At 40.2% G+C, this 57671-nt stretch carries 61 protein-coding genes, 1 other RNA gene and 2 pseudogenes (2 of these 64 cut by a window edge); 20 read left to right on the top strand and 44 right to left on the bottom strand.

Annotation, left to right across the window (positions count from 1 at the left end):
* Positions 1-338 carry the 5' end (the start) of a hypothetical protein gene (locus UR08_RS00665; protein WP_115751753.1) on the bottom strand. Its footprint begins 421 nt before the window's first position, so 338 of the gene's 759 nt are visible here — the first part of the coding sequence; it begins with the start codon at positions 336-338; its stop codon lies beyond the left edge, outside the window.
* Between the two features lie 416 nt (positions 339-754).
* A complete protein-coding gene (gene licT, locus UR08_RS00660; RefSeq protein ID WP_115751752.1) occupies positions 755-1594 on the bottom strand; it encodes a BglG family transcription antiterminator LicT in 840 nt (279 codons plus the stop codon).
* Between the two features lie 274 nt (positions 1595-1868).
* Here licT and UR08_RS00655 point away from each other — a divergent pair, with 274 nt between their 5' ends.
* From UR08_RS00655 to UR08_RS00610, 10 genes are all read left to right on the top strand, one after another.
* Positions 1869-2048, top strand: a complete 180-nt coding sequence (locus tag UR08_RS00655; protein ID WP_115751751.1) for a hypothetical protein — start codon at positions 1869-1871, stop codon at positions 2046-2048.
* A 64-nt stretch (positions 2049-2112) separates the two neighbouring features.
* Complete coding sequence (locus UR08_RS00650) at positions 2113-2511, top strand: VOC family protein (RefSeq protein WP_115751750.1); 399 nt, start codon at positions 2113-2115, stop codon at positions 2509-2511.
* Between the two features lie 50 nt (positions 2512-2561).
* Positions 2562-3077 carry a ClbS/DfsB family four-helix bundle protein gene (locus UR08_RS00645; protein ID WP_115751749.1) on the top strand — a complete coding sequence of 172 codons (516 nt, stop codon included), beginning with the start codon at positions 2562-2564 and terminating at the stop codon, positions 3075-3077.
* Between the two features lie 345 nt (positions 3078-3422).
* A complete protein-coding gene (locus tag UR08_RS00640; protein WP_115751748.1) occupies positions 3423-5513 on the top strand; it encodes a BglG family transcription antiterminator in 2091 nt (696 codons plus the stop codon).
* 35 nt (positions 5514-5548) lie between these two features.
* Positions 5549-6742 (top strand): glycine C-acetyltransferase, encoded by a 1194-nt coding sequence (locus UR08_RS00635; RefSeq protein WP_115751747.1) that lies wholly within the window; start codon positions 5549-5551, stop codon positions 6740-6742.
* A gap of 58 nt (positions 6743-6800) precedes the next feature.
* The gene (locus UR08_RS00630) at positions 6801-7766 is read left to right on the top strand and encodes an L-threonine 3-dehydrogenase (protein ID WP_115751746.1); all 966 of its coding nucleotides are present in this window, start codon (positions 6801-6803) and stop codon (positions 7764-7766) included.
* 77 nt (positions 7767-7843) lie between these two features.
* Positions 7844-9166 (top strand): APC family permease, encoded by a 1323-nt coding sequence (locus tag UR08_RS00625; RefSeq protein WP_115751745.1) that lies wholly within the window; start codon positions 7844-7846, stop codon positions 9164-9166.
* A 201-nt stretch (positions 9167-9367) separates the two neighbouring features.
* Positions 9368-10438, top strand: a complete 1071-nt coding sequence (locus UR08_RS00620; protein ID WP_115751744.1) for a type I restriction endonuclease — start codon at positions 9368-9370, stop codon at positions 10436-10438.
* A gap of 34 nt (positions 10439-10472) precedes the next feature.
* Positions 10473-10961 carry a DUF6978 family protein gene (locus UR08_RS00615; RefSeq protein ID WP_115751743.1) on the top strand — a complete coding sequence of 163 codons (489 nt, stop codon included), beginning with the start codon at positions 10473-10475 and terminating at the stop codon, positions 10959-10961.
* A gap of 24 nt (positions 10962-10985) precedes the next feature.
* Positions 10986-11786: a DUF1828 domain-containing protein gene (locus UR08_RS00610; protein WP_165849924.1), complete on the top strand. Its 801-nt coding sequence runs from the start codon at positions 10986-10988 to the stop codon at positions 11784-11786.
* Between the two features lie 67 nt (positions 11787-11853).
* On the opposite strand, the gene UR08_RS00605 is transcribed toward UR08_RS00610, so the two are convergent.
* The 4 genes from UR08_RS00605 to UR08_RS00590 all read right to left on the bottom strand — a co-directional run bounded on the left by UR08_RS00605 (position 11854) and on the right by UR08_RS00590 (position 16369).
* Entirely contained in the window at positions 11854-12876 is a 1023-nt protein-coding gene (locus UR08_RS00605) for a WxLIP family cell surface protein (protein WP_165849923.1), read from the bottom strand.
* Positions 12877-12946: 70 nt separating this feature from the next.
* Positions 12947-13609 carry a WxL domain-containing protein gene (locus UR08_RS00600; RefSeq protein WP_115751740.1) on the bottom strand — a complete coding sequence of 221 codons (663 nt, stop codon included), beginning with the start codon at positions 13607-13609 and terminating at the stop codon, positions 12947-12949.
* Positions 13610-13645: 36 nt separating this feature from the next.
* Positions 13646-15613, bottom strand: coding sequence for a lectin-like domain-containing protein (locus tag UR08_RS00595; protein WP_115751739.1), 1968 nt, complete (start codon positions 15611-15613; stop codon positions 13646-13648).
* Positions 15614-15754: 141 nt separating this feature from the next.
* Positions 15755-16369, bottom strand: coding sequence for a hypothetical protein (locus UR08_RS00590; RefSeq protein WP_115751738.1), 615 nt, complete (start codon positions 16367-16369; stop codon positions 15755-15757).
* 306 nt (positions 16370-16675) lie between these two features.
* Here UR08_RS00590 and UR08_RS00585 point away from each other — a divergent pair, with 306 nt between their 5' ends.
* The 6 genes from UR08_RS00585 to UR08_RS00560 all read left to right on the top strand — a co-directional run bounded on the left by UR08_RS00585 (position 16676) and on the right by UR08_RS00560 (position 21102).
* Positions 16676-17338: a response regulator transcription factor gene (locus UR08_RS00585; RefSeq protein ID WP_133296326.1), complete on the top strand. Its 663-nt coding sequence runs from the start codon at positions 16676-16678 to the stop codon at positions 17336-17338.
* Positions 17325-18710: a sensor histidine kinase gene (locus UR08_RS00580; RefSeq protein ID WP_115751736.1), complete on the top strand. Its 1386-nt coding sequence runs from the start codon at positions 17325-17327 to the stop codon at positions 18708-18710. The genes UR08_RS00585 and UR08_RS00580 overlap by 14 nt, the downstream gene beginning before the upstream one ends.
* Before the next feature lie 165 nt (positions 18711-18875).
* On the top strand, positions 18876-19157 hold the full coding sequence (locus UR08_RS00575; RefSeq protein ID WP_165849922.1) for a TIGR04197 family type VII secretion effector: 282 nt from the start codon (positions 18876-18878) through the stop codon (positions 19155-19157).
* 11 nt (positions 19158-19168) lie between these two features.
* Positions 19169-19537 carry a DUF3958 family protein gene (locus UR08_RS00570; protein WP_115751734.1) on the top strand — a complete coding sequence of 123 codons (369 nt, stop codon included), beginning with the start codon at positions 19169-19171 and terminating at the stop codon, positions 19535-19537.
* On the top strand, positions 19537-20721 hold the full coding sequence (locus tag UR08_RS00565; RefSeq protein WP_115751733.1) for a T7SS effector LXG polymorphic toxin: 1185 nt from the start codon (positions 19537-19539) through the stop codon (positions 20719-20721). Before UR08_RS00570 ends, UR08_RS00565 begins: the two co-directional genes overlap by 1 nt.
* Before the next feature lie 96 nt (positions 20722-20817).
* The gene (locus UR08_RS00560; protein ID WP_115751732.1) at positions 20818-21102 is read left to right on the top strand and encodes a DUF4176 domain-containing protein; all 285 of its coding nucleotides are present in this window, start codon (positions 20818-20820) and stop codon (positions 21100-21102) included.
* A 117-nt stretch (positions 21103-21219) separates the two neighbouring features.
* On the opposite strand, the gene UR08_RS00555 is transcribed toward UR08_RS00560, so the two are convergent.
* The 24 genes from UR08_RS00555 to UR08_RS13190 all read right to left on the bottom strand — a co-directional run bounded on the left by UR08_RS00555 (position 21220) and on the right by UR08_RS13190 (position 39479).
* Positions 21220-21513 carry a bacteriocin immunity protein gene (locus UR08_RS00555; RefSeq protein ID WP_115751731.1) on the bottom strand — a complete coding sequence of 98 codons (294 nt, stop codon included), beginning with the start codon at positions 21511-21513 and terminating at the stop codon, positions 21220-21222.
* A 455-nt stretch (positions 21514-21968) separates the two neighbouring features.
* Positions 21969-22433: a hypothetical protein gene (locus UR08_RS00550; RefSeq protein ID WP_115751730.1), complete on the bottom strand. Its 465-nt coding sequence runs from the start codon at positions 22431-22433 to the stop codon at positions 21969-21971.
* Between the two features lie 20 nt (positions 22434-22453).
* The gene (locus tag UR08_RS00545; protein WP_115751729.1) at positions 22454-23329 is read right to left on the bottom strand and encodes a hypothetical protein; all 876 of its coding nucleotides are present in this window, start codon (positions 23327-23329) and stop codon (positions 22454-22456) included.
* Positions 23330-24064: 735 nt separating this feature from the next.
* Positions 24065-24430, bottom strand: a complete 366-nt coding sequence (locus tag UR08_RS00540; protein ID WP_115751728.1) for a hypothetical protein — start codon at positions 24428-24430, stop codon at positions 24065-24067.
* A gap of 173 nt (positions 24431-24603) precedes the next feature.
* A complete protein-coding gene (locus UR08_RS00535; RefSeq protein WP_115751727.1) occupies positions 24604-25047 on the bottom strand; it encodes a hypothetical protein in 444 nt (147 codons plus the stop codon).
* A gap of 22 nt (positions 25048-25069) precedes the next feature.
* Positions 25070-25594 (bottom strand): hypothetical protein, encoded by a 525-nt coding sequence (locus UR08_RS00530; RefSeq protein WP_115751726.1) that lies wholly within the window; start codon positions 25592-25594, stop codon positions 25070-25072.
* A 676-nt stretch (positions 25595-26270) separates the two neighbouring features.
* Positions 26271-26637: a transfer-messenger RNA gene (ssrA, locus tag UR08_RS00525) on the bottom strand.
* 90 nt (positions 26638-26727) lie between these two features.
* Positions 26728-27192: an SsrA-binding protein SmpB gene (gene smpB / locus UR08_RS00520; protein ID WP_115751725.1), complete on the bottom strand. Its 465-nt coding sequence runs from the start codon at positions 27190-27192 to the stop codon at positions 26728-26730.
* A 17-nt stretch (positions 27193-27209) separates the two neighbouring features.
* Positions 27210-29570, bottom strand: a complete 2361-nt coding sequence (rnr, locus tag UR08_RS00515; protein ID WP_420812309.1) for a ribonuclease R — start codon at positions 29568-29570, stop codon at positions 27210-27212.
* A 48-nt stretch (positions 29571-29618) separates the two neighbouring features.
* Positions 29619-30365 (bottom strand): alpha/beta hydrolase, encoded by a 747-nt coding sequence (locus UR08_RS00510; RefSeq protein ID WP_115751723.1) that lies wholly within the window; start codon positions 30363-30365, stop codon positions 29619-29621.
* Between the two features lie 117 nt (positions 30366-30482).
* Positions 30483-31343, bottom strand: a complete 861-nt coding sequence (locus UR08_RS00505) for a GRP family sugar transporter (RefSeq protein ID WP_115751722.1) — start codon at positions 31341-31343, stop codon at positions 30483-30485.
* A 229-nt stretch (positions 31344-31572) separates the two neighbouring features.
* The gene (gene secG, locus UR08_RS00500) at positions 31573-31806 is read right to left on the bottom strand and encodes a preprotein translocase subunit SecG (RefSeq protein ID WP_115751721.1); all 234 of its coding nucleotides are present in this window, start codon (positions 31804-31806) and stop codon (positions 31573-31575) included.
* A gap of 107 nt (positions 31807-31913) precedes the next feature.
* Positions 31914-32675, bottom strand: a complete 762-nt coding sequence (gene aroD, locus UR08_RS00495) for a type I 3-dehydroquinate dehydratase (protein ID WP_115751720.1) — start codon at positions 32673-32675, stop codon at positions 31914-31916.
* A gap of 15 nt (positions 32676-32690) precedes the next feature.
* Positions 32691-33410, bottom strand: a complete 720-nt coding sequence (locus UR08_RS00490; RefSeq protein WP_115751719.1) for an NUDIX domain-containing protein — start codon at positions 33408-33410, stop codon at positions 32691-32693.
* A 128-nt stretch (positions 33411-33538) separates the two neighbouring features.
* Positions 33539-33706, bottom strand: coding sequence for a 50S ribosomal protein L32 (gene rpmF, locus UR08_RS00485; RefSeq protein ID WP_115751718.1), 168 nt, complete (start codon positions 33704-33706; stop codon positions 33539-33541).
* A 70-nt stretch (positions 33707-33776) separates the two neighbouring features.
* Positions 33777-34331, bottom strand: a complete 555-nt coding sequence (locus UR08_RS00480; RefSeq protein WP_115751717.1) for a nitroreductase family protein — start codon at positions 34329-34331, stop codon at positions 33777-33779.
* The gene (isdG, locus tag UR08_RS00475; RefSeq protein ID WP_115751716.1) at positions 34324-34701 is read right to left on the bottom strand and encodes a heme oxygenase IsdG; all 378 of its coding nucleotides are present in this window, start codon (positions 34699-34701) and stop codon (positions 34324-34326) included. Before isdG ends, UR08_RS00480 begins: the two co-directional genes overlap by 8 nt.
* Before the next feature lie 64 nt (positions 34702-34765).
* Positions 34766-35122 (bottom strand): DUF488 domain-containing protein, encoded by a 357-nt coding sequence (locus UR08_RS00470; protein ID WP_240616002.1) that lies wholly within the window; start codon positions 35120-35122, stop codon positions 34766-34768.
* A 110-nt stretch (positions 35123-35232) separates the two neighbouring features.
* Positions 35233-35748: a dihydrofolate reductase family protein gene (locus UR08_RS00465; RefSeq protein WP_240616001.1), complete on the bottom strand. Its 516-nt coding sequence runs from the start codon at positions 35746-35748 to the stop codon at positions 35233-35235.
* Positions 35749-35834: 86 nt separating this feature from the next.
* Positions 35835-36638 carry an SDR family NAD(P)-dependent oxidoreductase gene (locus tag UR08_RS00460; protein WP_115751715.1) on the bottom strand — a complete coding sequence of 268 codons (804 nt, stop codon included), beginning with the start codon at positions 36636-36638 and terminating at the stop codon, positions 35835-35837.
* Positions 36639-36729: 91 nt separating this feature from the next.
* Complete coding sequence (locus UR08_RS12965; RefSeq protein WP_165849921.1) at positions 36730-36870, bottom strand: hypothetical protein; 141 nt, start codon at positions 36868-36870, stop codon at positions 36730-36732.
* Between the two features lie 91 nt (positions 36871-36961).
* Positions 36962-37348 carry a hypothetical protein gene (locus UR08_RS00455; protein WP_115751714.1) on the bottom strand — a complete coding sequence of 129 codons (387 nt, stop codon included), beginning with the start codon at positions 37346-37348 and terminating at the stop codon, positions 36962-36964.
* A gap of 64 nt (positions 37349-37412) precedes the next feature.
* Positions 37413-37823 (bottom strand): Imm48 family immunity protein, encoded by a 411-nt coding sequence (gene imm48 / locus UR08_RS00450; RefSeq protein ID WP_115751713.1) that lies wholly within the window; start codon positions 37821-37823, stop codon positions 37413-37415.
* A gap of 180 nt (positions 37824-38003) precedes the next feature.
* The gene (locus UR08_RS13190; RefSeq protein ID WP_205757209.1) at positions 38004-39479 is read right to left on the bottom strand and encodes a carbohydrate-binding protein; all 1476 of its coding nucleotides are present in this window, start codon (positions 39477-39479) and stop codon (positions 38004-38006) included.
* Between the two features lie 405 nt (positions 39480-39884).
* Here UR08_RS13190 and UR08_RS00440 point away from each other — a divergent pair, with 405 nt between their 5' ends.
* Positions 39885-40109 carry a hypothetical protein gene (locus UR08_RS00440; RefSeq protein ID WP_115751712.1) on the top strand — a complete coding sequence of 75 codons (225 nt, stop codon included), beginning with the start codon at positions 39885-39887 and terminating at the stop codon, positions 40107-40109.
* Between the two features lie 660 nt (positions 40110-40769).
* Here the strand turns inward: UR08_RS00440 and UR08_RS00435 are convergent.
* The 8 genes and pseudogenes from UR08_RS00435 to rlmN all read right to left on the bottom strand — a co-directional run bounded on the left by UR08_RS00435 (position 40770) and on the right by rlmN (position 48789).
* Positions 40770-41165: a barstar family protein gene (locus tag UR08_RS00435; protein WP_115751711.1), complete on the bottom strand. Its 396-nt coding sequence runs from the start codon at positions 41163-41165 to the stop codon at positions 40770-40772.
* A gap of 14 nt (positions 41166-41179) precedes the next feature.
* A complete protein-coding gene (locus UR08_RS00430; protein WP_115751710.1) occupies positions 41180-42637 on the bottom strand; it encodes a pre-toxin TG domain-containing protein in 1458 nt (485 codons plus the stop codon).
* Entirely contained in the window at positions 42634-42987 is a 354-nt protein-coding gene (locus UR08_RS00425) for a DUF3958 family protein (RefSeq protein ID WP_115751709.1), read from the bottom strand. Before UR08_RS00425 ends, UR08_RS00430 begins: the two co-directional genes overlap by 4 nt.
* Positions 42984-43277 carry a TIGR04197 family type VII secretion effector gene (locus UR08_RS00420; protein ID WP_115751708.1) on the bottom strand — a complete coding sequence of 98 codons (294 nt, stop codon included), beginning with the start codon at positions 43275-43277 and terminating at the stop codon, positions 42984-42986. The genes UR08_RS00425 and UR08_RS00420 overlap by 4 nt, the downstream gene beginning before the upstream one ends.
* A gap of 80 nt (positions 43278-43357) precedes the next feature.
* Positions 43358-43652, bottom strand: a pseudogene (locus UR08_RS00415) (WXG100 family type VII secretion target).
* A 208-nt stretch (positions 43653-43860) separates the two neighbouring features.
* Positions 43861-44168, bottom strand: a pseudogene (locus tag UR08_RS00410) (recombinase family protein).
* A 274-nt stretch (positions 44169-44442) separates the two neighbouring features.
* Entirely contained in the window at positions 44443-46977 is a 2535-nt protein-coding gene (locus tag UR08_RS00405; protein WP_115751707.1) for an AAA family ATPase, read from the bottom strand.
* 708 nt (positions 46978-47685) lie between these two features.
* Positions 47686-48789 carry a dual-specificity RNA methyltransferase RlmN gene (gene rlmN, locus UR08_RS00400; protein WP_115751706.1) on the bottom strand — a complete coding sequence of 368 codons (1104 nt, stop codon included), beginning with the start codon at positions 48787-48789 and terminating at the stop codon, positions 47686-47688.
* A 158-nt stretch (positions 48790-48947) separates the two neighbouring features.
* Between rlmN and UR08_RS00395 the strand changes: the two genes are divergently transcribed.
* The 3 genes from UR08_RS00395 to UR08_RS00385 are packed head-to-tail and all read left to right on the top strand — an operon-like array spanning position 48948 to position 53180.
* Positions 48948-49904, top strand: coding sequence for an AAA family ATPase (locus UR08_RS00395; RefSeq protein ID WP_115751705.1), 957 nt, complete (start codon positions 48948-48950; stop codon positions 49902-49904).
* Positions 49897-51033 (top strand): DUF58 domain-containing protein, encoded by a 1137-nt coding sequence (locus UR08_RS00390; protein WP_115751704.1) that lies wholly within the window; start codon positions 49897-49899, stop codon positions 51031-51033. Before UR08_RS00395 ends, UR08_RS00390 begins: the two co-directional genes overlap by 8 nt.
* Entirely contained in the window at positions 51033-53180 is a 2148-nt protein-coding gene (locus tag UR08_RS00385; protein ID WP_115751703.1) for a transglutaminase TgpA family protein, read from the top strand. Before UR08_RS00390 ends, UR08_RS00385 begins: the two co-directional genes overlap by 1 nt.
* A gap of 325 nt (positions 53181-53505) precedes the next feature.
* Here the strand turns inward: UR08_RS00385 and UR08_RS00380 are convergent, their stop codons facing one another.
* The 6 genes from UR08_RS00380 to dcuC all read right to left on the bottom strand — a co-directional run.
* On the bottom strand, positions 53506-53877 hold the full coding sequence (locus UR08_RS00380; RefSeq protein ID WP_115751702.1) for a YxeA family protein: 372 nt from the start codon (positions 53875-53877) through the stop codon (positions 53506-53508).
* A 160-nt stretch (positions 53878-54037) separates the two neighbouring features.
* Complete coding sequence (gene mscL / locus UR08_RS00375) at positions 54038-54433, bottom strand: large conductance mechanosensitive channel protein MscL (RefSeq protein WP_115751701.1); 396 nt, start codon at positions 54431-54433, stop codon at positions 54038-54040.
* A gap of 111 nt (positions 54434-54544) precedes the next feature.
* Positions 54545-55543, bottom strand: coding sequence for a LacI family DNA-binding transcriptional regulator (locus tag UR08_RS00370; RefSeq protein WP_115751700.1), 999 nt, complete (start codon positions 55541-55543; stop codon positions 54545-54547).
* Between the two features lie 50 nt (positions 55544-55593).
* Complete coding sequence (locus UR08_RS00365; protein WP_115751699.1) at positions 55594-56097, bottom strand: GNAT family N-acetyltransferase; 504 nt, start codon at positions 56095-56097, stop codon at positions 55594-55596.
* Positions 56094-56996: a ribokinase gene (gene rbsK / locus UR08_RS00360; protein ID WP_115751698.1), complete on the bottom strand. Its 903-nt coding sequence runs from the start codon at positions 56994-56996 to the stop codon at positions 56094-56096. The genes UR08_RS00365 and rbsK overlap by 4 nt, the downstream gene beginning before the upstream one ends.
* A 14-nt stretch (positions 56997-57010) precedes the next feature.
* Positions 57011-57671 carry the 3' portion of a C4-dicarboxylate transporter DcuC gene (dcuC, locus tag UR08_RS00355; protein ID WP_115752665.1) on the bottom strand. The gene runs 701 nt beyond the window's last position, so 661 of the gene's 1362 nt are visible here — the last part of the coding sequence; its start codon lies off the right edge, out of view; its stop codon occupies positions 57011-57013.

Below are 57671 nucleotides of genomic sequence, written 5' to 3'. Positions count from 1 at the left end.
TTCAAGACTCGTTCCCGTTCTATTCGGTAACGAACCGTGTAAATTTTCCCAGCAACCGTTTTCAATTTGTAACGAAGTCCATGCGTTTTCCCAACTTTCCGGGTCGCTAGTTTCAGTGTCCCCATCATATTGTGATGAAAAGCATACTGAGGAGCTTCATCTGGATAAGTGGCTGGAAATGGGAATAGCGTGTAATCAGCTTGTGTCAAAGCCTCATTTTTCTCAAAAGAATAAAAGTCACCCGCTTCACTTTTCCAAACTAAATCACCACCAATATACATAGGTTGATAGGGGTTCATTCCCAAAGAAAGAGGAATCAAAGTTGTTTTTTCGGTCATTTTTAGACCTCCTTTAAATTGTTTGAAAATAACACAAAGGAACTCACGTTCTATTTCAAACTTTACCAAAAAGAATACAATCAGTCAACCCTCCTTTCTATCGCTTAGTTTTTTAGAATAAGGAAAGGGCGATCTCTATATAAAAAGCTTAGATTTTAGAACTATGTCTACTATTTCCCTGTTGTACGATTGATAGAAAGAGTTCGGCCATCTCTTTAGAATGATTTTGCAAGTGTGAAGTTTAGAAAACCTGTCCGCCACATGATTTAGATTAGAACCGGTTCGTATCACCTCTCCTTTTTTTCAGCAATTTATTTTATCAATAGCGAACTTCTAATCACTGCAAATCTGTATTTTGATAACCAAAAAAAGCCTAGAATTATTTTCTAGACTTTTTCATCCAAGAACTTAAGTACTTACTTCACGTCCCCAGTTACTCGGTAAATATGAATGGTTAGATAAACCTGTTCATCACGCGTAAGTTCCGCTTGATGCGTGCTTTTCAAATACTGATCCACCTTCAGCATACAGTGAAACGCCTCTGGGTACTTGATTTGAACTTGCTCATATAAAAAATCGTCCCCCGACTCTTTGATTTCGTTCGTCAGCATGCGCTGCGCAAAATACTGCAAATGCGTCACAAAACGCGTATAATTCAAAGACGTTTCATCAAGAATCATACCATAGTGATACGTCACGATATTTAAAATATCTTGTACGATCTTTGTCATCTGTACCGTTGTCCGCATTTGCTGACCGTCTTGCCTTGCGTTTACAATGTGCAGCGCGATAAAACCTGCTTCATCTTCACCAAGAAGCACGCCTAACTCCTCTTGTACAATTCCAAGCGCCTTTAAGCCGACTCGATATTCCGCATGATAAAAGCGCTTGATTTCAAAAAGCAAAGCATTTTTCATGTCCATTCCTTGCTTGTGACGAGAAACCGCAAAATTGATATGATCTGTGAGCGTAATGTAAATATTGTCGCTAAGCTCCGCGCCCAAAGCTTCTTTCGCATACTGAATAATATCATCGGCCGCGCGGAATGTCTCCGGTGAAATTTCGCTCAGTAGTTCCGTAAGCCGTTCTGACATTTCATCTGACTGCATCACAAATGTTTTTTCGATTTTTGTCTCGTCAACTTCGTCCCCGACTTTCTTTTGAAAAGCTATCCCCCGGCCCATCACAACAATCTCTTTTGCATGTTCATTTTCTGCCCACACCACATTATTATTCAGTACCTTTTTAATTTTCATACGGTCTACCCGTCCTTTCAAAAGAAAAAAACCTCAATCAATTTAATCACTGCACACCAAAAACAGTTCTTAAATTAACCCAGGTTTTGCCTGCCGAACAGTAACAATCCTTTTTCATTATCTTTCTTTATTATAGTATACGTAGAAACCGTTTGCAAGCTTGTTCTCATCACTTTTATCCCTTTTTTCAGAAGTGTTTTTTTCTTTTCGGGTTTCGTTCTTTTTCCTTCGGGTATATCAAGACTAGTTCGTTATTTTAAGGAGGATTTTAACGATGAAAGATGACTTAAAACCCAACTTGAAGGATCTGCCGAAGGAAAAGAAGCAGCAGCCGGACATTAAAGATATTGCTAAGCAAAATGAGCGGGACGATCCACATGCCGAGCAAAATCAAATGAAACAAAAACAACAACAAGAAGCAAAACCACATTTTCACAGAAGAATATTAGACTAAATAAACTGCCCCAGATCCTTTCATAAAAGATTGATCCGGGGCTTTAAAATTGGAGGAGAATAGTATGGCAAGACGTTTTGATAGTATCTTTGTTAATCTACCCGTAAATAATCTCGACGAGTCCATTGCTTTTTTTACAGAACTTGGTTTTGAATTTAATCCCGAATACACTGATGAAAATGCCACTTGTATGGTGCTTGGTGATAATTTATTCATCATGCTGCTTACAACCGAATTTATGAAACAATTTACGAAAAAACCAATTGGCTCATTTGATACTGAAACATCTGTTATCACTGCTTTAGGCGCAAGTTCTAAACAAGAAGTTGATGAGCTTTATGAAAAAGCAATTGCAGCTGGAGCGGAGCGAGGCATGGAAATGAACGAAGGCGATATGATAAGCAAGAGTTTTTACGATCCTAATGGCCACTTATTCGAAATCATGTATATGCCAAAAATTTGACTCTTACACCATGTCAGCCTTTATACTAACGTTATAAGGAGCTGATAAGAATGGCGCGACCTGCAACTAAAACCGAACTACTGGATGCGAGCAAGAAACAGTTTGAGCACCTTTTTAAAGAGATCGAAACGCTCGGCGCAGATGCGAAACAGGGAAACTTTCCATTTGAAGACCGCGACCGCAACATTCGTGATGTCTTCATCCATTTACACGAATGGCACAATATGATGGAAACTTGGTACAAGGTAGGTATGAGCGGGGAAAAGCCAGCCATCCCCAAAGAAGGCTACACTTTTAAAATGCTCCCTGCTCTTAATCTTGAAATTTGGAAAGCTTATCAAGATACGGATTTAGAACATGCCGAGCGGTTGCTCAAGGAAAGCCATCTTCGGATGACGGAATTGATTCGTGCTCATACGGATGAGGAATTGTTTACGAAGCGTTACTATCCTTGGACAAACACCACATCCCTCGGATCGTATTTCATTTCTAGCACTTCCAGCCACTATGACTGGGCGATTAAGAAAATTAAAAAGTATAAACGGGAACTTGCACGACTGTCTTGACGGTCGCGCAAGTTCTTTTTTGGATGGGTATTAATTCACGATTGGAGCTTTCTTCGTTATACTTAGAGAACAGTCATTATTCATTTTTCACAAACACTTCAAAATGTAAATGGCAAATGGATTCTCCCTCTAAGACTCTCTCCATGATTCCTTCCCATTTTTTCTATCGTTCACATGATTTTGTCCATTTCGATTGAATTTTTTTGGACAAATTGGCAATTTGTTTATATTGCTTATTAATTAGCGCGGTCATAAGATATAGATGTAGAATAAAGCAGCCAAATCTACACCAGCAGTTCTTGTAAATGGCAGAATGACCGGCGTTTTTGGAAAGGAAGAAACCTGATGTATTTGTCCGCAAGAGCACGCATTATTCTCGAGAATATACTTTCTAAAAAACAGGATTTGAGTGTTTCGGAGCTTGCCCACTGGCTAAATGTCAGCGAGCGAACGGTTCGCCGTGATTTGGAAGAGGTTCGTCAAACTTTGGCTCAATTTGAACTTGTGCTCGACAAAAAAGGAAGTCGTTTATCTGTAACAGGTGCCGATGAAAATCGTGAAACAATTCTTCAAACATTGCTTCAAAACGGCAAGCATGAATTTACACCTTTTGAGCGCAAGCAACAGCTGATCCAAATTTTGCTTAAAAAAACGGAACCCGTTAAGCTTGTTTCGCTTGCCTACGAACTTAGCGTTACGGTGGCCACTGTAAGTAGTGATCTTTCACGTATTGAAGAAGATTGGCATGGCAAATTGCGAATTAAACGGCGCCGTGGAATTGGCGTGGTTCTTGAGGCCTCGATTACAATAAAACGAGAACTCATTCGCGAATTAATTTTCCAGTCGATTCCTAAAATTAAATTGCAGCACTATTTCAGCAATCCTGATCTATCTGCGGCGTCACCAGAGGAATTTAATTTTTTAAGCGCTTTCATTGATTTCGACTCGCTGAAGCAAACGGATTACGTCTTGACACGTTGGATGAAAAAGCTACCTTACGAAATTCAAGAAGATTCTTATCTGCATTTACTGCTTTATCTACTGATTGCTGTTAAGCAAATTGAACTTGGTCAGTTTGCCGCTGAAAAAGAAGATCAACCTATTTTTATCCAAGACTATCCAGAATATGATATTGCCGAGCGAATTTTGCAAGATGCTCTTCCGGAATTTTCCATTCCTGAAACGGAAAAAACGGAATTGACCATGCAAATTCTCGAATCGGAAATTCATACGGGAGAAGCGGTTTTCTATCGTAACGAAAAGGTTCAAGCTATTCGGATTGCTAAAAAATTGATTTCACGTGTAACGCGTGAACTGGGGCTCCCACTTGCTGAAATGCCGCTTTTGTTAGGGCTTTCTGAGCACATTCAATACTCGCTTGTGCGGCTGAAAAAGAATCTGCCGCCAAACAACCCGCTCCTCAGTTTGATCCGCTCCGAATTTGGCGAGTTGTTTGATTCGGTGCACAAAATTGCGTCAGAACTCTACCCGTTTCCTGCTTTGCCAGAAGAAGAAAGTGGTTTTATCGTTCTGCACTTTGAAGCGGCGATTTTACAAGCTGAAAATTTGCGTCCTTATAGCGCGCTCGTTGTGACTTCAAGAAGTAACGGCGTCACCACTTGGATTCGCGCTAAGTTTAAAAAACGGCTGCCGAAACTCCAAAAAATGAAATTTGTCACGCCACTCGAGCTTACGAAAGAAACGGATTTCGAAAAATATGACATCATTCTTTCTACAACGGAATTAAGCGATTTTGCTATGGACTATGAATGGATTAGCATTTTCATTTCTGATGAGGAAATTGCAAAAATCGAAGCGAAACTGGAGCAAAAAGTAAGTGCTGAAAAAAACACGCAAACGGTTCAAAATCACTTGTTTGATACAAGTCTCACAGGCACCATCGCGGAACTTAAACGTGTACATAACTATTCTCTGCTCGTCCTTTCGTTTCTTGAGTCCATTATCATTGAGCAGGAAAGCGCTATGACACGGAATGCAGAAGACAACCTTCGAAAATTAAGTGGGCGTATCGCTGAGCTAAATGAACGCATCGACGGAGCAAGGCTTTTCGGGAAACTAAATTCGCTTGAGTCGAAGCGAAAAATGATTTCTGCAGGTATGAATACGGGGATTTTTGTTGTGAATGAAAATGTTGACCGGGCAGCTCTTTTCACTTTCAAGCTGGCTCATTCCATTGATTTTCAGATGGATGGCGAAGTCAAATCTGGGGTTTCGCTTGTGATGATTTTTGTTCTACCTTATGAGCTTAATGCGGCGGAGCTTGAAATCGTTACGTATTTGCTGAATATGCTCACAGAAGACGACAGCCTCGTGCCCCTAGCTGAATCTGGCGGTAAGAAAAGTCTGGAAGCGTTCTTTGCTGTTAGTCTGCGCGAATTTCTGGAACAAAAAAAGACACAAAACTTCTTTTCATAAAGAATATTTTTAAATAAATAGGAGGAATTTTAAAAATGACAAGTTCAACTTTACATGATTTTTTAGAACCAAATTTGAAAGCGCTTCGCGAACAAGGTTTATATAACGAAATTGATTCTCTGCAAGGTCCAAATGGCGCAGAAATCGAAATTAATGGTAAACAGCTCATCAATTTATCTTCTAACAACTACTTGGGTTTTTCAAACGATGCTCGTCTTAAGAAAAGCTGTGTAGAAGCGACAGAAGAATTTGGTGTTGGTGCTGGTGCTGTTCGTACGATTAATGGAACGATGACCATTCATGATGAGCTTGAAAAACGCATCGCGGAATTCAAACATACTGAAGCTGCAATCGCATTCCAATCTGGATTCAACTGTAACATGGGGGCAATTTCGGCAGTGATGACGAAAAAAGATGCGATTATCTCGGATGAATTAAATCATGCTTCGATCATTGACGGCTGTCGCCTCTCAGGCGCTAAAGTCATTCGGGCAAGCCATCAAGATATGGATCACTTGCGTGAGCTTGCCAAACAAGCGACAGAAAGTGGCGAATACGAAAAAGTTATGTATATCAGTGACGGCGTCTTCTCAATGGATGGCGATGTGGCGAAAGTTCCAGAAATCGTTGAAATCGCCCAAGAATTTGGACTCATTACTTATATTGATGATGCACATGGCTCTGGTGTTATGGGCGGTGGTGCTGGAACCGTGAAACATTTCGGATTATCGGACAAAATCGACTTCCAAATTGGGACTCTTTCAAAAGCAATTGGGGTTGTCGGTGGATATGTCGCGGGCTCTAGAGAACTCATCGACTGGTTAAAAGTTCGCGCTCGTCCGTTTTTATTCTCCACATCGCTAACTCCTGGTTCAGCAGCAGCTTGTATCACTGCGTTTGATTTGATGGAAAAAGAACCTGGAACGATTGATAAACTATGGGAAAATGGCACTTATTTGAAAGCTGGCTTAAAAGAGCTAGGATTTGATATTGGTCACTCAGAAACACCGATCACGCCATGTATCATTGGTGATGAAAACTTAACGCAAAAATTCTCGCGTCGCTTACTCGAAGAAGGCGTTTATGCAAAATCAATCGTCTTCCCTACAGTACCAAAAGGAACAGGTCGTGCACGTAACATGCCGACAGCCGCGCATACGAAAGAAATGCTCGATCAAGTTCTCGCGATTTATGAAAAAGTTGGAAAAGAACTTGGTGTAATTAGCTGATTAAAACACAAAATAAAGCTAGTCAAAAAAAGTAAGTTAAAACTTGGAGGGAATTTGAATGAAGAAAATTTTAATTACCGGATGCCTTGGACAAATTGGTTCAGAATTAACTACTCGCTTGCGTGAAGATTATGGAACAGACAATGTGATTGCGACAGATATTCGTAAGATTGACAGCCCTGTGTGCGATGAAGGAATCTTTGAAATTTTAGATGTAACTGATAAACAAAAAATGCAAGATTTAGCTGAAAAATATGAAGTAGACACTTTAATCCATTTAGCAGCTCTTCTTTCAGCGGTTGCTGAAGCCAAGCCTCAACTTGCTTGGGATCTTAACATGGGCGGCCTTATGAATGCACTTGAAGTGGCTCGCGAACTCAATTTGAAATTCTTTACGCCGAGCTCAATTGGTTGCTTCGGACCAGGAACACCGAGTGAAAATACGCCGCAAGATACTTTGCAACGCCCAACAACCATGTACGGGGTGACAAAAGTAGCCGGAGAACTCCTTTGTGATTATTATCATGCAAAATTCGGCGTGGATACACGTGGTGTACGCTTCCCAGGACTTATTTCTTACAAAACACTTCCTGGCGGCGGAACAACCGATTATGCCGTAGATATTTATTATGAAGCACTTAAAAAAGGCCATTATGATTCCTTTATCGAAAAAGGCACTTTCATGGACATGATGTACATGCCAGATGCGATTGATGCGATTGTTCAGTTGCTTGAAGCTGATCCAAGTCGCCTTGTTCACCGCAATGCCTTTAACATCACAGCGATGAGTGTGGATCCTGAGCAAGTTGCGGCATCGATTCAAAAGGTTATGCCTGACTTTACACTTGGCTATGACGTGGATCCAGTTCGTCAAAAAATCGCGGATTCTTGGCCAGATTCACTTGATGCAACTTGCGCAAAAAACGAATGGGGATTTGCTCCTAAATACGATCTTGATCGCATGACACAGGATATGCTTGAAAAATTATCCAAAAAAATGCAGAATACTAGTATGGCAAATTAAATACGTTTTGCTTACAGCATAAAAAATGAGCTGGGGAAGCAAAATCAATTTGCTTTCCTAGCCAGTTAGGGGAATTTATGGAACAACAAAAACTAAAAAAAGAGATTGGCTTTTTCACGGCACTGACTGTTGTTGTCGGAACTGTAATTGGGTCAGGAGTATTTTTCAAACCAGAAGCCGTATTTTCTGCAACTGGAACGGCAGGTCTCGGACTTCTTGCTTGGATACTCGGTGGTGTCATTACAATTTGTGGTGGTTTGACGGCAGCAGAATTATCGGCAGCAATTCCTGAGACTGGCGGAATGGTCGTTTATCTTCGCAAAACTTATGGGAAGCTTGCCTCATACATGTTAGGTTGGGCGCAGACGGTCATTTATTTTCCGGCAAACATCGCTGCCCTCTCAATTATCTTTGCAACTCAGGTAGCCAATTTATTTGGCACAAGCGACAACATTATCATTCCCGTTGCGATAGCAGCAGCCGCATTTATTATGCTCATGAATTTTCTCGGAGCCAAAATTGCGGGTTCTTTCCAGGCGATTACAACGATTTGTAAGCTCGTTCCTTTAGCACTTATTATTATTTTTGGGTTATTCCATCAGGGCGATGTAGCATTTCGTTTGTTTCCAATGAGCGTTGAGGATCATCCGTTTCTCACGAGTCTCGGTTCGGGGCTTGTAGCTACGATGTTCGCGTATGATGGCTGGATTCACGTTGGAAATATTGCGGGCGAAATGAAAAACCCGAAAAAAGACTTACCAAAAGCGATCGTAATCGGACTAACAAGCGTCATGGTCGTTTACTTACTGATCAACATTGCGTATCTAATGGTCATGCCAGCAGCAGCTCTTGCCGCAACGGCAACACCTGCAGCAGATGCAGCTAGCTTGATCTTCGGTTCTATCGGCGGCAAACTGATTACAGTAGGTATCCTTATTTCCGTGTTTGGAACGATCAATGGATATACGATGACAGGAATTCGGATTCCATATGCGATGGCGTTACAAAACCAACTGCCATTCAGCGGCTGGTTCCGTAAACTTGGAAAAACAGCGGTTCCTTATAACAGTGGAATTGTGATTTTGCTCATTTCGATCATCATGATTTTCTCTGGTCAATTTAACCAATTGACTGATATGTTAATTTTTGTTATTTGGATTTTCTATACGATGATTTTCTTCGCCGTCTTTATTTTGAGAAAACGCGAACCAGATCTTGCACGACCGTACAAAGTTCCTTTCTATCCGGTCATTCCGATCATCGCGATTCTCGGTGGAGCTTTCATCGTTTTAAACACACTGTTTACACAACCTGCCAATGCCGGGATTGGGCTCCTGCTCACTGCGATTGGGCTTCCAATTTATTTTTATAAGAGACACAAAGGACATCTGAATGATTAAGAATAAATATCCTAAAAAAGCAGGAACTGCGTTGGCAGTTCCTGTTTTTATAAAGATGGCAACGTATAAAATGGCAAAAAATTGCAACACTTATAGCATTTTGGTAAATTTGATATAGATGAACTAAGTTTTCAATCTAATAAAGCGGTAAGTCCTGTGTTTCCAAGTTTTAATACAACAAACAAAAAACAGATATAGGAGATGAACAAATTGGAACTCGAACAATTTTCAACAGCTTTAAAAACGATTAGTGAACGTGTTACTCAGTTAAAAGACAGCATTACAACGGAAGAAGCCACAAAAACTTCTCTTATCATGCCTTTCTTTCAAGTTCTTGGTTATGATGTTTTTAATCCGTTAGAATTCTCTCCCGAATTTATCGCTGATGTTGGCATAAAAAAAGGAGAAAAAGTAGATTACGCGATTTTGGAAGATAGGAAACCGCTAATTTTAATTGAAGCAAAATCTGTTGCTGAAAAATTACATAAACACGATTCGCAATTATTCCGTTATTTTGGAACAACTACGGCGAAAATAGGCATTTTAACGAACGGCAATGAATACCGCTTTTACACTGATTTAGATGAGCCTAATAAGATGGATAGATCTCCCTTCTTTTCATTTTTCATCACTGAATTAAAAGACGGTCAAGCCACTGAAATTTTTAAATTCCATAAAGAAAATTTCGATTTGGTTAACATTTCAAAGGCGGCTTCTGATTTAAAATATTTGGGTTATATAAAAGAATTTTTAACCACACAGCTTAATGATCCTAGTGAGGAATTTGTTAAATTTATCATCGCTAAAATCTATGATGGTGTGAAGCGTAAAGAAGTCATTGATAAATTTACGCCGGTTGTTAAACGTGGTTTTAGACAATTTATCGCAGAACAAGTTAATAGTAAGCTAACGGCCGCACTTAATTCATCAGTCAGTTCAACTACTAATGAAGAGGAAGAAGAGAAACAAGCGGCGGAGAACGAATCAAAAATTATCACCACAGAAGAAGAAATCGAAGCCTTCGCAACGACTAAACTTATTTTAAAAGATACAATTGATTTAAATCGAATTTTTTATCGTGATAATCGGTCTTATTTTAATATTATTGTGGATGATAACATTCGTAAATGGATTCTTCGACTTTACATCAATCACTCACGAAAATATATCATCTTAAATGATGACGCAAAAACGGAAATTGAAATTTTTACTGTAACTGATATTTTTAATTACAAAGAGCAAATTGTTCCAATCACTGAAAAGTTTTTATAGTCTCACCTAGAATAACTATATTAGAGTGATATTTATGCTAACAAATGAGGAAATCCGAAACTTAATTTCTAGTTTAAAACGCATGAACGATTCATTTCTTAAAAAACTTTGGTTACCTGATAACGGGAATAAATCTTCACTAAAATTAAGGAGCAATTTAACGACTTTTACGGTGGATTTAAATCGCGCAGGCCGGAAAGCTCCAAAATGTACTTTTCAATTAAGGGAAGACTTGCACCGCGATATAAAACTGATTCGGCTTGATTTATGTGGTCCTGCTCACGAAAATCCAAATGGGGATTTTGAGTATGCTAATCAAGTAATCCCTTGCCCGCATATTCATATAGCTGATGAAAATTATGGCGATAGCATTGCATACCCTTTAAATGAAAACTATGCTAAAATGTATTTGACATCCGAAGAGCTGGAAGACATTGCGATTGTTTTCCGCAGGTTTTTAGAGCGTATCAATGTTGCTCAGTTGGATGAATTTGAAATCTATGTCAATACGACTATCCTGTAATGAATGAAAGGAGGCAGATGCTTTATGATTGATTTAAAGAAAAAACTAAAAAAAGAATACTTAGACTGGTCTATGAAAAAAATTAATTTTGAAACAGATCAAGATTTTATCAAGATCGAAACACCTTTTGTAGATCCTAGCAATGATTATATCAATCTATTTCTTGAACAAAAATCTGCTCATTACATTCTTTCAGATGATGGCTATGCTGTTGACGAACTGGACTCAATGGGAGTAGATATCTTCAAGCAAGGAAAGCGCCGAGATTTTTTTAACAAAACTTTAAGAACATTTGGAGTCAGTTTTGATTCTAAAACTTACGAGTTATTTGTTAAATTTGATAATATCTCAAGTTATCCAGCGAAACAGCATATGTTGATTCAATGTATTATTCGGATTAATGATATGCTCCTCACAACGAGGAATAGGATAACCAATTTCTTTTCTGAGGATCTACAAGAATTTTTACTTGACAATGAATTAAGCATTACACCTAATGCCCAATTTATTGGAAAAACGGGGAATACCCTTTCTTTTGATTTTTCAATTGGGATGACCAAAAATTCCAATCAAAAGCTAATCAAAGCTGTAGCCAATCCGAGATCAGAAGCTTATATGGAACCGTTATTTTCGTTTATTGATCTAGATGATAGCTCAAGAAAAATCGACAAAATTATCATCGCAGATGACGAAGCAAACAAAGTAAGTAAAATTTTTGCTAATTCTATCACAAATTTTTCAAGCAATGAAGCTTCTCCTGCTAACGTAAAATTGTACCTGTGGAGCAAACGTAATACTTGGATAAAAGAACTCAAAAGTTCTTAAGTATATGCAACTAAAAAACAGAAATCCGGAAGTATTTTACTTCCGGATTTCTGTTTTTTACCAACTATCAACTTTTGTTTCGCTTCCGGCTTCTGATGACGAAAAACATGAGGATTCCGACCATAGCAACAAGCCCACCTGCAACAATCAAGCTGCTTTTTAAAATGGAATGTTGCTCTTTTGGAAGTAAAAGGGCCTCTTTGTTAAAATCTTCATCTTTCTCGTGAATCACAAAACCCTTCCGAAAATCCCACTTGTGCCCTGCCCCGTCGCGCGCCTTCAGTCTTAGTAAGTATTTCCCAGGTGTAAGTTTTTCATTATCCCACGGAATCGTAAAATTATAATTGGAATTTGGTGCCATCACTTGATTATCACGACTCACACGATGAAGTACACGTTCTTCTCCGCGCTTTAAAACCTCCGCCTCTACATGCAAATCCGAAAGAATCGTCGGCGCAGTGTTTTGAATGTTCGCCGAAACCATCGTCTGATAATTCTCGAGTCCCGGCTTCACTTCATTTAATCGCAAATCTGGTGCCATCGGCTCATCCGATTCCGTTAATTTCACCCCGATCACGTAGGAAAAATCATTTTTCACTTGAACTTTTTTCGCTTCCGACGTATCTGGATTCGCCTCTTTTTCGTGCACATAAAACCCGCCCAAAACCATTCCAGAAAACGGCCGCGCTGGCATTTGAAGCGTGAAATCCACCTTTTTCTCCTCGCCTCGCGCTAGCTTCACTTCTTTTTTGCTAGAAATCAATTGTTCAAAGTTTACCTCGAGTGAATTGTCCGGCTTGTCATTTGATGCCCCGTAATCGATCACGCCATTCCGATTCGTCGTCGCCCGGTTCGGCTCGACCAAAATCGTTGTCGCTTCCCCTGCCTTATTTTTAAGCGTTAGCGAAATTGTTTGCTTTTCTCCCGGCTTCATCCGCAAATCAAAGTATGTTTTCGTTTTATCCAGTTGATTAGCAGGGATATTCGCTTGGACACTATAATTCATATGGCTTGCCTCTGCATGTACCATCAGCCCTAAAAAAGTCCCGATCCCAATGAACACACCACTTAAAACCCGATTTATACCCATCCTCATTTCCTTTCTACTTCAAATGGCAATTAATCTAAAAGAGACTAATTGCCATTTGAATTTGTTTGACTTATTTTGTTGGCGCGTCAACCAAGCTCCAGTTTAAAGTCGCGCTATATTCACCAGAATAATTGCCAGCAGGCACTAAAAGTTTAATGTCTTTGCCATCTAATACATCTGCCCAAGAACCCATCCCAGAATCCTTGTCCGCTTGCATCAAAGTAGCCATACCTTTTCCGTCCGCTTCCAGTTTCACCGCAAATTCTTCTGGCTTTTTCGAAACATTCCCAGCAGTCGTTTGCAAATGCCCATCTGGAATCACAAGCTCCGCACCTTTTAATACCTTATCCGTGTCTTTCGCATCCAAGAACGCAGAAAGCCCTACTTGAAGTGCCCATCCTTGCCCCTCACCACGACGGTCCGAAACCTGGATATTTGGATTTTTAGCCGTGATCGAAAAAGTTTCCGCGTCTTCCGTCAATTCGTGCTCACCAAATTCAAACGGCGTCACCTTATCAATTGTGAGTAAGCCCACATTCCCTGTTTCCCCCGTGTGATCATTTGGGTCTTCATTCGGAACAACTGGATCTACTGGCTTATTGGCATTACCTGGTTGAAGTTTGATCTGTACTTGTGATGTTGCTGCATCTCCAGCCGCTATACTCGTTTGTGCACCAAGTGAAAGCACCGCTACTCCGCCAAGAATGGCCACTACTAATTTTTCTTTTTTCATATTAATTTCCTCTTTTCCTTTTATTTTCACAGCAAGTTATGCCGGGGTGTCTTCAAGTACCCACTCAACCGTTCCGCTGTATTCTCCACTATAATTTGCTGGACTAAGTTCAATACCAAGCCCTGCTTTTTCACCCCACTCCAGACTTTGGAGCGGACTATCCGCCGTTTTCCCCGAGCGAATTTGAATCAAATTATCCTGTTCCAACTGATGGGCTACACCCGTTTCATCTAAATAATAAAACTGATCAATCTGATGACCTTCCTTCGAAGCTAGCGGTTCCTTCAAGCGTGCTTTTAAATTCCAGCCGCTACCTTCCCCGCGTGTATCCAAAATCGCCATCTTTTCCGCAAACTTGGCACGAATCATCGTCGGTTTATCCATCGGAATTTCACTCAGTTCAAATTTAAAGTTCGGCAGTTCCGCAAATTTCAAAGTTCCACGCACAACAAGGACAAGCTTATCGACATTCGACTTTGCCCCTTCCTTATCCACCGCATAAACCATCATTTGATGAACACCCAGCTTCAAATTTTCCGAATTCAGATCAATACTAAAATTATGATTGACATTCTTCGGATTATTTTCCTGCCGTTCCAGTTTTTGCAGCTCACCGTCATCAATTTTATAGTACAAATTGATCCAATCACTGTCCGGATCCGTCCATCCGCCAAAAATTTGCGGCTTTTGAACACCTAAGTTTTCAATATCCACAATCCCGCCAGAATTCCGCAATTTCACAACAGGCGCCACGTTACTTTTAATCGTATACGTAACTGGGCTAGAATGGGTGATGAGGTTTTCGCCAACTGATGTTGCTTCCTCCGTCACCGTGTGGTCTTCCGGAACTTGATGAGAGCGGACTTCAAAACGAATTTTCTTCTTTGTTCCGTCTTGCTTCAAATCGCCGAGTGGAACTTGCAACTGATTGTCTTCAAAGTAACTTTCATCAAGACTTGTCTCTTCTCCGTCCTCGCCAACTAACCGAAGTGAGCCCGCCACATGACTGACAAACTCATTCAACCTCTTCTTTAAAATAATATTTTTCCAGTCATCTTGCCCTGTAAAATAAGACGTATCAATTTCATAAGTGAGCATTTCATCTGCATAAACGTCACCTTCATCCACTGGTTTTTTCGACCGTGTATCAAAAACACGTTCCGTCGTTTCGCCTTCAATTCGCCCCGGCAGTTCCTCGAAAATCGCTCTACTTTCCGAAAACTGTGTCCCCGTCGCGCCAGTAAAGCCCCAATAAACTTGCCGCGTTCCAAACGTTTTTAATACATCAATGGGCACATGAACATCGCGCAAGTTATCAAATTTATACGTCAACTGCGACAAATTAGCATCCCAGTTTACCGTAAACAAATGCCACTTTCCATCCGATAAATAATCCCCATTTGGAAAAACGGGATCTCCGTGAATAAGTGAACGACTGGAACCAAGTAGTGACCACTCATCCTTGTAGGTCTCCTCTTGATCCGGATACCCCCAAGCGATGTGATTACGATCCTTCACAAGCATGCTATCAAACTTGCTATCATAACGCGTATCAAATTCCACTGCAAAAGAATGCTTGATCGCAAGCCCGAACTTCTTATAGCTAAGCGAATCCCAGACTCCAAGCCGCGCGCTATCACCCGTTCGGAAAGCATCATTTTTATTCGGATCCGCTTGCATCACAAAAGCAGCACCATCCGCAGCTCGCTTCCCTTTGTTTCCAAAATTCAGGTACATTGACATCTTAAAATTCTTCGTGAGATCCATCTTGTAGCCATCCAAATTCCAGATAGCTCCTACTTGATTTTTCTTGTTCGCCGTAATTTCAGCAATATCTTGGTTTTCCGCTTCAGTCACCGAACTATTTGCCCCTTGCGGCACCTTCAAAACATCTTTCAGTTTGATTCCCTCTGGTGGTGTACTTTCTCCACTTGCGTAAGACACAACAGGCATTCCCATACAGATTACGAAAGCAAATAAAAAAAGCATCCAAGCTCGTTTCACTCTTGCACCTCCTTAGTCATTCCTGAATTCGGTACGGCTCTTTTTGCCGCGAACTCTATTCTTGCATGTTTGTGTAATTTTTAGGTGTGGTCAATGTGTAGTTAATGTAAATTTTTATATCTTTCAAGTGAGTATATGCATTTAAATGCCTAATATTTCTTCTACATGCCTGCTTAGATTCACATAAGACAACACGTAGATTTGCTCCATTTTCAAAACGATATTTTGATTAACTAAATACAGTAAAAACTTTTCTTTTTCTTTATTTGTAAGCGAAGTTTCACAAAATAATTTAAGAAACGCTTGCTCATCTATTGTTTCAATCGATTTTTTTGTCTGTTGCATCCTAATGACCAACTGCCACAAACCTTTCTGGGCTACTCTTTCTTGTTTCTTCGCTAAACTGATCCATCTATTGTAGCGTTCCGTATCTCGACAGGAAACCCTTGCTAAGATATTAGCCGAACAACTTTTGTCTACAAATTCAAGTGGAATTGCCCAAAGCACCGCATTTGTCACTGCCTTATAAACCTTTTTTTCCTCAGAATGAAAACCAAAATAATCGCCTTCACCAATAAATGCATGATGTTTTTTTACCTCTATCTCCCAGAAAAGAGTTCCCTCATCAATCAAGTAAAGCATTTCTTTATACGGAATAAATTTTTGGTTTTTCGCTAAATAAATTAGTTCAGCATAATTCAAAAAATCTTGATGATTCATAAAACAAGGAAAAAATTTCTTCTTAAATTTATTCATTCTCTTACTTACCTGCCTTGCTCTACTTATCCCAAAGTTAATCCTTTTCCTTCATCTGTCTCTTAATTATTACGATTTATTGTGTCATATTCCTGTGATTTTCAAATAAAGCTAATATGTGATTTTTGTAAAAAAATATATTTTTTACTAGCGTTTCTTTTGAGTACTAGAAAATATCACATTTAGGTCTATCTTAACTAAAAGCACTCTGTTATAATCTTTATGCGTGGAAGAGCGTTTACAAACAAAAAAGCGCACAAGGGGACTTTCCAATTGTTGTAAATAAACCTTTTGGAGGAGATAATTTTGAAATACCGAATCTTAGTAGTAGAAGATCAAGCTGACATCTGCACAGCCATTCAAGCTTCGATGACTCGCGCGGGCTACGACATCGTTGCAGTAGAAAATGGTGAAGAAGCTTGGGAGTTATTCCAAAACGAAGAGTTTCACGTCGTCCTAACCGACATGATGCTCCCCGGAATATCTGGTGAAGAGCTGATCAAGCGAATCCGCGAAAACAGTGATATTCCAATTATTGTCATCAGCGCTTTAACCGATGAACTATTCCAAATCAATGTCTACGAATACAAAATTGATGACTACATCAGCAAACCTTTTTCCATGAATTTACTCGCTTATAAAATTGAAGCCGTCATCAGGCGTACTTATACAGAAACCCTAACAGAAATTGACCACAGAGATGTTCGCTTGATCGTTAACAACTACGAAGTTTTTTATCTAGGAAAGCTTGTTGATTTAACAGCTAAAGAATTCGAATTACTTCAGACTCTCCTACTTGGAAAAGGGAAAATTTATACACGCGAAGAATTGCTAGATATTGTTTGGGGTTATCAGTATTTAGGAGATACAAGAACAATTGATATGCACATCAAAAATATCCGAAAAAAACTTTTCCCAGAACTAATTACAACGATTAAAGGGGTGGGATATCGTATTGAACGGAACTAACCGTCGCACAACATTCAATTTATTTTATCGAAATTGGTTCACAAACTTCATTAGTATTGGCCTGACTTTGTTTCTTTTCTTTCTCATTACAGCCCTACTATTAGTCACAAACATTCAAAAACAGCAGCAAGAAGCCTTCAAAAAAGAATCTGAAAAAATTTTTTCTATTTATAAACAGCAAGATATCACAAAAAATATTGACAATATGTCGATTAAACAGGACTATATTATTTTTATTTTTAAAAACGGCAAACTTGATTACACTAATTTAAACATCAAAAAAGACGCAAGCGGCAATCAATTAACTGTTTCTAGTTACAAAAATTATTTTAACTCGCTAAACTCCGATTATTTAAAATACGAAAAAATCGAGTCACCCTATCATATCTTCATTTCCACCATCAACGATCTTTCACCTCACGCCATACTAGCCATATCAAAAGAAGTTATTCTTTACGGATTGCTTTTGGGCATGCTTGTTTCCTTTGTACTTTCAGTCATTTACTCAAGAAACTTAAGAAAACAATTCAACGAATTAAACACATTCATTGACTCCTACAAAACCATTTCGCCCGATCAGCCATCCAAAAAACGGACGTTAATTTCCGAATTTCAAGTCCTCGAAGAAAACATCTCAGAAATGTTCCGTAAACTCGACGAAGCTTCGCGCAATCTAGAATCTCAATACCAAAAAGAACAGAAAAAGCAAGCCGATCGGATTGACTTCATTCGCGGGAGCAATCACGAACTTAAAACGCCGATCATGTCGCTCCGCCTCATCTTGGAAGGCATGCTAAATGATTTCCCCGAATACGCCGATAAGCCCTATCACATGCAAGTGGCGATCAAAAAACTGGATGACATGACTAGCCTTGTTAACGAAATTATGGATGCTTCGCGGCTTGAAATCGAATTTACAGAAGGAAAAACCGACTTAACTGAAACGGTCAAGAACACGCTGGAATGGTTTGAACCAATTAGTTTGGATCAAAATATCACGATGGACTTGAGCAAATTAGACCGCGAAATGACGATCAACATTCCAGATAAGCATCTCAAGAAAGTCTGCTCCAATTTGATCAGCAACGCTTTAAAATACTCACCGAGCGACTCCACCATCGAGATTGGCTACCGGGCCAGCCGCAATATTTTTTATATCAAAAACAAAATGAACAGCCCCGTTCAGCTAGACGTAAAAGAAATTGTCCGACCTTTCCACACCCAAAATTCTAGCGAAAACTTCCCTAGCCACGGTCTTGGCTTGTTCGTCGTCGATAATATCCTCGCCAAATATGATTATCGCTATCAAATTGTGCAAAATCCTGACGAGTTTATCTTTATGATTAAACTCACGCAAAACAACTCGTTCTGAAAAACTTAGTTCGGGTTGTTTTAAATTTGTAAGACTTACACACTAAAAAAAGCAAATAACGCCAATTTTTGATTTTCATTTACTAAAAATCCATGTTTTCCGTGAATTCAGTTATGGTATACTTTTTAGATGAAAGCACATTGTAAACTGAAAGGCGGCGAAAAAATGAGTGAAATTAAGTCGAGTTTGACTGCGGCAGAACAACTTACGGGGAAGTTGCAGGAAGCTTGTGATGAAATCCAACATACGAGCCAGCTTTTTGCGATCGGAGAGTTTTCGACTGTGGTTCCCGCTCAGGAAATGAAAAAAGCATTTAGCAACAGTTTGCTTTACACAGAACAATACGCCAATCATTTGCAGGAAAGCATTGAAAAAATTCGCGCAACGGCCACAAGCTTTTCTGAGCAAGATCAAGCGCTCGCTTCTGAAACACCACGAATGAAATAAGGGGGATTTTTTTGAATTCGCGGTCGGAGAATACCTACGAAAATTTACAAAGAATTCGCTACCAGTTACAAACAGCCGAAGAAGACTATGAAAAGCACAAGAAAGAGATGGAAAACTTAAAAGAAGCGCAAGAAAATCATGTTCAGTTGCTAAACCGCAGCAAACAATTACTTGATGAACTGAACGCGTGTTGGCAAGGGGATAGCGCTCAGCAATTCTTGATTGAATCTCAGGATGCTATTTTTCAAGAAGAGAAAAAAATGAATGAAAGTTTCTACGACCGTTACGACGAGATGCAAAGAGAAAAAAAAGAAGCAGAACGTCGTGTTCTGGAACTAGAAAACAACTACAGAGAAACAGCAAGGGAGGACAAAAAATAATGGGATTAAAAATTGACATGACCGAGATTAACACGCAAATCAAAAGCATCGATGTCATTTTAAAACAAAAAAATGCCGCTAATCATCGACTAGAAGCTTCCATAATAGACTTGGGGCAAGCAGATGAATTAAGCGGTCAAGCTTACGAACGAATGAAAACACATTTTCTGGACTATCACTTGCCCATCGTTAGAGGGATTATCGCCGCAAACGAAGCGATTCTCGAAGCAAATCAAATTTTCAAGCAACAATTTGTGCTACAAGTAGACACCTCGGAAGGGGCTCGAATAGATGAAGATCACTTGCAAGCTTTAGCTGTACAAATGAATTCCCTATCGAATTATTTAAATGAAGCCCAGTCAAACAATCAAGCTTACACAGCTAGTTCTCAAAATCCGCTTCTACATACTCAAAAAATCATTGAACAAATCCAAAAGCTCCATGATTTTAATTTTAGTTGCGCTCAAATTTACAGCTTTGCTAACCAATTACTAGAACAAGTGGCAGCTGGTATTGCTTATTTAAATAACGGGACTTATAACGTAAAAACGCAAACTTTCACACCTGCACCTAGCGCCTCGACAAGTTGGCTAAATAAATTGAGTCAACTTAATACGGTTTCGAAAGCAGAAATCGAGACGATTGCGAAAAGAATCCCGAATTTAACTAAACAAGATCTGCGACAATTAAACAACTATCTCGGACAAAATCCTAGTAGCCAACTGCCTGAGTCGATACTGGCTCATTTACGAGAAAATCAAGTAGCGGTTGCCGCTGACCCTAAAAATGAATTACTACTAGTAGCGCTGAACCGCTCCGGAAAATTTATAAACGCTAGAACGGCAGAAGCTGAATCCATTCATTTTCAAAGAAACTTGGGAAAAATCACGAAGCACAGTAAAGCTTCCATAATCGCAGCCAAAATGAGCAAAACTTATTTATCCGAGGGAACAAATATTGGTCAAGGAATCGCGTATGATGTTGGTCTTGCAGGTAGCGGAGCAGTCATTGCCGGCTTGTTCACCAAACATTCTCCCTTATCTTTTCACGTTGGGATCTCAATAGTTGCAGACATTGGTCAGCAAAATAGTTTTGGCGAATGGAAGCATGATGAAGTTGGTCAAGGTGTCCCTGGGCATTGGGAGAAATTCCGCTTTTCCAAGCCATTTGAACCAGCCAGATAGTAATTAACTATTTCACGATAATGAAGAAAAATAAAGCAGCTCACTCAAACGAGTAAACATGTATAAGAAAATCCAATTTTAAAAAGGAGAAACGCTATGTTAGAACTCGGAACAATCATTTACTTAAAAGAAGGCAATAAAAAAATCATGATTATCGGTCGTGGTCAAACAATCGAAAAAGATGGCGAAGAAGCCTTTTTTGACTATGCTGGTTGCCTTTATCCTGAAGGCATAAATCCGAAAGAATCGCTCTTTTTCAACGAAGAAAACATTGATCGAGTGATTGCACTTGGCTATTCCGATGAAGAAGAGTTGCGATACAAAGAATTAGTATCCGAATGGAAAAAAACAAACAGCTTCACGCAATACCGAATTCAATAAAAAACAAAGCCGGGTTTCTAACGAAAGCGTTAGAAATCCGGCTTTTAAAATCCACGGACAAATAGAAATCAATTGACAGAAAAAACATATAGAACAAGCGACATCACAAACTTTTTTTCAAAAAATATTTAACCAAGTATTTACGGACATTTCCGCGCGGTATTCCTGAGCTTCAGGTTGAATCCGATCAAAGAGTTTCGTCAGCGCTTCTGGTGATTGCAGCTTATGCGTCACTAAGTACCGGGAAATCGCATTACTAAGTTTCACACAAACGAGTTTATGTTCCGCCCCCTCTTCCAGCATTTTCGCATACTTTAAAAGCAGCCCAGCCAATTCAGTATTACTTTGAATTTTTTTATCTGAATAGGCCTCACTAATATAATGAAAAATCTTGGTTTCCTTTTCATTCATAATAATCACCTTCAGTAGTTACTGATATTCCTAGGTTACACTCTCGTCGAGAAAACAAACAAATGCAATCAGTAGCTACCTTTAAATTAATTTTTTTCATGATGTATCCGCCACCTTTTCTTTTAAACTATCTTAGTTGTATTGGGAGTAACACTATTATACGCACTTCTTATTTCGACTGGGTTCGTAAACCTACCTACAGAGCTTCCATACCCATCAACAATCTGTCCGACTTTTAAATTCATATCAACAGTAATTATAATTCTTAATGCTATCATAGTCACGAAGAGCTAAGTGTTAACAATTCGCAAATTTTTTATTGGCGCGTATACAAAAATATCTCATCTAAAAATGAGCTGATCCCCAAAAGTTAGACCACAAACTAACACTTGGGAGATCATTTCACTTTTGTTAGAACTTTAGCTTAGATTGCTCTCATACAGGCTTTAAATTAATTATTTTTCTGATACTTTATACGCAAAATAAGCATTCTCTTGTTCCTTTGTAGCAGAATTATCACCATATGCACTGTCAGCATCAACCGATTTATTCGCTGATTGATAAGTAAACGAATATGTTAATTCACAATTACTAGCAAAATTTAATTTGTTTTTATTCTCACTTGTTAGTTTTTTCCCATTTAAAAATTCATGCTTAGTTCTCACCATATTTTTCCATGTTTGATAATCTTTTTTAGTCGTAATCTCCTTAGTAAACCATTCATTTCCGAATACTTCAGCGTTATATTTGGGGTTTTCTATAACAATAATCTCATTTTTAGGTATTCCTATTTTATGAATAGCTTGATCTATCTGATGATTAGCTTGCTTTGTCTTAAAATAAATATATCCCTTATATCCTACCACTCCACCGATAATTAAAATAAGAACTACTAAAAAGACAACTTTCCATCGTTTCACGATAACCACACTCCATTAAATTAATAAGTACCTATTTTTCGCGGTCTATATTTGCTAGTAAATACATTGGGTAAAGCACCCGGACTTACAAAAGATAGCCCTGCCATCGAAGGCTGAATAACCGAAGCACTCCCGCTTCCATAGTAATATGCTTGAAAAACCAGTTTAGAACAATAATTTGGATTCTTTGTGGTTGTCGCAGAACTTAAGCGGTAGTTGATATGCCTATTTTTTTTATAACCATGTGAACTATTCCAAAATGTTGCATCTGCATAGTTGGCACATTTATTCGCTATACTTTTATTTTGCATTCGCCAAACTTGTATCCAGTTACTAATATGTCGACTTGAGTTTCTTCCCTGTTCCTTCCCACCAAAAATCCAGTTATTTTTATTAAATTGATTATTATTATTTGAAATTCCACTAACCGACCAATTCCAAATATTCCCTCCGCCAGTCATTTCAAGAATATAATTATCACTCGTTGCAATTGCAGCATGCCCAAATCCACCACTTGAAATAATCAAAATATCACCTTTTCGAATGGTATTTTTCAGCCTATTTCCATTTGATGTTTGACTGCCTCGAAGTAAATCACTTGTTTTCTTCTCTGAAGGAGAATGTCCTTCTCCATCTGGAAACGCACCATAATTCATGACTTCGCCAAACCATTGATCATATGTAAGTCCTTTACCAACACTATCTTTCCATGTTTCATAATCTTTTTTAGAAAGGTTATAATTTTCTTTAAATGCAGCATAAGTATATTTTTTCCCGTCCACTTTTCCTTCACTAATTGATTTTTCATATAGCGTATGAATATCTTGCTGGGATGTATCTACATCGGCAGCTGCAGAACTATATTCTGTTACTCCTAGAAAAAGACTTAATACCATTACTAAAAAAACAACTATTCTTTTTTCATACTAAACAACTCCTGCAGTATCTTTTTTTTATAACGATTTAGATAGCATAAAATGTTTTTGTAAAGTGAAAAAAGTCGTGAAAAGTTTATTTGGGATCATGAATAACTAAAAATCTATAGTTTTTACTGTTTTTTAGATTTAATAAAGAATATTCCTTCTTTTAAAACAATTATTTAGACATAAAAATACTCCACCCAAAAAAGCGGAGATTAAAAGATTAGTTCTTATTTTAAATCATTCAGAATAACATAGCTCTAAAACCTCGGAAAGTTTTTCCAACATTTCGTAATCGCACCACTCGTCCCTAGCAGAACTTCAATTCTGATGATCCCTTTTTAATTAAATCACAAATTCCTTATATTCCTATAATAAATCTTGAATGTAGAAAAAACAAGTCTACTATTCTATTCATATCCGACGAGTTAAGACCTTTTTATGAAAGAAAACAGTATTGAAAGCGTACAACAACCTTCTCAACTTATTAAAATTTTAGAGAGCACATTCAACTTGAGTTATCGAAGTTTTGTGCTTCCAAAAAAATAAAATATGAAATTATTAGCTCTGTTGCTAAGTCTGTTCAAATTGTAAAATCGAAAAAGAACCGTTGAAATTATTCGCAACAGTTCTTTTTCTATCTCATAAAACACGCTACTTATGAACTTATTGTTGCAAGCAAGGTACGATTAACCATCAACTATAAGATTTTTATTTTTTGTTATTATCTGCCGCTTCTGTCGCAATATAAAATTTACTATCCAGCTTGTAATAAATTTTTCTAGGAAACTCCTCGTCTCCTCCTTTAACTGCGTACAAGATTGTACCCTTATCTAGAGAATTTGATGTCCAATCTTCTTCTGGTATCTGATGGCGCTTAATTTTCTTTTTTACACTCCCGATTTTCTCCAATGCGTTTTCTTTTTGACCGGGCTCTTCAGTCACCACATAAACAGTCTGATTTACTTTGACCATCCCAACCACATTATCTCTATTATCCACCCATCTTAGTAATAAAAAAATACCAACAACAATCAAAATGCCTAAGATGAAAACCCACCAAGATTTTTTCGTCATTCTAATAAATCTCCCCCATCATTTATTGCGGCTTGCTACGTAGACAGTTGTATATGAATAAGTTACAAGCAGAGCTGAATACTTCTTCTTTTGTATCTGTTACACTGGACAATAAAGGCTGATCATTGTTAAATCCTGCCCCTTCTCTGCCTCATAAAAACCTCTTATATTTACTATCTTATTTTTTTATCAATTCGCTTTAACAGGTATAACATCAGGTTTAGTAGTAACTCTACCAAATAAATTAGAACCGTAATTAAAAATACACCAATTAGATTAGCTTCTATATCTGTACTTATAATGATAAATACTTGAACATAAATAACGTTTAGTAAAAATAGAGCTGTATATTTAAACATTTTATTCCATATGTTATTAACGATTATTGCTCTATTTACTAAGGCTTCAAAAAAAGCAAGCAATATCACTCCAAAAACAATAAACAGAATAACAAATCTAATTTTATCCAAAGGATTATTTGTAAAATATGTTATTCCAGGTGTATGATTCAAAGAATATATGAATAGATAATAAATAGCAATAAAAGGAACAATTGCTATTATTAGTAATAAAATCATTATAACTGTTACAAAAATTACATTACCTAATTTTTTCATAAATATATCCACCAATATTATTCTACAATAGCATGAAGACAATGTCAGTCAGATTTTTTGCAACGTCTGACGGCATACCCAGTTCTTTCAATTTTGCTCTAAATGCGGATTTAGTAGCTTTCTCAACCTTTTCACATGCTTTAGCAATTTTAGCACTATATTTTCTAACTAATGCCGCCTTTGATTTTGATAGGGGTCTTACGAGAATTGATATCCCTTTTCCACCAATTCTAAATATATACCCTATATATCTTAAACCTTTTAAACCAATTCCGACTACTCCCCTAGATTGAACAGAATTTTTTGGCTGTGAGTTTTCTCTTACAAACTTTTGTGCCAGTTCTAAATCACTTAGGCCGAGACCCTCGTTTTCTTTTTTAAAAGAATCAATTGCTTTATCTAGTTTTCTTTTTTCTGATTTATCTAGTTGAAGCATTTTCTCTTCTTCCCTAGCTGCTTTTACAGACAATACCGAAGGACTTACTACACTCAATGCTAACCCCATACAACTAGTTACAATAAGACTTTTTATAACACTTTTTTTCATGCTGAATTCCTCTTTTCGTTGTTTTTGTTTTATTGCACCATGAGTATAGCATGAAATGTTTTTGTAAAACCAAAAATGTAATGAAATGTCTGATTCTTGTCGCGAATGATCAAAAATCTGTAGTTTCTCTATTTTTTTGAATCATATAGAGAATATTCAAATTTTAATTCTTTGGGTATAAAAACAACCCACTCAAAAGAGTAGGATAAAGATTCAGCTTTCACTTTAGATCATTCAGAATAACATAGCTCTAAAACCGATGATAATATTTCATATTTAATCATTTAGTTTTGGAACCATTCAGAATAACATAGCTCTAAAACAAATCCAAAGTGTCGCCGACAGCCGAGCCAGTTTTGGAACCATTCAGAATAACATAGCTCTAAAACCTCGGAAAGTTTTTCCGAAATTTCGTAATCGCGCCACTCGCCCTAGCTAGGCTCTCATCCTGATGATTCTCTTCCGATTCTAGCATCTTGTATCAATTCACAAAAGCTACTACTATTCCACGCATAAATTCATTTCCGCACTTACGTCTTCACTATCTTTCTTACTCATCATAAAACTTTAACGCTAAAAAAACAAGCTCCCCTGCATCACGCTCAAAAGCAAAAAACTCCCGAATCGCTTAACACCAAGCTTTCGGAAGTTTCAACAGCAGGTATCCTGTTTTAAAATATGGAGCTGGCGGGAGTCGAACCCGCGTCCAGAAATATCGGCACCCAAGCCTCTACGCGTGTAGTTGCAGTATTCGAATTTCGCTTGAAGCTCGGCCCCGCAACAGGCTTCCTTTCAGCTAGCTTGATTGATCTCTTCCTAAAGACTACAAACGGAAGCCTTTAGTCGTATCCCACTTCGAGTAAGACCCTTACCGTAGCACATGGGCGATGCACGGAGGATCAGCTTAAGCGGCTATTACGCTGCGAAAGCTAAAGATTTGTTTTCTTTGCCAGTTATTATTGGCTTTTGCGTTGTTAACGAGGACGACACCCCCGACGCGCAACCTGAGCTCGACCTATCCCTGTCGAATCCGTAACAGCCCCGAACTCATTAATTATACTAAAAGACTGCTTTAGTTTCAAGAAATGCCGGCGAATTTTTTTCTTGCCGCCCGCATGTTTCTCCTATACGAATTAGCGCTGCCTTTCCTTAAACGCCCGCTCAATATCACGTTTCGCTTCTTTCCGCTTCAAATCCTCGCGCTTATCATATTTCTTCTTACCCTTCGCAACGCCAATCAAGATCTTCGCATAACCATCCTTGATGTACATCTTAAGCGGCACAATCGAGTATCCCGCTTCCTTCGTCTCACCGATCAAACGGCTAATTTGCTTCTTATGCAGCAAAAGCTTTCGTGTCCGGAGCGGATCATGGTTAAAACGATTGCCCTGCTCGTAAGGACTAATGTGCATGTTGTGCAAAAATACCTCGCCACGGTCAACGCGTGCATAAGCATCCTTCAAATTCACACGCGCATTCCGAACCGATTTAATCTCCGTTCCCTGCAGAACAATCCCCGCCTCAAACGTCTCCTCAATCGAAAAATCATGACGAGCCTTCTTGTTCTGGGCGATGAGCTTTCCTTCACCCTTTGGCATCTAAAAATGCCTCCTTCCTATCTGCGTCTTTTCTTCTTCTTATTCTTCGGCTGGTTCCCTTTCGCTACACCTTCATAAAAAGCCTTCTTGCGTTTTTTCTTTTTCGGCTTCGTGTGCCATTCCTCATCAGAACCCGCTTCTCTTTTCGGTTTGTTACTTTCCTTCTCTTTATGCTTTTTGTTCACAGACTTATAACCGCGCGTCTTGTTGATAGGCTTTTTCTTCTGCCGACTTCCTTTCGCGCGCTCCGAATCCTTGCCTTCACTAAGAAGCTTAAAGTCAATCTCGCGACCATCCACATCCACTTTCGCCACTTCGACCTCAACCTCGTCACCGATCCGATAAACCTTCCCGGTGCGTTCGCCGATCATCGCTAGTAGATTTTGGTGGAATTGATAATAATCGCCCTTCATCGCACTAACATGCACTAAACCTTCAATCGTGTTTGGCAGTTCAATAAACAATCCAAAATTCGTCACCGAACTAATAATCCCTTGGAATTTCTCGCCAACCTTGTCGACCATAAATTCCGTTTTCTTCAGTTCATCCGTTTCACGTTCCGCATCGACCGCGCGACGTTCCATTTTCGAAGAATGCTCCGCAATTTCAGGAAGCTGTTCCGCCCGTTTCTCAAGCGTTTCAGGCCGTACATCTCCTTTAATCAAGTATTCCCGAATCAAGCGATGTACAATCAAATCTGGATAACGCCTAATCGGCGAAGTAAAGTGCGTATAAAAATCCGTCGCAAGCCCAAAGTGCCCCGCCGAAACCGTATCATATTTCGCTTGTTGCATCGAACGCAGCATCACCGTTGAAACCACCATTTCTTCCGGTTTCCCTTTCACTTCATCAAGCACTTGTTGAAGCGCAGCAGGGTGAATTTGATTGGCCGTTCCTTTCACGATGAGCCCAAAGTTCGTAATAAATTCAAAGAACCTTGCCAATTTGTCTTCCTTCGGATCTTCGTGAATCCGGTAAATAAATGGCACATCCATCCAGTGGAAGTGTTCCGCAACCGTTTCATTCGCCGCAAGCATGAATTCCTCAATTAAGCGCTCCCCAGCTGAACGTTCCCGCATCACAACTTCTTGCGGATGCCCCTCTTCATCAACAATCACACGTGCTTCTTTAGCGTCAAAGTCAATCGCGCCACGCTTTTCACGTTTTGCATGAAGACGCTTCGAAAGCTCAAGCATTTGGTCGAGCATCGGCACGATTTCCCGATATTTCTCACGCAGTTGTTCATCCCGATCCACAAGAATCGAGTTGACATCATCATAAGTCATCCGTTCCGTCGTCTTAATTACACTTTCAAAAATCTCATGATTCACAACGTGCCCATCCGCATCAATTTCCATCGTGCAGCTAAGCGTAAAACGATCCACTTGCGGATTAAGCGAACAAATCCCATTCGAAAGCTTATGCGGTAGCATCGGAATCACCCGGTCCACCAAATAAACACTCGTTCCGCGTTCAAAAGCTTCCTTATCAAGCGCCGAATCTTCCGTCACATAATACGAAACATCCGCAATATGAACACCCAGTTCAAAATTGCCATTCGGAAGTTCGCGCACCGTCACCGCATCATCAAGGTCCTTCGCGTCCGCACCGTCAATCGTGATAATCATTTGATCACGCAAATCGCGGCGTTCCCCGATATCCACACCCGAAAGATCACTTGGCGCTTCCGCCGCTTCTTTCATGACCTCTTCCGGGAAAGTCGACTGGATCCCGTATTTATGAATCACCGATAAAATATCCACGCCGGGGTCATTACGGTGCCCGATGATCATCTTGACAATTCCTCGTGCCCGCGTGTTACCATGCGGGTAAGCCGTAAGTTCCACAATCACCTTGTGCCCATCCACCGGCTTTAAGCCATCCTCAAGATCGACATCAATTTCGCCTGAAATACGCTTATCATCTGGAATCACAATCCCAGCTCCGGCAAGATCTTCCATATAAGTACCGACCACTTGCGCCGTTTTCCGCTCTACAATTTTTTCAATCACACCTTCCGCAAGGTTATCCCCCTTACGCTTCGTGATTTTCGCAAGCACGACATCATCATTCATCGCATCCCGCACTTCATTCGGCGGAATAAAAATATCATCCAAATCCTTATTTTCCGGCATCACAAACCCAAAACCGCGTTCATGCGCCCGAAACGTTCCTTGAATCAAATCCGTTTGTTCCGGAATCCGGTACCGATTTCGCTTCGTCCGAGCCACCGCTCCCTTGTCCTCAAGCCGTACAAGCGCCTTCACCATTTCCTTAAAACTTTCCGCATCTTCCGGCTTCAGGGCGAGCTCAAGTTCATCAAGCGAATAAGCCGTATCCTTGTGCTCCTTCAAAAAACTTAAAACAAGCTGCTCCATTTCTAATTCACTCACTCGGATCCCCTCCTTTCCATTTTCCTTATTCCTCTAAACTTGCCAGTCTAATCCGTCAAGAAACTGAAGGATATCGTCTTGCAAAATCTTTCGCTCCTTGTCGATCGTAATGACATGCCCAGAGTTCTCGTAATATTTGATGTGCTTTTCATTCGACTGCACCTCGTCATAGATCCACTTAGCGCCATCCACGTCCACCATATCATCTAGCCGACCTTGCACCACAAAAAGCGGCGCATAAATCATATCAATATCCTGCATCACCGAATTGATTTCATCTTTCAGCTTGGCAATTTGATCCGTGGATTTCCCTGCATAATCCTGCATCTCAAGCTCGATTGTCTCAGCAGATTTTCCTTCAAGCCGCTTATAATTGCGCACATAATCCATATACCCCGAAATGATCGGCGATGAACTATCCATTTTCGTCGGCGCACTCATTGACACAATCCCCTTAACAGGCTTCATGAAGCCCAGTTTTAGCGAGAAAAGCGCACCAAGCGATAATCCGCACACGGCAATTTCTTCATAGCCAAGATCCTCAAGATGCTTGTACGCATCAAGCACATCTTGCCACCAGTCACTCGGTCCCGTCTTTAAAAGTAAATCAGGCGAAACACCGTGTCCCTTATATTGTGGCGCATAAGCCGTGTAATCATTTTCCTGCAAAAATCTGCCAAGCATCCTAACATCGGCAGAACTCCCCGTAAATCCGTGCAACAGTAAAACTGCCCTTTTTCCCGTCTCAAATAAAAACGGTTTTGGCGGTGTGAATTTCATCTTTAAACGCTCCTTATGACATTGTTTCTATGTCTAGTGTACGAGAAAAACCGCCTCCCCGCAATCAAAAATGTTCCTTCTGTAAAAAAAGCGCCCTTTCAAAAAGGCCGCTTCCTCTTAGCTTTTGGCAAATCCAATCATCGTTCCGCCAACAATCACGAGAACGACGCCCAGTAATACAAACACCAATTCTTTTTTCGTTTTCTTTTCACCAAGAATCAAAATCCCGCCAAGTGTGGACAGGACAACACCCATTTGCGAAAGCGAAAACCCAGTTGCAACGCCAACCATTCGGTTTGAGAACAGTAACGCCAAGTTCCCCGTTGCCCACATCAGCCCCGGAATAATCGTCAAAAACGTTGCCTTCGTAAAACGTGGCTCATCTCGTCCGCCGATCGTGAAGATGAACGAAGCAACAACCATCCCAACAGCTTGCGGTAAAATCGCATCCCAGCCGCTAATATCAAAAAAGCGTGTTGTAACAACGTAACCGACATAACCAACCGAAGAAATCAGCAAGGTGATGATTCCTTTTTTCATATTCTGTTCCGAACTATCATCTTTGTATTGCTCATAGCTCGTCATAAAAATTCCAATAATAATCAAAGCAAGCGCACTAAAACCAAGAACTAATTTCGCAGTCGTTTCCCATTCATGAAACGCAAACACACCAAAAAGTGACGTCCCAACAAGTTGCATTCCCGTTGAAATCGGCATCGTCTTCGATACCCCAACTTGCGTAAATGCACGGAATTGATTCATTTGGCCTAAGCACCAAAATGCCCCCGATATAAAACTCGCAATTAAAATCGTTGCCGTGTAGTGCGGATCAGTAAATAAAAATACAAAAATAGCAAACAGTAACGCACCAAAAGCGGTTCCGATAATCTGCTGCTTTGGCTTGCCACCACTTTTCGCAACAGCAAGCGGCATCAGCCCCCACATCACCGCTGGAACAAGCGCAACCAAAATATTCATTCATCCATTCCTCCCACCAAGTTTCTTAAACCCACAAATATAATATATATCACGTTCTCAGCAAAAAAGAAAACCATTTGCCTTTTTAGACAAGAACACAGGTGAGATTTCCTCCAACTTACTTTCCCTTGCGGGCAGAACCCGTCCAAACAAAAAAGCATTCCTCTGCCACTTTTCTTAGACAGGAATGCTTTTCACATTCATTTATTCCGCTCTTACAGCTTTAGCTTTAATTAACAAAAAAGCCAAGTGTAACTAACAAAGCAAAGAAAATAATAGATAAAACGATTGTTGTCCGATGTAAAATCAGTTCTAATCCTCTTGCTTTTTGCTTCCCGAATAATTGTTCAGCCCCACCTGAAATTGCACCGGATAAACCATTGCTTTTCCCTGGTTGAAGAATGATCACTGCTACGAGAAGTACGGATACAATCACCAAAATGATCGTTAAAACTGTACTCATTGTTTTTCCTCCTAAAACCGTCCAATTTGACTAATTTTAATCTTATCATATTTCGAAGAAGCGCACAATAGCGGCTAGCGAAATACTTTGTTACAGTTTTGTGAAGATCAGACATCTTGCTCGCCAAGCGCTTTTAAAATCTGCTTCGTCATCGCGATAGAAATTTGTCCTGGAGCTGAATTTTCTTCTGCTGCCGCATAGGTAACGGCAGAACCCGAAAAGCGGCCTGAGAGCCTTGAAAGTACACCAAGCTCTCCCATTGCAATTGCAATAAATGGTACTTTCGCTTCTTGATTCATCACCGCTGCTGTATCAAGCAAAGCTAGCGTATCTGTTCCATCTTGCGGCATTACAGCAATTTTTGTAACATCAGCACCTAACGCTTCCATTCGCTTCAAGCGTTTTAATAACTCATCTTTAAGCGGCGTTTTCTTAAAATCATGACTGCTCATCACGACTTTGATCCCCGCTTGATGGGCTTCGCTAATTAATCGATTTACATGCCGTTCCTCATGAAATAGTTCCAAATCAATCAAGTCCACTTCTTTTGTTCGGATAATGGCTTGATTCAGTTCAAAATAGAAACTTTCTGTTATTTCCGTTTCGCCACCCTCAGCTTTCGATCGAAACGTAAATAGCAGCGGAAGCCCATTTAGAAATGGCTTAAATTCACGTAAAGCCCACTTCACCGTTTCCAGATCCATGACTTTTGCGAAATAATCTGCGCGCCATTCGACGAAATCAATTCCAAGACTTGCCGCAAGTTTCGCTTCGCGTTTTAAGTCCGCAATCGTTTTACCGACTAGCGGAACACAAATTTTTGGCTTTCCGCTTCCAATCTCCATTTGTTTTACTTTTACCGTTTCCATGTTTAGTCCCCCTGCTTAGAAGAAAATACTATGTGCGCTCACCGCTTGGTTAAAGAAATAGAGCCCTGCTTCGTTTCGTTCAATAAATGGAAGCAAGACGATGTAAGATTCAAACACATCGAACGGTGGCAATGCCTCCCGATATGCGGCACTCGCGATCGCCTCATATAATTCCTTAGCCGTGAAAAATTCTGGCAGAAAATCACTCATCTTCGTCGAAAGTAGCAATTCCCGTGTAATTTTTCCCATCGCATCGCTTAAAATCGTTTTATGGTCAAAGGCAAGTGGCAAATCGAAAGCTTGACTTACAGGAATCAAATCCACTTGTACCGCATCATCGCCTGCGACCCGTTCAAGCAATGCCTCAAGTGGCACAAACGCGTAGTGTGCGCGCGAAATGATCCAACCGCGCGGATCACGCCCCGGCTTATCATAGACGCCAAACGCCGTAAGTGGAATATCCGTTAGCCCCGTTTCTTCTTCAAGCTCACGAACCCCAGCTTGATACGCATCCTCATCCGGATTAACGAACCCGCCTGGAATCGCCCACTTACCGCCTTCCACATTGGGTTCTCCTTCCGCGTTTGTCTTTCTACGCTGAATCAAAAGTACATGCAATTTTTTCTCTTTCATTGCAAACAATAAAATATCACTCGTATAGCCATCTGGCGTCCGAAAAGCACTGGCCTTGTAGGCATTCAAAGCCTCTTCATTATTGACAAATTCTTCACCCATCGCCGCGCCTCATTTCTATAAAATTCGAATCCACATCTTTCTATCTATTTTATCATGTGCGGTATAAAAAAAATACCCATCTTTCGGAAGAAAAAAACGCCCTTCTCGCCAAAATGGGTAACTAAATCTTAATCAATAATTTGCTTGCCGTTATAAGAACCGTCCGGCGAAATCCGATGACTCATACGGTACTCGCCCGTTTCCTTGTCAAGAACAAGTCCCGGAACCGAAAGTCCCTTATGCGTCCGCCGTTTATTTTTCTTCGCCTTCGAAGTCCGTCTAGCAGGTACTGCCATAGTTTCGCACCTCCGTCTCAAAATACTTACTTATTGTACGTCAAGAACCCGCAAGTTGCAACCCCGTCACTTAAAGTTCATGCAAAAAATCCTTCAGCTCACGCCGTGGTTTCGGATCAGGCTTCTCTTCTGGAAGAAGCGTGAGCGGCAAAAGCCCCATCACCGTTTCCTCTTCGCCAATTTGAAGCGCCTCGCGGAACGCCGGTTGAAACAAAAATTTCGGCGTCCGCCAAATCGTACCAACTCCGCTTTCCCACGCCGCCAACTGCAAATTCTGAATAAAAGCACTCGTTGCCGCGACCGACTCAAAATCCTTCTTTGCATCTTGAAAGACAGCCGAAGTGACCATCAAAATGACAGGCGCCGTCAAGAACTTCCGCTCAAGCATTTCCTTCACTTGTCCAAGCGATGCCCCATCATTCTTGGCAGCAGCAACCGCCCGAACGAGTTTCTCTTTCTGTTCCGCATCTTCGATCAAATAAACGTGCCACGGCTCCACCTTGCTATGAAATGGCGCAAACGCCGCCAGTTCTATGATCTCTTCCACAAGCGACCGGTCAATCTTTCGACTTGAAATTTGCTTAACCGAGCGCCGCTCCACTATTACCCGTTTCAGCTCACTCATGCGCTGTCCCTCTATCGCTCAAAGGCACCACATGCCGCACCTGATACTGCGTAATTTTATTTTCAAGAATCCCCTTACGATCACGCTTTTGTTCCCGATAATCCTTCTTGCGGCCATGCGCCTTTTTAAACGCCTCGCTCTTCACCCATGCTTGCTGCGCCGCCGCACTTTCCCATTTACTCATCACCGTAAGCTCTTCATAGTCCGCATCCGGAAGATCCGTCTCCCAAAGCTCGAACCCAAGAAAGCCATCCACATTTTGAATATGCTGCGCTGCACCACCATGTCCGCCATCCGAACCCGTAAACTGGCGCACCACATGCTCTAATGCACCTTTTTCAACTCGAATCGTATTCGTTACAATAATCAATCAAAGTCCCCCTTAACCGTACTTTGTTCCCTTCGATTATATTGATAATGATTCTCATTGTCAATTAAAGTTCATCTTGCAACCATTCCATCAAAACCGTCACTTGATTTTCCGTTTCATTTTTCGCACCAAATAAAAGTGTCACATCGCCTTTCGCCAGTTCCTTTCTAAGCAACTCAATAAAACCCGGCACTGCCTCATTTTGCTTCAACTCTTCTAAGTAGCGAGCTTTAAAAGTCTCATAATCAATCTGTTCGGAGTGAAATGCTTTCCGCAAGTCATTCGTTGGCGCGATTTCCTTTTCCCAGTAATCGAGCTGTGCCTTTTCCTTCGAAATCCCTCTCGGCCAAAGGCGGTCCACAAGAATCCGACAACCGTCCCCTTCAGCTACGCCTTCATAAATCCGTTTCATTTTTAGCATGTTCATCACCTCACCTGTTATTTTCCCTGAGCTGGACAAAACTAACACTTTTTTTAATAAAAAAGAGCCTTCCAAAATACCCCGAAGACTCCATCCTTACAAACATTCCATTATTTCTCAAAAACCATTTCTGCAAACGGACCAAACTGATGAACCTCTTTCAATTCAAACCGTTTCACACCTTCTTTTTGCGTAAAAAGCGGAACCCCTTCGCCGAGCAAAACTGGCGCAACCTGCACATAAAGGACATCGACCATATCCTGATCAAGCAACTCCGCTAAAATCGTATTCCCGCCGACAATCCAAACCTTTTTATCTTGCGGGAAATTTTTCAACGTCTCCACTACATCGCCAGAAACCGGGATAAAATTTGCGACCGGTAAGCTCTCCGCGTGAGTAAAAACATAATTCTCCGTCGAATCATAAAACGATTCGACACCTTCCATGTCAGCAATCTCATCAAACGTTCTTTTCCCCATCACCGTAATATCCATATCCCGGTAAAAATCCGCATAACTCGTTTCTTCCGTCGTACCCGTTTCATACAGCCAATCAATTTTGTGATTTTTATCCGCCAAATAACCATCCATTGAAACGCATCCATAAAAATAAATTTTCATCGTCATTCCCCCTCCCCCTTTTTATACAGGAATCCGGATCCCCATTCAATAAAAAACTCTGCCATTTGAAAATCAAATGGCAGAGTCCTTTATCAACCTTGTTTACTCATCAGTTCAATCATGTCATCTACACTTGGATTTTTAGTAGTCAAGCCACCATCGACAACAATATTTTGACCTGTAATAAACTTAGAAGCATCCGAAGCTAGGAAAGCAATCGCGTTCCCAATATCTTCTGGTTCACCTTGGTAAGGAAGCGCATTAAATTTGCCTAAAATCTTGAGCACTTCAGGTGTCATATCACGTTTAGCCGTAGGCGTTAAAATGAGCCCCGGTGAAACTGTATTACAACGGATATTGGCAGAACCATATTGAGTCGCGATGTAGCGTGTCAAATTGATAACGCCCGCTTTAGAAGTTCCATAAGCCGTTCTACCGATGTCCCCAAGCATTCCAGATCCAGAAGCCGTATTCACAATGGAACCGCCACCATTTTTCTGCATATAAGGAATCGCTTCACGACTTCCAATCAGAACACTCTTCAAATTCGTTTTCATTGTTTGATCCCAGTAATCCAGATCAACATTTAAAACATCTAAATCTTTACTTGCAATAGTGACACCTACATTGTTGACAAGAATATCAATTGTTCCAAATTGATCAACAGTCGCTTTCACCGCAGCGCGAATAGATTCTTCATCATTCGCATCTAAAAAGATAGCGCTTGCAACGCCGCCTTCTTTTTCGATCATCGCTGCGGTTTCCTTTGCGCCTGCTTCATTATAATCAGCAAGCATTACTTTTGCGCCTTCTTTTGCTAAAGTTAGTGCAGCAGATTGACCAATCCCTATTGCCGATCCTGTAACTAAAGCAGCCTTTCCTTCTAATCCTAACATGTAAATACCCCCTAAAGATTATATCTTTTATTTGTTGCACTTCTATTATACTCAAATTTTAGTACTTTTGCTAGATTTGCTTCTTATTTATTCACAAAAAAACTGGACGCAAGCTTATCGAGCCCACGTCCAGTTTTTTTAAAATCCGTCCATTATCCGCTATGCGGCGGAAAACCGGAATATCCGTATTCTTGCCATAATTCCATTTTTCAAGTTGTTTCAAAGTCGCCATATCCTCACTCAACATTTCGAAATCACAATCCGCATTGTTCTTCCTATCTTTTCAACACAAGCAAAAGTTAAGACTTAGGGACTCTTCAATGTTACTTTAAAATTTGGACGGCTGCTTCGTTAGGCTTCACTTTTTTGCCAAGGACTTCTTCTGCTTTCTTTTCGAACAAACCACTAATTAAAATGGCTCCTACAACAATAAGAAATGTCCACCAAAAGCCTTCCAAATTAGCAAACACAGTGATGGCTCCAAAACCAAGGACGAAACTCGTTATTCCAACCGTCAAATACTGGATCGCTTTTTTTCTTTCCGCAGCTTTCGCACCAATTAACAGATTCTGCACATCTCGGTTCGTCACAATTCGGACAAGCTGATGCGGAAAATCCCCGCGTCTTAGTAGCACCAGCCCAAATACATGCAACGCACAAATCACTAAAATCACTAGAATTAAAAGGCCGTTCACACTTGCTTCACTCATGCTGTCATCTCTCTCCTTTTAAAAAAGTCCGCCTTCCCAAGAAAAGCGGACTTCGATCATTCCATTATTTAACCGCAGAAAATTCACGCATAATATCTAAAATACTTTGAATGTCTTTTGGAAACTCTGCATCTTTTCCCGTGCGATAATATTCCATATAACCTTCCAGACCTCTTTCAATCACCGTAAATTGTGCCGGATGTCTTTCGCGTTCCGTACACTTAATAACATGCGCTGAGAGATCTGAAGCATCTCTTTCACTGAAACCAAAAACATGAACCAGTGAAGCCACAAGACTTGCCTGAATCTCACTTCCGTCAGCATCCATTTCAGAACCGAGCATCGTGAGCAAACCAAATAAATAAGAAGTCACAACTTTTGACTCTAAATGGTCACTTTTTTCAGGATTAAATTTTAACGCTTCACAAAATCGTTCTGCACATTTTCTTGCTTCTGCAAAAAAAGATTTATTCAATTTTGGCACCCCTTTTTACGAATAAAAAAAACGAAACAAGCAGCCTTAAATAACTGCTTGAAGAGCCGTAATTCCTTTACGACAAGACCATTATAACACTTTTAAAAAGAGTTGCAAGGAAATTTTTTAAAGCGCGTAAAACCAATTAGACAGCAGGTTAAACCCTGCTGCCTAAAAGTCTTATATTTCTTGCCACGGGCCCCATTTTTCCGTCCCAGGAAGATTTCCTTTCGTCCACCATTTTGCTCGGTAGCTTTTCCCCTTATAGAAAACTAAGTCTCCTGCAGTATAAATTTGTGTTTCATCCCAAGCTTTAGGCTGTTCAGGCAGATTTCCCGGTTGTTCCGGAACCACTTCAAGCGTCTTTGCAGCAATCCGAGTTCCCGCAGAAATAAGCCCTGTTTCCCCCACAGCCTTCACTTCATAGTTATACGTAGTGCTCGCCTCGAGCTTCTCATCCAAATAGCCCAGCTCAGCTACCATCGCCACTAAAACGCCATTACGATAGACCGCAAACCGAACTCCTGATGCTTTATCCGGATAGCTCCAGCTAATTTGAATCGCATCCGAAGTAACCTTTGTTACTTTGCCATTTGTTGGCGCAACCGGAGGAAGGTTTTGAGCAGGCGTTTCTATTCCCATTTGAATATCGCCTTTATACATATTTCCTTCCGGGAAACGCTTATTCCCGGCCACAATCGCATTCGAATTTTTCCCAGCCGTCATGACGAAGCTATCCGCGTTATCCAAATAAAATTCGTTGTCGCTCACCTTGTTATTCTTGCCCCAGTTATCAATTTGATTTGACGACTGCACAGCCGCGACAATCTTGTCATTCCCTTGGCGGTATCCCTTATTACGACGAACGAGTGCCTCATTTCCCTTCAAGTCCAAAAAACTATCCGCGTAGTTCGCACCGCTAATTCCTGCTCCGTAAAATATATTATCCTCGATTATTGTTCCCGTCGTGCCTTCTTTCACATCAATGTGTTCCGCTGCAACATCAGGGCCAATCACGGTTTTACGAATGGTATTGTAGTCGGTGTTTGGCGCATAGGTTTTCCAACTTCCTTTGGCACTCCCCACATAAACGCCTTCCCCGTAATTGGGATTGGCAAGGCCCGTTCCTGAAATCGTGCTATTTTCGAGCAAATTATGACTGCTTCCATCTCGAAAATGCACGCCTTCCATCCCGATTTCGTAAACAGAAACATGATTCAGCTTCGAATAATGGCTATGATCGAGCATGATTCCTTTTTGCCCGTTTGTCACTTCTAAATCCGAAATAATCCAGTAATCCCCGGTAATCCGGAGCGTGTTTCCCGATGTTAATCGTTGTCCTTTTAAAATAGCAGGATGTTCTTTTGATTCACTGCGCATTTGAATGGGGGCGTCGCTTGTCCCACTTTGGTCGGAATTAAAATAAGACGATGAATGACCGCTATTCGTATTTCCCATTTTTCCTTCATAGGTCCCAGGTGCTAAGAGTATTTCGTCCCCCGGTAATGCAGTTTTCATCGCTTGTTGAAGTTCCTTTGTCGTTGCAACGCGTACCTCGCGCGCGAAAGCTTTATCCGTTAATCCAAGTAAAATGGCTACTACTAAAAATGCCCCAAAAGCCGTGTAGGCGTTTATCAAACGTTTCTTTTTTATCACTAATTTAATTCTCCTCTTTTTTTATTTTTCTTTATAACACGGCTTTTTAATCAGTGAACTTTCGCTGACTTTTTCTACCTTATTATAAATTCACTCCTGCATACTTTAGCGATAACTTTTTCTTTTCACCCGGGTTTGTTGTCAATCGAAATCGAAAAATGCACATCGCATACAAAGAACAATATAAAGGGATACATTCTGTTTGTAATTGGATACACAGAATCTTAGTAAAATCGTCATTTTAACTAGCCCTTATTTTTAGAGTAGCAGGTATACTAGTGATTTAAATGATACTTAGTTGCTAAAACACAAGAAAAATTTGAACATTTTATGATGACTGTTTTTTAACCTCTATTGCTTTTAGTGCAATTATGCTATGCTAACTAAAAAAGGAGAAAAGCTAGCATGAATCTTCAAACCGCATTAAAATTATTTTTTACGGGCTTATTTTTATTATTTGTTTTACAACTCATCAGTTATCTCAACTGGTTACTGATCGATCAAGGCGTGATGGATGGTGTTTTGGATAAATATCTATTGCTGAAAACCCCACTAATCATCATTCCACTCCTATTTTTCATCCCCATCTTGCTCAAGATTCTCAACTACTATTTTCCTAACGATAACTGAGTCAAATTTTGTTCGATTTTTTCGCAAAAAAAGACTGGGCAAAATGAAAAAACGAAGCTAACGAGCCAAAAGTAAAAGAACAGAAATCGTTCAATGAAGCCATTTGCAAAAATGACTTGCTTGACGATTCTGTTCTTTTTTCATTTTATCTCTCAAACTCTCGTGCTAATCTTAGAAGAAAGGAAATAGGATTCCAAAAGAGTTTGTTACAAGACCAGATATATTAGTTCAGTATAAAGGCGTTTTGAATACAAAAAATCTATATAACTTCCTCAAGAAAAAAGCGTTTAAAAAGTACCTGGTATTCAACATGCCTCGATACGATAAAACTGAAGTAGATGATTATTTTGCAAGGCTCATCCATCTTTAAACAGAACTCCCCTCTCCAAGATAGAGGGGAAGGGAGTTGTTCGATTATTGGATTGCCGATGCTATATAATGCTCTTATCCATGCAAAAAATCCATGTTGCTATCAATCACAACATGGATTTTAATGTTATTATTTTATAATTTTAAGGATTCATATTTAACATGTGCCTTATTACAAAGGATTGTCAAACTCAATCATTACTTAGCTATTTTATAATTTTTAATCCAATTATGATAAAAATAACCTCATCAAAGTGATGAAGTTATTTAAAAATCAAGAGATACTTCATTTTAATCAATTAAATATACATCAAACTGCCGAGGTTTGCCATCAACTACAACTTCAGTCACTTCGTTTTCCCAAAAGGGCAAAATGTCTTCTTCAAAAATTTCAGTCACCATCTCTTTTGATTGGGAATCTTCCTTTAAGAAAAGTGAATAATCTTCAATTACAAAGCAAATACATTGTTCATTGATCCAGCTCAAATCAGTCATCCAATCTATGAATGAATCCCATCCGTTACTATCTGGTAATTTAAATTTATCAGCCATAATTGAGAAAAATTCCTCTTTGGTCTTAATATCGTCACCCTCAATAGTAACATTAAAGCATGCGCTTTTCTTTCTTTCTTCTTTTATTTTTAAAAGTTCAGATTTACTTATATGGAAAATTTTGTTCTTCAACATTTTATTTTTCCTCCCTACTTAACTTTTACAAATTTTTTATAGTGATCATCTGTGTAATATATCGAACCGTCACTACCTTTGACAAATCGTTCTGAATCCCTGTTACTATCAGGCAATTTATCATTAACATCAAATTCTTTATACTTTATTTTTTCTCCATTCTTATCTGTGCTAGGCAACTTTTCGTCACCATTCCTATAGGTTTTCCCAGCTTTCGTTCCTGCAGTTTGCCCTTCTACATTTCCTTTCCACCCATTTTTATCGTATTTACGATATGAATCTTCCACATTTTTAGGTAAATCACTAATTTTTTTTGAAGATATAGCTTTACTAGTTTTTTCGACACTCTTTTCTACATCTTTCACTTTGTCTGCTTTTTTATTGATCTTATTGAGGTCTTCCATACCTTCAGACACAAATTTAAATCCTTTGCCCCCATACTTTCCTACTTTAGCAAGTGGAATGATAAATAATAAAGAAAGTAGTCGTTCTCCGCCTGATAGCTTTCCTCCTGTGATTGGATCTTTCCCAGTAACTACTCTAGCACCGTCTCCAATGGGTGTAAAGAAATCAGCGATTTCTTTAATCGCTTTCATAGGATCAAAGTCTTTAGCTTCCGCTTTCATTGATTCCGCTTTCTCTAACATTTTCCCTAATCCACCATCTTTTCCTGCCCACTTATCATGTTTTAAGGTGAATTGAATATCTTCTTGTGTAAGGGTACGGCCATCTTTTGACCATGCCCACACATATGTCCCATTTCCTAAATCGATTCGTGTATAGGTTCGTCCAGTCGTATCGGGTTCTTCTTGTTCCTCTTTTTTCTTTTGAAAATCTCGAATAGTCGTTACCCACGCTAGTTTTTCCTGACTGGGTACCACAAATGTACCCGTTGTTGGATTCCAAGCTGTCTTCGTTTGGGCAATTCCTTGATTAATGGCCTGCTTCAAGCTTGCAATTTCTGAAAAAATACTCGGTGAACTCGCATGAAAAGCGACTAATTTTTGAAGCTTCTCTTCGAGTTCCTTTTTACTCGTTTGGTAAACGTCAATCAGAGCCTGATTAAGTTTCAGCTGCAATTGTTGATCCGTTTCTGGTAACGGAGATTGCATCACTTGTTTCTGAAGCGCATTCGCTTGGTTGATGAGGTTGTCTGCCTGCCGGATTTGTTCTTCCAGTTCGGATTGTTTGAGATCCCCGCTATCCACTTCACTTTGGTAACGTTCCGGGAATTTCTTAATGGCTTCCTTTGTCGCTTCCGTTAATAAAATTCCTCCCTGAACTAAGGGGTAGAGTACCGCACTATAATAAGCTTTAGCCGAGTCATACGCTTTTCCTTTCAAAAAAGGCTCTAAGGTAAACTGACTAATTGCTTTTTGAAGCGCTTCATAGCCCTCCAAGTGTTGCTGGCAAACTTGACTCATACTGGTCGCTTGGGCTTTGGATTTCGATACATACATATCGATACTCATGCTTTCGCCTCCTGTTCGTCTAAGAATGCTTTTCTTTTTCCGTAGGCGACTTCATTAGCTTGCTTTTCTAGGTCTCTTTTTTCTTGTTGCAAGGCTTCTTCCATGATGTCAAAATGTTCTTGCGCTGATCGTGAAAGGGAGAAAACCTGTTCTTGCCTGTCTGCACGCAAAAAAGCCCGATCATTTTTCCGAAACTGCCAGCTCACTTCTTCCATAAATCGGAGTCCTTGTCGAAAATGGTTCTCATAGGACTCTTGAAGTTGCTGAACAGCACGTCTTTTTTGTTGATTTTCGTCTTCTTTTTCCATTAACTGCCGTTCCTCTTGTTGCCATTCTGTCCACGTCTTCATGGTGTTGGGCCTCCAATCGATGAAAGGCCGGCTCCTATTTCCGCATCTTTCGCTGCAAAGGCCTCCGCAACGCTTTGCAAGTTCGTACTTGCCGTTGTTAAAGCGTTCACAATCTGGGAAACCGCTTCGCCTTCAGCTTGAATCGCCGTGTGTGCCTGTGTATTCCCTCCAACTGTTGTTTCTTCATCCTTCGTAACGGTTGTTCCTTGTTTCTGAAGCATCGAAACCGCTTGTTGAAGCGCAGTGGCTTTTTCGGAGGCACGTCCTAAATCACTCGCTACTGTGCTCATTCATTATCCTCTCCTTCCTGCCTTTTTCAGAAAAAACGCCTCTTACGAGAAACTCATAAGGGGCGTATTCGGTATGAGGCTTAAAACCCGAAGTTTTGAGAAAGTTGTTGATCTTGTTCTTCCACTGCAGTGGCTGTTTTTTTGAAGTTGTTGTTCAATTTGATCCATCAAATTCGCAAACTCGGTTACTTTTGGTTTTAATTGGTTGAATTGATCATCGAAGCGAGCAAAAGCTTGCCCTTCCCATTCACTACGAAGTTGTTCTTGTGTTTGCGATAAGCGTTGTAGCATTTGTTCAATATCCCGAGCACTTGTGCCGTATGTTTTTGCACGATCCCGTAACTCAGCTGGGGTCATTCTAATTTGTCCTGACATTCTACTCCATCTCCTTCTGTGTTAGTTTTTCACAAGTATACAATAGCACAATATTCTTTTGTTGTCTGTGTCCATTTTGTGACGATTTTCTCCTTGATTCGACAAATATTTTTTAGAATTGGATGAAACGTTAGTTAATCATTTTCTGTTACCATTCCGACTCAGCCTGATACTTATAAAGCTCGATAGTTAAGTTATTGAGTAGTTTTCATAAATTAAAATCTTCAATCCCATTTAATACCGGAAGATTCAACACATCTAGGGTTGTTCCTTTCTGTTGAATAGTATTCATAATCTTGGTTAGATCCTCATTGTTTCGTCCCAATCGTTCTAATTCGCTAACCACAACAATATCCCCATCTCGATATAAGCCATCATTTCTTCAAGGCCTGGGCGTTTGATCGTGCTTCCACTCATTTTATCTACAAATACTTTCTCACAGTGATTTAATTGTTCAACTTGTCTCGCAATATTTTGTTTGGTTGTACCAACTCGAACATAACCAAGTTTGCTCATTTTTCACAAAATACTTCTTCTATTACAAATAGAGCTAAAAAAATCATTTTTATAATTAATTTTACACAACTCTATTGCCCCGTCCGATAATCCCATTATAGGATGATTTCCACCAAGAGTTTGGAACATAAAATAAAAAAGAACAGAATCGTCAAGCAAGTTATTTTTGTAAATGACTTCATTGAACGATTTCTGTTCTTTTACTTTTGGCTCGTTAGCCTCATTTTTTCATTTTGTCCCAGTCTCTTTTCATTAATGATCCTATTTTTATATGCTACTTGTATTTTTTTCTAAAACTATCACATGCTTCAAGATAGTTTTTAAGTTCTTCAGGTTTAGGATACTTTTCACCTAAATTCTCAGCTCTATCATGCACCCAGTCCGAACATAGAGACATTCCTTCATCTATTTCTCTATATATTTCTGCGTTAAAAACAACTTTTTTAAGACTCTTTGTTTTTATAGCTGGGTCATATCTCGTAATAGCTCCCTTGAATATTATTTTCTCAATCATGCGTTCCCAAGTTTCTCTTAATTTTTTACACCAATGTTCAGCATCATCTATATATTCTTTATGCAGATACATTTTTTCCTCACTATCAATACTTTCATATTTTTTTGTTATTGCTTTTAGATTTCCCCTTAAATATTCTATCCTTTCTGAAACAGGCGTATCAATCCATGGTTCATTATCATCTCTCAGTCCTGAAACATTATTGAAGTTTCTGATTACTAATTTAGAACACTCCACTTGTTTGTTTATTCTCCATCTTTCCAAACAATTTACAAAAGCAATATCATGTGTAAAAATAACTACTTGTTTTTGTTTAGCTTCATCCACTAACCTTCTTCCAATAACTTCCTTTCTCTCAACGTCTAAAGAGCTTACAGGATCATCCAAAACAATACATGTATTCTTGTTGTTAAGGCTTGTTTCTGCTAAAAAATTAGCAATGGTAATTGCTCTTTGTTCTCCTTCACTTAAGATCTCTATTGGCTTTCTATCTTTTATTGTTAACTTGCTAAGTGTATTACCCTTGCTCCCCTTTTGCTTAATTTCAGCTGAAAAATCGGCATTCAGTTTTTTACATTCTTCATTAAATCTTTTCACGTATTTATCAGTGACATATTGAGAGAAAAGTGACCTTTGGAACCTAGTGGCTTTTTGTGTGGAGATAGTTATATTATTTGCTGCATCTACCCACTTCAAATCTTCTAAGAATCCCTTTATTTCCGGTAAGAAATCTTTAAGTCGAAGCTTATCATTGTATTCATTTTCAAATTTCTCTATTTCATCAATTTCCCTTTTTACTTTTTGAGTGTTTAATTCAGATATCTCTTTCTCTAAGTGCCTTAAAGCTTCATCACAGATTGTTTCTTCCATTTTAAAAACATCAATTTCTTTTTCCCATTGTAAGATTGATAAATTCTTAATAACACTCTCTTTAATAGTTTCAACTTGCGTTTGCCAACTTGTAAGTTGGCTATGTAAGTTAGGAATTTTCTCCTGCAGCCATTCTTCAAAACTAGAATCTTTTGTAATCAACTTGCAATCAAAGTTTTTGAAATCCTGTATTAACCTTTTAATACTGCTATCTGCTTGGCTTAATTCGGATTCTGCCGAACTTTTTAAGTAAATCCAATATTTATCAATTACCGTTACTCCGTCTATTTTTTGCCCACAAAATATACAATGATCAATTTCTTCTTGAATAACCCCATAGTATTGCTTAGCAGATTCAATAAATTCTTTCCACTCGGGTGAACCTATTTGATATATATGTTCTCCCTCTAATTGAGTTATACCCTCAGCAATTGAAATTTTTTTTAGATCGCTTCTCCTTCGAATTAATTCTTTTATTTTATCAATTCGCTCACTAGAAAACTTTGTATTAATCTCTTTGATTCTTTTTTTCATTTCATTCAATTCTGCCTTACGTTTCTCAAGTAGCTTTTGTTGGTTCATAATATTCAAAGCGACTAGCTCAGATTTTCTCTTCGTTTTTATTTGTAGTTCATTTTTTAAGTGAGTTGTTTTTGCAGCATTTTCAAGATCAACATATTCCGTATTACTATTTATCCTCCTAACCAGTTCTCCTATTAGGGTTTTATTAGGAAATTGACGTACATAGATATTCTCTTTATTTTTTTCCTTAATATCTTCAATCAGTCTTTTTTTAACTTCGTTTATTAAATGGTTAAATTCATCAAAAAAATTAAATTCTATTGGGGCAAAATTTAGTTCTACATCTTTAGTTAAATCATTAGTAGCACTTTTTGAATCAAATACAGCTACTCTACTAAACAATTCATTTTTACGATCATCTGGAAATACTAGGGTTTCAGAATCTCCTTTTTCATTCTCAAAAATAAACTTTGCTCTCGGGGTTGTATTCTCTCCTTTCTTAAATATGTTTGGTAAAATATTCTTATCTCCTCTTGAAATAAAGGCATTATTTAGTAATCTGGCATACCCTGATTTTCCACTTCCATTCAGTCCGTATATAATCGTTAATTGTTTTCCAACTGGGATTGACGAGTTTGATGATAAAGCATTAACTCCTTTAACTTCTGATACTTCATTCCATGTTACCTTAGAGATCGATTTTGGTTCAGTGGACTTGGACAAAAATGCAAGTGACTTTCTTCTAGGGAGCGATCCCTCCAAGTTATGTTCTTGCTTTAATGCCAAATAAACTTCATCTATTAAAGATTCATTTATTTTAATTCCCCTTAAAATTGCATCGGCTCCAACTTGCTGCCAATATGGTTGTTCTCTTACCCACTCCACGATTTCATCTCTAATCATAATGTCATCTCCCTGTGCTATTTTGAGTAATACTCTTTATACACATTATATTATTAATTTTCTTTTTATTCAATAGAATATAGAATTATATCCCTTTGATTATAATATTGCCCTTCTGTTCAAAAATATTTATAATCTGGACTCTTATTTATGGACTATCATAGATACAATAATTAGCTACCACATTTAATAAATTCGCTTTAGTAAAACCCCTCCATAAAAAAGCCTAGAATTTATAATTTCTAGACTCAGGCTATCGAAAAAGCAGCTTATTTAATAGCGCTTTGGGAAGTAGATAAAAAGAGGAGAATACCGACACACTTTATAACTATAAATAAAAAGAGCTATTAGATTTTAAGAAGAAACGAAATATGAAAAATATTTGCTTGCAAGCATAGTCTTATTGTTTGATGGAGGTATGTTAAAAAAGGGCGAGGGAACTTTTGATGGGAAAACTTTGACTGATAGTGAAACTTACTATAATCCTCCCAAAAAACAGAACTAAAGCAATCTACGTACTATAAAATTATAAGGATCAAAATGGGAAAAAGATCTCAGAGAAGATTAAGATTCAATGAAAAAACGATTTTTTGTGAAACCTTTATTTTGACTTGTTAATGGGGTAAAAAACCGGGTAGAAAATCAAAAAAGATTTTCTACCCGGTTTTCATGCTTAGCTAAGATTTATATCCCAGCCTCTTTGCTATTTTATTCTTGCTCAAGAGCTTTCTTTTGACGCATTCTTTCTCTTACGCCAACACGCTTAATTTGTTTACTTCGAAGCTGCCCACAAGCCGCATCAATATCGGTTCCGTGTTCACGACGAACCACACAATTCACGCCATTTTTCTTCAGCACATCGTAAAAAGCAAGCACGTCTTCTTTCCGGCTGCGTTCGTATTGATTGTGCTCATCAACAGGGTTGTAGGGAATCAAATTGACGTAAGACAAACGCCGTTGATTCTTGAGTAAATCCGCTAGCTCCTGCGCTTCTTTTTTCGAATCGTTCACATCGCGCAACATGATATATTCATAGGTCACACGACGGTTCGTTTTTTCAATGTAATATTCGATCGCACTCATTAGTTTTTCGAGCGGGAACGTCCGGTTAATCCGCATAATGTTCGTTCGAATGTCATTATTCGGCGCGTGTAGCGAAACCGCCAAGTTCACTTGGAAATCTTCATTTGCAAAATCAATAATTCTTGGTGCAAGTCCACTTGTTGAAACGGTGATGTGGCGTGCGCCGATTGCAAGTCCCTTGTCGTGATTCACGACTCGCAGGAAGCTCATAACGTTATCGTAGTTATCAAACGGTTCGCCAATTCCCATCACAACAATATGGCTTACACGCTCCTCTTTTCCGCGTTTATCCAAAAAGTGCTGCACATTCATAATTTGCGAAACAATTTCGCCAGCTGTTAAATCCCGTTGTTTTTTCAGCAAGCCACTTGCGCAAAACGTGCATCCAATATTGCATCCCACTTGCGTTGTTACACAAACGGATAGCCCGTATTCATGCGTCATCATAACCGTTTCAATTAAATTGCCATCCTCAAGCTTAAATAAATATTTAATCGTGCCATCAAGAGATTCTTGCACAATTTGTTCTTCTAAAGTGTTTAATACAAAATTATCATTTAATAGTTGAATGCTTTCCTTCGGGACATTGCTCATTTCGTCAAAAGAAGTTATGCGCTTCCGGTAGAGCCATTCCCAAACTTGCGTTGCCCGAAATTTTTTCTGTCCTTGTTCGGTAAACCAAGTCGTTAAGTCATCAAACGTCAATCCGTAAATGGATTTTTTCGTCATTATTCAGCCTCTTCTCTTTAAGATCTCACTCCCATTTTATAGGTTTTCGCACTGCGTGGCAATACTTTTCAGCGTAAACTTTAAATTAATTTATTGTACTTCGTTCCCGCTCTATTTTATACTTAGTACAACACAACCGAACGGGAGGATTTTAATGAATGAATGACTCAGCTCGCAAAATCGAACAAATTATCGAACAAGTAGAACAAGTAATCGTCGGCAAACGACGTGTGATCGAACTTAGCTTAACGGCTCTCTTTGCAGGAGGCCATGTTTTAATTGAAGACGTTCCAGGCGTTGGGAAAACGATGCTCGTCCGCGCGCTCGCTAAATCACTCGATACCGCCTTTCAACGGATCCAGTTCACGCCAGACCTCTTACCCTCAGATGTGACTGGGGTTTCCGTGTTTAATCCCGATAGCCGCAAATTTGAGTTTCGGCCAGGGCCGATCATGGGCAATATTATTTTGGCCGATGAAATCAACCGAACAGCGCCAAGAACACAAGCGGCTTTGCTAGAAGGGATGGCCGAAAATAGCGTCACTGTGGATGGTGTGACTTATCCTCTTGCTGAGCCTTTTTTCGTCATGGCCACTCAAAACCCGATTGAATACGAAGGCACTTACGCGCTTCCAGAAGCCCAGCTTGACCGGTTTCTATTTAAAATGACGATGGGCTATCCAACGAAGGCTGAAGAGATTGAGCTTTTAAGCGGCGAGCGAAGTGCGGATGCGCTTCTAGGCGTCCAAGCGGTCATCCATGCTGATGAACTCGTTGCGCTCAAAAAAGCGAGCCAAAACGTGGCACTTTCGGATGAACTAAAAGACTATATCGTGGATTTGGCACAAGCTACTCGGGAACACCCAGCGATTTCACTCGGAGCAAGCCCGCGCGCAACGATTGCGATGATGCAAGCCGCGAAAAGTTTTGCCTTCATTTCGGGACGGGACTTTGTAACTCCGGATGATATTAAATATCTCGCGCCGTTTGTTTTCCGGCACCGCCTCATTTTAAATGCTAGCGCGCTTTATGATGGTATCCAAGCTGAGCAAGTGATCCAAGACATTTTATCGAGCACAGCCGTTCCAATTGAAAAGGGCGCTTCAAATGAATAAGCTACGTCCGTTGTTTCTTGCCTCAAAGTGGGTTGGACTGGTTTTACTTTTTGCGGGTTTAATCGTTTACACGCTGTTTCAAGGCGACAACGCGAGCTGGTTTTTGACTTATTTTTTCGGTTTGGTTTTGCTTTTCATTTTGGTTTTGTCACTTTACCGGCTAAAAAATTGGCGGTTTGTGCGGAAATTCAATAAGCAGGAATATTTTGCTGGTGATGCCATTGATATTGAACTTTTACTTACGCGAAAATCGCATTTTCCAGTGAGCTACTTGCTCGTTAGGCAGCCGATTCCGAATTCTTTACTTGCGGGACACACGCTTCGCGAGCTAGCTTTTCCTTTTTTCAAGAATACGCTCGCGCTCCCCTTTGAAACACTTGAAGCAAAGCGAGGCATTCACCGTTTCGCTCCACTTGAACTGAGAACGAGCGATCCGCTTGGATTGATCGAACGAAGCATCACGACGGGCGAAGCGGAAACGCTCACAGTTTTTCCAGCTTACTTTCCGGAAATCGCTGACAAATTGAGCGAAGCGGCACCTGAACGCGGCAAGAATGCAACTCATTGGACGATCAAGAAAAATGACAATTTGCATGGTCTTCGGGAATATAGCGCTGGAGACCGCATCGCTTCGATCGACTGGAAAACGACAGCGAAAACCGGCACGATGATGACAAGAGAATTTGAGAATAGCGCTAAAAGTCGGATGAGCGTTGGTTTTTTCGGCGCGCCACATCCAGATTTTGAAGCAGCTCTAAGCGCGGCGTATTCGTTCGTCCGCAAAATGGTGGAGGAAAACGGGGAACTCCGCGTCGCCTTATTTGGAAGTCCCAGCGAAACGCTCGATTTCAACCAAGGAAAAAAGCACTTAAGTGAACTTTCTCATGCTTTTGCCAAAATCAAGCCGCAAGAACCCGCCGTTCTCCTTCCCCTGCTTCAAGAGGAACTCGCGCAAAGTGAGCACTTGTTGCTCTTTACGTCAACTACGAGTGAAGCGCTCCTCCGAGAAGTGCATAAATGGGGCGAAAACAAGGTCACCCTTGTCGCGCTACAAGAAAATGGGCCGCGACATCCGCAAATCATTTACTTATCTAAAATGGCCCTTTCGCGCCGTAAAGGAGGATTTTGATGGGACGAAAAATGTTAAAATTCCTGCTTTATGTGCTTGCGATTTTGCTGATTTCAGAATGGGTTTTTCCGTTTAGTTACTTAACAGAAACCGGATATTCCATCTGGATAGTCGCTTTCATCGCCTTATCGCTCGGAAGCTTTTTTATCGGCTTGCGATTTTACTATTCGATTCCTCTTCACTTACTCGCGATCGCTTTACTGATGGGCATCTTATTTAACGGTGGAAACCTTGTTGATCCGTCCTTTTACGCGAAACTAACGGGAACCGCCATAAAAGGCATTGGCAGTTTGTTTCAACTAGATGCTACAAAAATTGGCGACGAATTTATTTTCATGACCTTTTTGATTGCCCTTTGGCTGTTAGCTTACATCACGGCTTATTCGCTTCTAAAAAAAGGTCGCATCCTAAGCATTCTCGCACTCACCGTGATTTACATTGCCGTTATCAATACCTTCACGGATTACAAAGGAGAGCTAGCACTTGTTCGTACAGTCGTTATCGGCTTTATTTTGCTCCACTTGACGCTAACGGCGAGGCTTGGCGCGAGTCAACTTGATTCCCCCAAGCGATCTCTCGTGTATCATACGAGCCTTCTTGCCGTGCTCGCTATCATGATCGGAATCGCTCTTTCTCTTCCCGTTCATAAACCAATTTGGAACGATCCCGTGCCTTACATCAAGCAAGCACTTGGGATGGATACGACTCGAACGGTGGGCTATAGCGAAGATGATACCGAACTTGGCGGCGCTCTTGATGCTGATTATAGCGAAGTTTTCCAAGTAACTTCGAAGCGCCCGCATTACTGGCGTGTTGAATCCAAACGAACTTATACTGGTAAAGGCTGGGCCAGCCCGAGCTCGACTGATGCGGAAAACTTTGCAAGTTCGGACGAGTTTCCAGTTAATTTGAATGAAAATTACGCCAAGCAAGCAGAACAAGCAACGATTCGCTTTACGGCTTCTAATGACTATCTCGTCTATGCTTACGGCACACAAAATGTCGAGTCCGCAGCTGGGCCGTTCCGTTACGCTGCATCAAACGAAAAAGTCACACCTCAAGGTTCCATCAAAAAGTATGCCCTTGAAATCAGAACGCCGATTTACGACATTCGCAAGATGAAAGAAGCGCCATTTGCGTCGCTCTCGGACGAATTTACGGAGCGCTACACGCAGCTGCCGAATGGGTTGCCGAAACGCGTCAAAAGCCTTGCAAACCGGCTGACGGAAAAAGAAAGCAATACCTATGAAAAAGTGAAAGCGATCGAGCGATATTTGAGTTTTTCCGGTAAATTCCGCTACAGCACGGAAGATGCCGAGGAAACGAAGCGTGGCGCGGATTATGTCGATCAATTTTTATTTGAAACGAAAGTTGGTTACTGCGACAATTTCTCCACTTCGATGATCGTAATGCTGCGCTCTCTTGGGATTCCAGCGCGTTTCGCGAAGGGCTTTACATCCGGGGATGAGGCCGGTAAAGATGGCGCGAATACGATTTACAAAGTGCAAAACAACAATGCTCATTCTTGGCCTGAAGTCTATTTCCCAGGCACGGGTTGGGTTCCCTTTGAGCCGACTGCGACTTTCCAAAACCCTGAAGCTTTCACGAATACAGCTGGAGATCAGCGCTCGGATGCGAATACGAACAGTCAAGCGGAAAACCGGGCGGATACACCCGCAAAACAAGATCAGCCGACTCAAAATGAAGATCGTTCGCAAAAACAACAAGAAAGCAAAGCTAAACAAGAAGGCGCGAAGCAAGAAACAACCAGCCAAGCGAAACCCTTCCAACTTCCAAGTTTCGTTTACTGGATTTTAGGCGGCGTGGCAGTTCTCTTGCTAGCCTTCCTAATTGCTAAGCGGAAAGCCCTGCTCCTACGCTATTTCAGATGGCAAATCGAGCACGATAAACTTTCATTCGACAAGGCTTACCGCCGATTGCTCAAACTGCTTGCTGAAACGAGGAATCCAAGCGAAACCTTGGCCGATTTTGCAACTCGAATCGAAATTCCTGCTTTCACGGAGCTGACTCGGCAATACGAGGCGCACTTGTACGGCGGAAAAGCCATTCCAATCAAACAAGTAGCTCCCGCGTTTCTTGCCATTATCCAAGTTCTACAAGCACCAAAAAAACGAAGAAAACCTTGATCGCCTAAGGGTTTTCTTCGTTTTTTTCCATTTGTCAAAAATGCGAGAATCAGGCAAACAATTACGCAAGATTCATCTTCACGTAAAGCGATTCCAGTTCACAAATTAGGGGGAACAACGTTCTGAAACTGCTTTTCGGGCAAATAAAGCGCATCAAAATCTGACTTTGTGAGTTGCATGAGAGTTCCTTCTTTTCTATTCTGTAGTTATTACTGATTTGACTAAATTATACCGCCAGTAAATCCAAAAAGCGAATTCTTCTCATAAAAAAGCAGAGAAAACTCGTCAAGCTACGTTTTCTCTGCGTATTTTTATCGTTTATCCCTTACAGCTGTTCAATCGCTTTGTCTGGTAATTTTTCGCGTGCTACTTCTTCATATGTTTCCACGTAAGCCCCTTTTGAGCTTAGTTTTAAAAAGCGATTTTGTTTTAGTTCGCCAATGGACATAAATTCAATGGTTCTTGTTTTTCCTTCTTGGTTCACTGCGGTTAATTTATAGTTGGCATTCCCGTGTTCGTCGACATTGACCGGTTCCCCCGTTTTAACATAAACGGCTTCTTCTTTTACGAGTGGATTGAAACGATCAACGATGCCTGCCAGTTCCCCCGACTGATTGGCAGTGACAAATTTCACTCCTACTAAGGCAACGCCTACAATAATGATGACACCTAAAATCCAACCTACTAATTTTTTCATTTAAAACGACCTTCCTTTCACTCGTTTCCCGTCTTTTTACTATAACGAAAAAAAAGGTGCTTTCCATCCGCCAGAAGCAAGAGTTTTACCTACTGCTATGGTCGTAAAAATAGTTACAAAAAAACCGCCTAATTAGGCGGTTCAGTTCAAACTATGTAATTTAAATTTCTTTCTTCTCTTGTAGTAAATCGCGAATTTCTTTCAAATACTCTTCCGATGGTGTCACTTCTGGTTCAGCTTCTTCCTCTTCAGCATTTCTGCGTCGCGATAAGCTGAGCAGTACTTTGATGAAAACAAACAAAGCTAGTGCCACAATTAGAAAATCAACAATCGACTGGATAAATAAGCCATATTTAAGTGTTGCATCGCCAATTTTAACGGAAAGCTCTGTGAAATCTAGCCCACCAAGGATCATCCCAACAAGCGGCATAATGATATTATCAACTAGCGAGGAAACGATTTTCCCGAATGCTGCCCCGATGACAACCCCGATTGCTAAATCCACTACATTGCCTTTTAAAGCAAACTCTTTAAACTCCTGAATAAATTTTTTCATCTCGACCCTCCCTTTCCTTTGCTAGATTCCTCAAAATCACAAAATCGAAACATGTTTTATCATACTATTTTTCTTCAGATTTGTCATACTTTTTGCATGAGAAAAGCCAACTCAATCACGAGCTGGCTTCGTAACACTCTCTCGCTTCACAAGGGAAACGGGGATGAGTTCTTTATAAAAATGATATTCAGGATCTTTTTTCATCAAAAGTAAATGTTGAACGGCTTTTTCAGCAAGAAGCCCCACAGGTTGCTTGATCGTTGTTAAACGTGGCTTGACGATATCAGAAAAGCTAATGTCATCAAATCCAATAACGGAAAGTTCTTCTGGCAAAGCTAGGTTATGCTTATCCGCAGCGTCATACAGGCCAACGGCGATTAAATCGTTGCTGCAAAATGCGGCTGTCGCCTCAGACGAAAATAGTTTTTCTGCTACAGCTTCCCCACCGTTTCTTGTGAGCTCGGTTTCAAACGTCAGTACTTCTCCGCCCGCACGCTCGATTTCATTTCGGAAGCCTTGCAAACGATTATAAATGTTGTCGTAAGGATTTTTGCTACCGATAAAAGCTGTCGTCTTGTGTCCATTTTCAAGCAGTTCGCTAGCCGCTAAAACGCCACCTTTATAGTCATCCACGTGAACGGAAAACTCCTCGAGTGCATAGCGATTATCGAGAATCAAATACGGAATCTTCGCTTGTTTTAACGCATCGAGAATTTGCGTTTCCATGCTCGTCAAACTGCAAATCACAACACCATCCACACCACGCGAAATAAGTTCACTCAAATACTGTTTTTCTCGTTCGCTTTCTTCAAAAGAGCTACATAAAAGCGTCATATAGCCTTCCCTGCTTAGCTCTTTTTCAAATGCTTTGGCAAGCTCTGCGAAAAATGGATTGGTAATGTCTGGAACAAGCAAACCTACTGTAAAACTTTTGGCTGACACCAGACTTCTTGCTGTTAAATTCGGTTTATAATCAAGCCTTTCGATCGCATCGAAAACTTTTTTCTTGGTTTTCATCGTGATGTGATCCGCTTTTTTGTTGATGACCATCGAAACCGTTGCAATTGAAACGCCGGCTTCTTTCGCTACGTCTTTTATTGTACTCGCCAAATCGATCCACTCCTCCGCAGACTCCCTATCTCCTTCTATTCTAGCAAACTTTACTTGCGCCTGCCAATTTCCTTTTGAAAGGCGAAAAACTCATGATAGGGATAACGTTCTCGGATAGAGCCTTTTGCCACTTTCTTAAATCCTTCTTTATCAAATAAGTGTAGCATCGCCCGGTTATTTACGCCCGTTACACTACAAAGCGCGTCATATTGAGCTTTTCTTGCCTCATCCTCAGCAAACTGGAGCAACTCGCATGCGAGCCCCTGCCCACGTTTAAGCGGTGAAGTCATCACTCTTTTAATGAAAACGGGGGATTTTGCTTCTTGCCAATTAAAGTGCTTCACCGTACCTGTTAGCTCTTCAGTGAGCGTTACCATCGCAAATAGCCTCTCAGCTTCAAACCATCCGAACAAACTACGCGTCGCAAGATCACTTTGAAGTACCGCCTTAGAAGGATAATCTCGATTCCACTGGTGCGCACTTAAGCCTTCCTTCACCTCTAGAAGCAGCTTCTCCGCCTGTTCCAAATCTTGCTTTTCAATGTGGCGAATCATTGCTCTCTTAGCTCCTGCTTCGTTGGAATTGACGTATACGCACCTTCGCGAGCCACAACAATCGCTGCAATTTCCGTTGCTTTTTGAATCGCTTCTTCCACTGGCTGCGTTTGGATGCAGTGCGCAAAAGTGCCGATAAAACTATCCCCTGCGGCCGTTGTATCCACGGCTTTCACTTTCTTAGCAGGAACGAGCGTCTCACCTTCTGCTGAAACGAGGAGCGACCCCGCGTCACCAAGCGTAACAATAACAGCCTTCCTAACAAGCTTGAGCAAGTCTCGAGCCGCTTGAATTCGCTCTGCTTGATTTTGAAGCGGTTTACCGCCGGTCACAAGTTCGAGTTCCGTTTCATTCGGAATCAAGTAGTCCGTCATGGCGAGTAATTCCTCACTGCAGGTTTTCCCAGGAGCAGGGTTTAAAATCGTCAGTTTTGCTTTTTCTCTTGCAATCCGAAAAGCTTCGAGCACAGCTTCTTCTGGAATTTCAAACTGCGAAATCACAACGTCACTTGCGGCAATTTTCGCTTCGGCTTCCTGGACAAGTCCACGTGTCACTTTTTCATTCGCACCACCGTACATCAAAATCATATTTTTCCCTGCTTCATCCACGGCAACAAAGGCTTGCCCTGTCTCATCATCCATCACAGCGATTTGCTCTTGGTCAATTTCTTCTTCCGTAAGAATCGCTTGCAAAAATTCACCGCGTTCATCACGCCCGATTGCGCCAACAAAACTTACTTGGCTACCAAGCCGGCTTGCTGTAATAGCTTGATTGAAGCCTTTTCCGCCTGCTGAATGTTTGATGGATTTTCCGGCGATCGTTTCGCCTACTTGAGGAAGTGTTTTAAAAGTTATTGTTGTATCGACATTTAGGCTTCCCACTACACAAATTTGATTCATTCTTATCTCCTCACTTACAAAATCACTAATGATAACACGATGACTGTTACAATCCCAGCCAAAATCGGGATACTCGTTCGTTTGACAACTTCAATAGGCGAAACTTGCATAACGCCCGCGACAATCATGATCACACCTGCAACTGGCGACATCGAGCGCGTCAAATGTGCTATAAGTTGCATCGGAAGCGCGAGTTGAATCGCATCCACGTGCGCACTTGCCGCAATATCTGGAATAAGTGGAATGGTCGCATAGAAAAGTGGTGTCCCACCGCCACTTACTAAACCAAATAGGAATGTAATTCCACTGAAAAACAGTGTTAAGATGGTTCCTGCACTGTGCACATTTTGAACGGAGTGCATCAACATTTCAATCACGCCAAGCGACTGCAAGCCTTTCGCGAAAAACACACCGCCAATCACAATGATGACAACTTGCGTAAAGCCTTGTCCCATTCCTTTAAAGAATTCAAAAGAACCATCAAAAACTTGTTTTAAGTTTCGCTTACGAAGTGCTTCGATAACAAGCACGATGAAAAAGGAAAGGAACGTTAAAATGACCACTTCCACTTTGATATTTCGGAAAAACAAGCCTGCGACTACAATGAAAAGTAGAGGTAAGAGTGGTAAGATCCCGTAGTATTTGGGTGGAAGCACCTTTTCCGTTTCTTGCTGA

The organism is Listeria kieliensis, assembly GCF_003369925.1.
Lineage (GTDB): Bacteria > Bacillota > Bacilli > Lactobacillales > Listeriaceae > Listeria > Listeria kieliensis_A.
Note: the sequence above shows the minus strand (reverse complement) of the source record. Positions and strands in the feature narration are given on the sequence as shown.

Bases quoted from the DNA above. Each gene is read 5' to 3' on its own strand.
- licT (WP_115751752.1), bottom strand. From the start codon at position 1,594: ATGAAAATTAAAAAGGTACTGAATAATAATGTGGTGTGGGCAGAAAAT.
- UR08_RS00655 (WP_115751751.1), top strand. From the start codon at position 1,869: ATGAAAGATGACTTAAAACCCAACTTGAAGGATCTGCCGAAGGAAAAG.
- UR08_RS00650 (WP_115751750.1), top strand. From the start codon at position 2,113: ATGGCAAGACGTTTTGATAGTATCTTTGTTAATCTACCCGTAAATAAT.
- UR08_RS00645 (WP_115751749.1), top strand. From the start codon at position 2,562: ATGGCGCGACCTGCAACTAAAACCGAACTACTGGATGCGAGCAAGAAA.
- UR08_RS00640 (WP_115751748.1), top strand. From the start codon at position 3,423: ATGTATTTGTCCGCAAGAGCACGCATTATTCTCGAGAATATACTTTCT.
- UR08_RS00635 (WP_115751747.1), top strand. From the start codon at position 5,549: ATGACAAGTTCAACTTTACATGATTTTTTAGAACCAAATTTGAAAGCG.
- UR08_RS00630 (WP_115751746.1), top strand. From the start codon at position 6,801: ATGAAGAAAATTTTAATTACCGGATGCCTTGGACAAATTGGTTCAGAA.
- UR08_RS00625 (WP_115751745.1), top strand. From the start codon at position 7,844: ATGGAACAACAAAAACTAAAAAAAGAGATTGGCTTTTTCACGGCACTG.
- UR08_RS00620 (WP_115751744.1), top strand. From the start codon at position 9,368: ATGAACAAATTGGAACTCGAACAATTTTCAACAGCTTTAAAAACGATT.
- UR08_RS00615 (WP_115751743.1), top strand. From the start codon at position 10,473: ATGCTAACAAATGAGGAAATCCGAAACTTAATTTCTAGTTTAAAACGC.
- UR08_RS00610 (WP_165849924.1), top strand. From the start codon at position 10,986: ATGATTGATTTAAAGAAAAAACTAAAAAAAGAATACTTAGACTGGTCT.
- UR08_RS00605 (WP_165849923.1), bottom strand. From the start codon at position 12,876: ATGGGTATAAATCGGGTTTTAAGTGGTGTGTTCATTGGGATCGGGACT.
- UR08_RS00600 (WP_115751740.1), bottom strand. From the start codon at position 13,609: ATGAAAAAAGAAAAATTAGTAGTGGCCATTCTTGGCGGAGTAGCGGTG.
- UR08_RS00590 (WP_115751738.1), bottom strand. From the start codon at position 16,369: ATGAATAAATTTAAGAAGAAATTTTTTCCTTGTTTTATGAATCATCAA.
- UR08_RS00575 (WP_165849922.1), top strand. From the start codon at position 18,876: ATGAGTGAAATTAAGTCGAGTTTGACTGCGGCAGAACAACTTACGGGG.
- UR08_RS00565 (WP_115751733.1), top strand. From the start codon at position 19,537: ATGGGATTAAAAATTGACATGACCGAGATTAACACGCAAATCAAAAGC.
- UR08_RS00560 (WP_115751732.1), top strand. From the start codon at position 20,818: ATGTTAGAACTCGGAACAATCATTTACTTAAAAGAAGGCAATAAAAAA.
- UR08_RS00555 (WP_115751731.1), bottom strand. From the start codon at position 21,513: ATGAATGAAAAGGAAACCAAGATTTTTCATTATATTAGTGAGGCCTAT.
- UR08_RS00545 (WP_115751729.1), bottom strand. From the start codon at position 23,329: ATGGTATTAAGTCTTTTTCTAGGAGTAACAGAATATAGTTCTGCAGCT.
- UR08_RS00540 (WP_115751728.1), bottom strand. From the start codon at position 24,430: ATGACGAAAAAATCTTGGTGGGTTTTCATCTTAGGCATTTTGATTGTT.
- UR08_RS00535 (WP_115751727.1), bottom strand. From the start codon at position 25,047: ATGAAAAAATTAGGTAATGTAATTTTTGTAACAGTTATAATGATTTTA.
- UR08_RS00530 (WP_115751726.1), bottom strand. From the start codon at position 25,594: ATGAAAAAAAGTGTTATAAAAAGTCTTATTGTAACTAGTTGTATGGGG.
- smpB (WP_115751725.1), bottom strand. From the start codon at position 27,192: ATGCCAAAGGGTGAAGGAAAGCTCATCGCCCAGAACAAGAAGGCTCGT.
- rnr (WP_420812309.1), bottom strand. From the start codon at position 29,570: ATGGAGCAGCTTGTTTTAAGTTTTTTGAAGGAGCACAAGGATACGGCT.
- UR08_RS00510 (WP_115751723.1), bottom strand. From the start codon at position 30,365: ATGAAATTCACACCGCCAAAACCGTTTTTATTTGAGACGGGAAAAAGG.
- UR08_RS00505 (WP_115751722.1), bottom strand. From the start codon at position 31,343: ATGAATATTTTGGTTGCGCTTGTTCCAGCGGTGATGTGGGGGCTGATG.
- secG (WP_115751721.1), bottom strand. From the start codon at position 31,806: ATGAGTACAGTTTTAACGATCATTTTGGTGATTGTATCCGTACTTCTC.
- aroD (WP_115751720.1), bottom strand. From the start codon at position 32,675: ATGGAAACGGTAAAAGTAAAACAAATGGAGATTGGAAGCGGAAAGCCA.
- UR08_RS00490 (WP_115751719.1), bottom strand. From the start codon at position 33,410: ATGGGTGAAGAATTTGTCAATAATGAAGAGGCTTTGAATGCCTACAAG.
- rpmF (WP_115751718.1), bottom strand. From the start codon at position 33,706: ATGGCAGTACCTGCTAGACGGACTTCGAAGGCGAAGAAAAATAAACGG.
- UR08_RS00480 (WP_115751717.1), bottom strand. From the start codon at position 34,331: ATGAGTGAGCTGAAACGGGTAATAGTGGAGCGGCGCTCGGTTAAGCAA.
- UR08_RS00470 (WP_240616002.1), bottom strand. From the start codon at position 35,122: ATGCTAAAAATGAAACGGATTTATGAAGGCGTAGCTGAAGGGGACGGT.
- UR08_RS00465 (WP_240616001.1), bottom strand. From the start codon at position 35,748: ATGACGATGAAAATTTATTTTTATGGATGCGTTTCAATGGATGGTTAT.
- UR08_RS00460 (WP_115751715.1), bottom strand. From the start codon at position 36,638: ATGTTAGGATTAGAAGGAAAGGCTGCTTTAGTTACAGGATCGGCAATA.
- UR08_RS12965 (WP_165849921.1), bottom strand. From the start codon at position 36,870: ATGGCGACTTTGAAACAACTTGAAAAATGGAATTATGGCAAGAATACG.
- UR08_RS00455 (WP_115751714.1), bottom strand. From the start codon at position 37,348: ATGAGTGAAGCAAGTGTGAACGGCCTTTTAATTCTAGTGATTTTAGTG.
- UR08_RS00440 (WP_115751712.1), top strand. From the start codon at position 39,885: ATGAATCTTCAAACCGCATTAAAATTATTTTTTACGGGCTTATTTTTA.
- UR08_RS00435 (WP_115751711.1), bottom strand. From the start codon at position 41,165: ATGTTGAAGAACAAAATTTTCCATATAAGTAAATCTGAACTTTTAAAA.
- UR08_RS00430 (WP_115751710.1), bottom strand. From the start codon at position 42,637: ATGAGTATCGATATGTATGTATCGAAATCCAAAGCCCAAGCGACCAGT.
- UR08_RS00425 (WP_115751709.1), bottom strand. From the start codon at position 42,987: ATGAAGACGTGGACAGAATGGCAACAAGAGGAACGGCAGTTAATGGAA.
- UR08_RS00420 (WP_115751708.1), bottom strand. From the start codon at position 43,277: ATGAGCACAGTAGCGAGTGATTTAGGACGTGCCTCCGAAAAAGCCACT.
- UR08_RS00405 (WP_115751707.1), bottom strand. From the start codon at position 46,977: ATGATTAGAGATGAAATCGTGGAGTGGGTAAGAGAACAACCATATTGG.
- rlmN (WP_115751706.1), bottom strand. From the start codon at position 48,789: ATGACGAAAAAATCCATTTACGGATTGACGTTTGATGACTTAACGACT.
- UR08_RS00395 (WP_115751705.1), top strand. From the start codon at position 48,948: ATGAATGACTCAGCTCGCAAAATCGAACAAATTATCGAACAAGTAGAA.
- UR08_RS00390 (WP_115751704.1), top strand. From the start codon at position 49,897: ATGAATAAGCTACGTCCGTTGTTTCTTGCCTCAAAGTGGGTTGGACTG.
- UR08_RS00385 (WP_115751703.1), top strand. From the start codon at position 51,033: ATGGGACGAAAAATGTTAAAATTCCTGCTTTATGTGCTTGCGATTTTG.
- UR08_RS00380 (WP_115751702.1), bottom strand. From the start codon at position 53,877: ATGAAAAAATTAGTAGGTTGGATTTTAGGTGTCATCATTATTGTAGGC.
- mscL (WP_115751701.1), bottom strand. From the start codon at position 54,433: ATGAAAAAATTTATTCAGGAGTTTAAAGAGTTTGCTTTAAAAGGCAAT.
- UR08_RS00365 (WP_115751699.1), bottom strand. From the start codon at position 56,097: ATGATTCGCCACATTGAAAAGCAAGATTTGGAACAGGCGGAGAAGCTG.
- rbsK (WP_115751698.1), bottom strand. From the start codon at position 56,996: ATGAATCAAATTTGTGTAGTGGGAAGCCTAAATGTCGATACAACAATA.